This window comes from Microbulbifer mixtoriginis (SeqCode), from assembly GCF_052466695.1.
On record NZ_CP174285.1, the window covers coordinates 2533972 to 2591642 of the forward strand.

Sequence of the window (57671 nt, forward strand, 5' to 3'; positions counted from 1 at the left end):
TATTATGATTCGAGTCTGGCCAAAGATTTTTTGGTACTGCTACTCTTTCGAGAAAAGTTAATTTGTATTTTCTTTAAACATAGTAATAGAGTCAAAGTTAAGTATATTTTCATTAATTTCTAAAAACTTCAGAAAGATAGGACTGCTGCTGTTCCAACAGCAATTCGATAAAGGATTTCTGTGATATCTTTTGTAACTTGTAATTCACTTGCGTTTATCTTTGGCATCACCATTATCTCATCTCCAGGGCGTAATCGATTCCCAGGGCGATTATCGAAATCTCTATCTTCAATACGCGTAATTGTTCCATCCAGATGCAATACCACTAATTCTTCACGATTGGCATTATTAGCAAATCCACCAGCTAGCTCTATATAGTCTTCCAAGGTATACTTTTTATTATAAATAAGAGATGTTGGAAATATAACTTCGCCAACTATGGACACTGTAGATGCTTTTAAAGGAACAATTATTTCATCGCCATCCTCTAGTAACATATCAGAAGCTCTAGGATTATCTGCGATAACAACCTGCCCCTTAGGTTTTGCTTTACGAGCTTGCTTAATGAAATTTTGAATCATCAAAGCATTATCTTTTTGAGTTTCCTTTTCAAGATCCGTTGTAGGCTGACGGGTCAAAACTTCCATCTGGAGCGCATCAAGCGATCTATCTAGTGCTGCTCTTTGCTTCTGAGCCACACTTTTTCGATAAAGTTGAATCGATTTTTGATCCGCATTCTCACGATAACTTAATTGAACCAATAATTCTTGAAGTGAAGCGCCATAAGGCAGTATATAAGTAGCGGGGCCGTCTAGTTCTCCAGAAACTAAGATTGATATTGACCGTACATCATTATCACGCACTAATTCGACCTCTGCACCAGGATACAGTCGAGTTGTCATTGCCTGAGATAAGGGTAAATAGTAAGCTTGTTGTACTCCATCAATAATTTGCGTGATACGTGCGAAGTTGGCTTGTGGGTCTGGTTTACTGACCAACAGCATCTCACCCAATTGAGTATAAGGACCTGAGAATTCCAATTGCGCAGCCTGTTGAACGGCTCCATCGATAGTAACAGAACCTTTTCTGGCCCCGACTACAATGACATCACCATTACGCAGCTGCAAAGCTGGCATAACACCATCAACTAAGAAATTATACAAATTAACCTGTTGAATTAACTCCCCTTGTCTAATCACTTTTATATCGACAAAGCTGCCACTCTCGGCGTCTACTCCACCAGAACTATCCAAGTAGTATAAGATCGAGTCGGAACTAAAACCATTATATAGCCCTGGATTATTCACATATCCAGTGACGAATACTTTTACAGGCTGACTAGCCTCAAGGTTTGCATAGGCTTGTACATTATTTTTGAAAACCCGTTTTACGTGGCGTAGAACAAAATCATTTAGATCTCCGTTTTGAACACCTCCGACATGTACCGGGCCCACCTCTGGGACAAAAATATTTCCCTTAGGATCAACTGGTAAAGTAGCACTAAAGCTATATGCTCCCCATAGTTGTAAATTAATCTGATCTCCAATTGTTATTCTATAATCAGGGTTAAATCCGTTGAAAGGTTGATCCTTAAATCCACCTTTAAAAAGCGTTTGCCCAAAAACAGGGACCTCAGATTGGTTTTTTTCACTTGTTTCTATTTTGTCTATAAGTTGTGTTTCTAGGGCAAAGACCTCACCACATGAGAAAACACTGAATATAATAAAAATAGATGCGAAATATTTAATTCCATCTTTACTGGTAAGTTTCATTTTTCAATTGAGCATCCTATCTTATAGATGATTCATATTTAAACCGTACACCCAAAACTAGCATTACACTTCATTTAACATATCTTTTTATATGCGATTATCTCTTATACTTGCTATTAGCATAACCACAATACCATACAATAGTAAAAGTATTATTGTGAGGCTCACTAAGTTATAAATCTTATGTGGGTATTCTGCCTCTTCAGCGAGTGATGGTTGTGTCACAACCATTAGATGTTTTAATTTACCAGAAGCCTCCATTCTCGCACTTTCCAGAGCCTTAAGTGATGCTGCGTAAGCATCAGTTGCAAATTGTAGATCTAATTCTAGATTCTGAAAGTGTGCACCTAATGTATTGAGCCTCTGTTCACCTTTCTCGTCACCTATACCAACCAATCGAACTTTTTCCAGTTCGATTTGATTTTTCAAGGCGTCAATTTCTGCTTGCATTGAAATTATTTGTGATGAGTCTGCATTTAGATACGTTTTGGCGGCTGTAAGTTTGGCACGTTCTTCGGCCAACCGAGCCTCCAAACTCTGGATAATACTGCTGATTCCCTTTGTTAGCTCTTCAGGACTTACCACATTATTACTATTTTGGAAATCCAAAATATCCTGCTTTGACATTCGGAGCTTGCTCTGCGCAAGTTCTACCTCATTCTCGACGAAGTCTACTTGCTTATCAGCAAGTTGGTTACTCAGTGCATTAACAAAGTTCTCAGATTTCAGTATTACCGTTTCAATAAGTAGCCGTGCAAAATTAGGATCGAAGGCCTGCATTTCTATAGTGATTATTCCAGTAGTTTCAGCATGATTTAACACTATGTGATTTCGATAATACTCTAGGTATTCTTCTTGAGTAGCATCAGTAGATAGGCGAGAAAATATATCACGCTTATTGCTTTTGTAGTATTCTGATAACTTCAATTCATTGTCCAAATACAAAGCCATATCTAGTGATTGAATGTAGTTCACTACCAGAAAAGAATCCTGATTGTCATTCCCTATTCCAGGAATCAAAAAGCCTAAGCCAGTCGATGCCCCCTGAGAAGATGCAGTATCTTTGACTATCAACTGTGCAATGCTTATATATCGCTCAGAAACAAAAAATACATAGTAAACAGCTACCAGAAATACTGGCATAAGTACGAATAACAAAAACCCAATATGCTTAAAGAGTAATGCTCTAATTTCCTTTTTAAATTTTTTTATAAAAATACTGCTTAATAGGGAAAACTTAACGAATGCCCTTCCTAGTTTATCTGTTATGGTCTGCAACGTTTCATTCATGAAATGAAATTTAAAAATTTGTACAGATTTAATCGACTTATTCATATTTATTCATTAATGTTTGCTCATTATTTTCTCTCTTCCCCTCTGAGCAATTAGGTATATCTGCTCGATATAAAGCAATCGCTTTCCCTATTGATTTACATATCTTTACGCCACCATTATCAATATAGAGGCCCACATCACAGCTTTTTCTTATAATTGGCATTGCATGTGTCACGATAATAAAATTAGATTTTTTTCGTTTCTCAGCAATAATTTCTTCACATTTACTTCGAAAGTGAGCATCACCCACCGACATTACCTCATCCACTAAATAAACATCAAAGTCCAAAGCAATACTCAGTCCGAAAGCTAATCGAGAACGCATACCTGAGGAATAGTTTTTTATTGGAGCATCAAAATAATTACCAATTTCTGAAAATTCTTGGACCTGTTTCATTACTTTGCGTTTCTCTTCCCTCCAAACACCATGTATTCCACAAACAAAAGCAACATTCTCTCTACCAGTCATACTGCCTTGAAATCCGCCGGACAATCCCATAGGCCAGGATATTCTTTTATCTGTTACAATCTTTCCAGAGTCTGGGTAGTCAATTCCGCCCATAATTCTTAATAAAGTCGACTTGCCTACTCCATTTCTTCCTAGAATACCTATATTTTTACCTTCTGGAAAATTAGCATTTACATTTTGAAATAAGATCTTTCGTCCATGGGGCGTACGGTATGACTTGGTAAGGTTTTCTAACTTGATCATTGACTTCTCACCAAATCTCTCCAATAAGCCCTGTAAGTTAATAAGCCCAACGCAAGCATACCTACTGAAGAAAAAATCAAATATTCAAAATTTGAAAATTTACCTTCGTAAGACGCAAATAAACCTTCTCTTGTAATTTCAATGACGTGTAATAAAGGGTTCCAAAGTAAATACTGATGATACTCCTCTGGGACTTGCTCCAGTGAGAAAAAGACCCCAGAAATAAAATATAGAGGCCTATTCACCAAAGGAATAACTTTTGACACCTCGGGATGCTTTTCACCAAGTACACATAACACCAAACTAAGACCAAAACAGAAACAAAAAAATAAAATATTTACTTCAAATAATAAAAGTATATCTCCAAAAGGAACATAAATCCCAATCCAAGCAAGTATAATCATTAGAGTAAACAGACAAAGTATGTAAACTGAAAACTCTAAAAAGACTCTTGCTATTACAGTATCAAAGGGTCTCAATTGCCGATAATTGAATAAGCCACGATTGGATGATACGGCCGTAATTCCTTTTGATAAACAGTGACTAAAAAACAAAAATGGTGCAATACCACCGAGCATAAATAATGTAGTTGGGATACTTGGATAAAAATTTCTTCCAATTAAATTGAAGATGGTTGCCAACACCATTATGTGTAAAGCAGGCTCTAGTAACGCCCAAGCATATCCGAGCCGCCACTTACCGAAGCGGGTCTTCATCTCGCGAATAAGGAGTGAATATATCACATCCCGTTGGATCTGCCAGTTTGAACGTTTGGCTATAGGGTTCATAGATAACATTTCTTGAATATCGTTCTATATAAACACTCTTATTATTGTGAGTGATGCTAAGGGTACACATATATATAGCGAATATTCCTGAGAATGCCACCTAAATCTCAAGTTGGCGCCACATTCTACTAAAATAAATCCTATTAGCTTCCTGAAGATTTTTGAATGGCGTGAATGTAATCTTAATGGGGTAATATTCGTGATCTAGAAATTCTATCTGTGTAGCTGGTAATACCGTACCCTATCCTCCCTATAATTTCATTCAATATTATGGTACTTAAAACAAGTTCGAAAGTGTAACACCCAATTTGTAAAACTAATGAATTAATTATTTTTATGATGGTGTTTTCCAGCTAGAAGTTATTTGGTAACATTTTATTACCCCTCTTAGCGTGAAAATTAAATGGCTGCTCCATTGTAAATTTTTATTTTCTATAGGATATATTTACAGAAATAAGCATCATTATTATCTGGTTAAATTAAGCCCTCAAATTTTTTATTGACTGCCTGGTCATTACCAAATATTAAATGCTACATTTAATATTTGGCAGACAACTTTAGATTCCAGCTAGAGATTCGTTAAACTATTTAATATTAACTATAGGTTGGACTCTCACAGGCTAGAAAATTAATAGATTTTTTAGAAAAGATTATATTTTTCCACATCCTAATTTATATTTCTAAACATCATATGTTATGCATTTATTGATAACACATCGTGAAACTCTCAAAATATTTTATCCTTTAAAGCTATAAAACAACGATATTATAAATATGTTACCCAATGTGAATTTTAACTATGCCAGTGAAAAATCTTCATGCACAAGCGTCAGGTTTGGGTTGTAGGCCGGATCTGTATCCAATTGATCTCCCCATCGATCACGCATATATTCCGCCTCTTTCTGGGCTCGACGCCGCTTAGTGAGCGTGTTGTCCGCTCCACGGGATACTGACTCATGATGATAGAGTTCTGCATAAGGAGTCCATAAATTCCTATAACCTGCTTCTCGAACCTTTAAACATAAATCTACATCATTGAAGGATACTGCCAGATTTTTTTCATCTAACCCACCGACTTGCTCAAATACTTCTTTACGTAGAAGAAGACAAGCCGCTGTTACCGCTGAAAGGTTTTGTATCAAATGCAAGCGTGAAAAGTAACCATATTCATTGCGACTGAAATATTTATGTGAGTGACCAGCCACGCCACCAATCCCCAGAATTACACCGGCATGTTGGATCGTATCGTTGGGGTAATATAGTTTGGCTCCTACACAACCAATTTCAGGCCTCAGCGCCTGACTCACCATCTCAGTCAACCAAAGGACGTTGATAGGCTCGATATCATTATTGATCAATCCTATAATTTCCCCTTTAGCCAAACTTACACCATAATTATTAATGGCTGAATAATTAAATGGATGATCCCACCGGTGGACAGATACACGTGAATCGGTGTTTCTGATTTCATCAAGGAATTGTAACGTTTCCTTGCAGCAACTTTGGTTATCTAAAATAATTAGTTCAAAATTGGAGTAGTTGGTTTTGGAAAGAATAGCCTCAACACAAGGCCTAAGGATATCAATGCCGTCTCTTGTCGGTACCAGAAGACTCACCAACGGAGCTGCCTCAGGAATAGACCAGCGGACTCGATAGCTATTTGGTGCAGTTCCAGGCTCAGCCGTTGCACTTAAGTTTTCTCGTTTCAAGTAATCAGAGACGGCTTGTAAACCCGCAGTAGCGGCATACCCCTTTGCATTGCTTTCTTGTGCTGTTGATCCGCTAATGGCTCTCCAATGGTAGAGTATCTCTGGGATATGGACCACATTGCTGGAATCAAGGTGCGGCATACAACGCAACAGTAGATCATGATCCTGACTGCCTTCCACACCTACCCGATAGCCACCAATTTGATTTATCAAGCCCGTCTTGAGCACAGTAAGATGGCAAATATAATTCTGTGAAAGTAAAAGATCAGGATTCCAACCTGGTTTTAGGTGAGGATCAAAACGTTCGCCATATTCATCAATTTTGTCTTCATCACTATAAAATAGTAGAGCCTCTGGATTTTGCGAAATCACTTCTACTATCCTTTGTAAAGCATTAGACGCCAGAACATCATCATGATCAAGCAATGCAATATAGTCTCCCTTCACTAAAGATAAAGCACTATTACTCGCTGCAGAAATATGTCCATTTTCGGTTCGGAAGGAGACTCTAATACGATTATCTTGTTGTTGATAACTCTCTAAGCACTCCTTTACTTCTTTTTTCCGAGAAGAATCATCGGCAATACATAGCTGCCAGTTGTTATAACTTTGCCCAATTACTGATTCAATACAGTCCCTCAATAGGCGAATATCGGTATCGTAGACAGGAAGTATGATTGAGATCAAGGGATGATTGGCATCTACCGTTACATTGTGAAAATTTTCACATGAATGAAGATTTTTTATTTCTTTTTTTTCAATCCACTCAGAATAATCATAAGTCTGACGTTTTTTAATAAATGTTTTTTCATAGTAGTTGAGAGCAATATCCTGCCAGGTGCAAGACTTCTCACGGGCTTCAACATTAATCTTCTTTAGGACATCACTCTTATTTATATTCCTGAATTTAAAGTGCATGTTCGCTAAGCGTTGTGACAGCCTGTCTTTTGCAAATTGAGGGAAGAGTTTCACCAAATGAAAATGCCTCACAGAAAACAATCCTGTGCTTTCCAGCGGATCAAATCTGAGAGCGCGTGTACGCGACGTGAAATATATGAGTCGCTTTGTAATCCGTCCAAATTTTATCGGGATGAAAAAGCTATCTGCCTCATTAAATCCATTTCCATAATCAACATATAATTTGGAATCTATGCTAGCCTGGTTATGGCTCAGTACAATTTCGACCATGTACCAACCAGAGCTCAGCGTAGAGCCTTCGATAAAAAATTGTGGGTCGTTATCTATAGATTGCCACTCAAAATTTTTATCTGATTTTTTAATACACTCAATCCCTATTCCAGGCTTAAGTTTAGGGGCCAAATCAGAATGAAACCACGATTTAATTAACTTGAGCACCACAAACAATCCACTTAGACAACTGAGTAACTTATAATTTGAATATTCAGTATTCAATTAGCAGTTCAGCGAGAATAATTTTTAGAACCGACTTTTACATCAATTCTTCCCAAAAGACTCAATGAAAGTTAACTTTTGCTTCTACATTTGTTCCATAGATGTATGCTTCAACCTTATCTTCTGAAGTAATAATTTTAGCGGGTTTATAACTGAAGCCACATTGCAATTTTTTAGAAAGCCCTTTACGGACAACATCTGGACGACTTCGATTTACCTCTACAAGATATTCCACACCATTGATCAATAAACGAATCGTTATCGGGCCATCATATTCAGTAACAGCCCATCCGGTAATCAACTCTGGCTTTACATCAACAAAAGCTTTTCCGTAACAGAGAAATGGTGTCTCTGTAGTAATACGACCCCTAAGCTCTGCAATACCTTTTTTTACATCACTCGCATAACTGAGTAGTGCTTCGTCAACTACATCATTTAAGTCATGTGCTTTGAAATAGGCTTCCCCTTTCTTTCTACCCGCACTACCTGCTCCGGAGCCCTTATGTTCTTTCTTCATAATATGTTCATGACGGGACTTAACAACATAGTGGTTAATTCTAATTCCACTATATGAAACCTTATTGGTTCTGGGCTCAAATGGCTCACCACTTTCAAATACAGCGGGTCTGAGATCCCCAGTGTAATAGCGGCCTGATTTTAAAATGCACTCATGAACATGCATTCTATCCACCATATTGGGCTTCAGGATAGTCTTAATATGCCGATTGAAATCATGGTCTTGTATAGAGGCACAAGTGAATCGCTCTATTACCAGGCCCTCTTCTTTAAATTTATAACCTGATGAACCAAAATTTCGCCAATTTAATGCAAGTGCACCCGCATCTTCGAGCTTATGGAAATCAGATAAAATACTTTTTAAGTCGCAATTATTTTCACTAACAAGAAATTCATCGGCGTCGATATAACACAATAAATCAACTTCAGCACCGAAGTGGTTCAAAATATAATTATATGCTGGCATCTGTGGCCCACAGTCACCAGTTCTGGGGAAATGCACTCTATTGATCACTCCCAGGCTATCTAGTGCCTCTAATAGCTGGGAAGAGCCATCATCACTGATATTATCCGCGATATAAAAAGCATCTACACCAATTAGTTGATGGTATACGATCCACTCAAGAATATAGTCATATTCATTTTTAAAAATTGCAGCAATTCCAAACTTCACATGCACTTCCAAAAACTAATCATAAACTCAAAATAATTAGACATTCTATATAGCCCCAAAGGCCCGGGCTAGTTCTAACCTTTAACTAACATTATTTAATATAGGCTGCCCGGTAGCTGCCACAACACACTCTATAGTATTTATGTTTATGTCTCTATCTATCTCTAAAGAGAAACCAACAAAGCCGCCTCGTCCCTGTTCTTGAGCTTTAAAGTAGGGGCGGTATTCATTGGCTTTACATTCGGCAATCACATTACCTCCCATCCTTGCTTGTATTAATACTGCTTCATGCAAATTCTCTGCAATAGCCCAACCTTTTAGCTTACCAGCTTCAAAACTAGTTACAGAACCAGAAACATAACCTACTTTGGCATTATTAAGACGAAGATGCCAATCAAACTGAAATCTAGCACGATTATAAAACTCTAGTTCTTCGGCATTGAGGCTTTTTAACTCTTCTATTTGTCCTATGGATAACATGCATGATTCCACAGCCTTATCCTTATTGATATTTTTACGCAGATAAGGAATATCAATGTTAAACTTTCTATTGAGCAAACGAAGAGATTCCTTATATGACTCTACGAAACCAATAAAACCAAACTCAGCCCAACTTTTACGCCCTACGAGACGAAGTTGTCTATTAATATTTTCTGGGCGACGATAGAAACTCTGAAAGCTCTCCTCGTGATCACTATTTTTTACTAGATGATTATATTCAGAGACGACTCTTTGTACCGGATCACGCAAGAAAGTGATCATTCTACCAACACCAAAGATATTAGCGTATTTTGCTGAATGAAAATGACCCGTTAATAATTGATAACCCTGTCTATTAAAGGCATTAGCAAAATGCCACCCATCCCTCTCGCTTTCGACCCAGCTTTTAACAATACTACTTGTTTTTGCTGAATTCACCCCATAATCTAGGCATATTTTCTTCTTGCCAAAAAAATAATCTAGCCCTTGACGAAAACTGGTGCCCGCTGTTTTGGGGATATGTACAAAAACAATAGGTTTCAAAACAATATGCCACTATTAATATACAACTTGGTCACCCATTTCATCAGCCAACACGCATAAATCTGTATGTTGATAAAATCTAACATTTCTCTATACGCGACTTTGGATACGTTTTATGCAAAATAATGCAAGAACTCTACTTGCATTGGGTTAATTGTGACTACTTATTCACCGTTAAAGTAATGGCATTTTGTATTAAATAAAAGAACCCAGGACCTGCCTGGGTTGACTCTTGAAAATCTTTACTTTTCAACACTGTATCAGCCTTACCCGTCAGAAGTATCTAGATGCAAAAAAACCTCACTCTCAAGGCTTTAGTAGTAGGACTTATGAAAATTATGTAACTTGAAGGGGAGCCCTCCTCAAGTTTACCCCATCCATCTGGGTCAGCCCAATATACTTCTATGTGAAGGCGCGTCCAGTAAACCATATTGTTACATTCAATAACTACACAGCGAGTTTACTGGATTTAGTACATACCTGGTTAGTAGAACAAGCTTTCACTCTATTACTTTGTTTATCTATTATTGGTGGCAATGCCGTAGCCATGGGGATTGTTTGTCTGCCAGTGCCATGTATCAACCATCATTTGATCTAGCCCCAATCTTGCCACCCAGCCCAGATCCTGCTTCGCCTTGGAGGCATCAGCCCAAAAAGCTGGTAAATCACCTGCTCTCCGAGGCGCCACCCTATAGGGGATGGATACACCTGAGGCCTGTTCAAAAGCCCGCACTATATCTAGAACAGATGTACCCTTTCCTGTTCCAAGGTTGAAGGCTATAGTACCAGTTTTACCTTCAAGCCACTCCAGGGCGCAAACATGCCCCTCCGCTAAATCCATCACATGTAAGTAATCCCTCAGGCAGGTACCATCCGGTGTGGGGTAGTCATCACCAAATACCGATAACTCTTTGCGTTTACCCACTGCAACCTGAGCAATGTACGGTAACAAATTGTTAGGTATACCCTGGGGATCTTCTCCGATTAGACCTGAGGGGTGCGCGCCAACGGGATTAAAGTATCGAAGGAGTGCTACAGAAAGCTCTGGGTTGGCGAGGGCCGCATCCTTTAAAACCTGCTCCACCATCCATTTGCTGGTACCGTACGGGTTGCTGGTACTACCGGTTTGTAGTGTTTCCACATAAGGCACAGGAGCCTCACTACCGTAGACAGTCGCCGATGAGCTGAATACCAGCTGCTTAACTCCATACGCCTGCATTGCCTCCAGCAACACAAGACTTCCAGTAACATTACTCTGGTAGTAGTCGATCGGCTTCTGCGAAGATTCACCTACAGCCTTCAATCCCGCAAAGTGGATCACAGCATGGATTGAATTCTCAGTAAAAATTTGCTCTAACAGGGCGCGATCTCTAATATCACCATGGTAGAAACGCACCGATGTACCGGTGATCATCTGTACACGCTGTAGCGCTATTTCAGAGCTGTTGCAGAGGGAGTCGATGACTACCACCTCAAAACCAGCCTCTTGCAACGCAACCAAAGTATGGCTGCCTATGTACCCAGCTCCCCCGGTAACCAATACTCTTCTACCCATTGCTCACTCAACCTCCGTTATGCAACAGCATCTTGTGAAATCTGGTTCTGAGTTTCGGAAATCTTATTCTCAGATAGAATCAACGTATTTAGATAAGCTCTGTAACCTTTAGCTAAATCGGGATGGCGCAAACCATACTCAACATTTGCCTTCAAGTATCCGAGCTTTGAGCCGCAATCATGGCTCTTGCCCACCATGCGATAGGCTTCAACACTTTCTTTAGTCATTAAATCAGCGATTGCATCTGTGAGCTGAATTTCATTACCAGCACCTGGTAACGTTTGTTCAAGGAGTGGCCACAGCTTGCGAGAAAGTACATAACGTCCAACCACTGCCATATTCGACGGCGCCTCTGCCACAGGAGGCTTCTCCACAATAGCCGTCATTGGCTGCGAGGTATTTGGAGACAATGCGGCCCCCTGGCAATCCGCCACGCCGTATTGATGTACCTCCTCTTGCGGCACTGGCTCCACCATCACCTGGCTGACACCGGTTTGATCGAACCGAGATAACATCTGCGCTAAATTATCGCGGCTAAGATCTGAAGTCGCATCATCGATAATCACATCCGGCAGTAACACTGCAAAGTCCTCATCACCCACCAATGGTTGGGCGCATAGGATTGCATGACCCAGGCCTTTCGCCTCACCCTGCCGTACGTGCATGATAGTGACGTCTTTCGGACAGATGGACCGTACCTCATCCAGCAGCTGGCGCTTGACCCTGGCCTCTAGGGTTGCCTCCAACTCAAAACTGGTATCAAAGTGATTTTCGATAGAGTTCTTACTGGAATGAGTAACCAGCACGATATGCTTGATACCGGCAGCCACCGCTTCATTGACCACATATTGAATAAGCGGTTTATCGACGATAGGCAGCATTTCTTTGGGAATAGCTTTAGTTGCAGGCAGCATCCTTGTCCCTAGCCCTGCAACAGGTAAAATAGCCTTCATGGGCAACCTTAAAATTGAGTTAAAATTCTGCTAAAAATTATTTCGTAGCCAATAAACCTAAACAGTGCAAGTAGAATTATTTTTCAATAGTTCGATAACCCTTACTGCATCATCAGGTGTATCTACAGCGATACTATTTCCCTCGACTTCAACCATTGTCACGTCGTATCCCATCTCTAAAAATCTGAGAATTTCTATATCCTCTTCGTTCTCAAAGAAGGTTTTCTCCTCCGTCAAGGCAAATTCAGACAAAGCATTCATGGGGAATGCATATATACAAATTTGTTTCCAAGCAGTATTAAATTTGCCCGACTTATTGGAAGGTATGGCAGCGCGGCTCATATATAAAAGTCGAGCATCCTTTCTAAAAACGACCTTTGGAACCGTATTGCTAATATACTCATTCTCTGAGCTAATTCTGGCCATACCATTTACGATAGTTCCAGGGCACTCCATATACTTTTCAATGATGCACGAGATTTCATTAGGGTTTATTAAAGGTTCATCTCCTTGCACATTAACTACAAAGTCTAAATTTCCTATTATTCTTGCTGCTTCAAAAACCCGATCAGTGCCAGTCTTGCAGTTGTCGCTAGTCATCACGACGTTATCGGTAAATTCACGACAACAAGTAGAAATCCTGTCATCATCTGTAGCGATATAGACCTTTGCCTCTCCCACCGCGGATACACACTGCTCCCAAACACGAAGAATCATAGGCTTACCGCAGATGTCAAGGAGAGGTTTACCTGGCAGTCTTGTTGACTTATAGCGCGCAGGTATTATCACTGCATAATTCATTTATAGTCTCCCCAATAAACAGCCAAGCTCGAAAAAGACAAAATTTCCTCATTTTCCGAAAATAAGCTTGTTGATCTTACGGTTTCAGGTGATGCCGAATATTTCGATACAAAAAGAAAATCGATTTCACATTCTCTAGCAGCTTCTAAATCACTTAAAGAATCACCAATCATCAGAGCCTTGCCCTTTGATTCGGATAATATTTTTCTTACATTATTGGCCTTTTTTTCTGGAGAGCCGAGTATATCTATAAAATATTTACTCAATTTTCTCTTGGCAAACACTTGCCGGAGTTCATCTTGATCAGAGCCGCTAGCCACATAACATGGCACCCTAAGGCTTGAAATAAACTCAATAAATCCATCACAAATAGCTGCTGAAAGATACAATTTTTCACAAGCTCTTGCATATAGATTTAATACCTGGCTATAGCGATCTGAAAAATCACTCTCAGAAACTTTGATCACATTACGTAAAAAAAACTCTACGTGATGATAGCGTGACTTTCCAAAGTTATTAGCAAAATAATCCAGGGAACTGGATATTTCACTCTCAGAATATCCGGTCAAAGCCCGCTCCATCGCCTGAATTTTCAATGCATTTGAATCCAGAATTACACCATCACAGTCGAATATATAAAGATCATATTCAAATAGATGGTGCATAAATAGATCCTTCGCTCATAGGATAAGTAGTCGGTGTCAATGACAAAATAATGTCATCACTGTGCTTGTCATGCACAGCCATCATTAAATCGATCATCTCCTGTTGCCGCTTATCTCCTTTGTCGTAACCATCAAATCCGACTAGGCTTATTGTCTTAGCACCACCAATAAGAGCAATCGAAAGCGCATAGCCCGCAGTCAACTCTAGCGGAATTACACAATGTGTTTCGGAATAGTCGAAAATCCCACTCTCAACCTGCAACCCATAATCGATAATTTCTGAATAAGGATTTAAAACCTCCATATCTTCAGGAGAGAAGCGTTGACGTGGAAGAATTATTGGTTTATCAGAATTTTGATACTTTTCTTTATCAGCAAGGAATTTAGAGTTATGGGAGATAACGATATAATCAACCAAATCCTCATCTATATCGCCATTTAGATTGATCACCAATACCACAGGCTTTCTATCTCGGATATAATCGGATATTCCAGAGTTGTACCGGTTAACACTATTGCCACTACCGACAATAAGAACTTCACGACCAGAAAACGCATTCAACAACGTATCCGACCCGCCCACTTCATTGCTAATTGCACTCAATTGCAGCGCTTGTTCGAGTATCTTGCCATCGTAAGAGGAGGCATTTGCACTACTTAGATAATCGATCGCTCCTACAATTTCGTCTGGACCATATCGCTCATCTGACAATAAATTTTGCACATAGGTTGGATGTACATCATTCTGTGCACCGAGAAAATAAAGAAGATTACTTCCCCAACCATACTCCTTTTGCATCAGGCTAAAATGCCTGACGACCAGATCATAAACCGGCTTTGGCGCATAGGGCGCATTAGTTTTGTTCAGCACTGCCAACAGATTTTCCGTTTGAGCATTACCGGCACCTCGGCCCATCCCTGTGATCGTTGCATCCAACCAAGTAACGCCTTTGTTATAGGCTGCAATCGTATTATCCAGCGCCTTCCCCATATTGTTGTGGGTGTGTATGCCGAGCTCACCATCCCAATGCCGCCTCAATGCAGTGATAATCCTGAATACCTCATCGCTATCCATATTCCCAAGCGAGTCGGCAAAGTAGAGAACATCCAAGCAACCCCAACTGACTGCTAACTCCGCCTTTTCGGCGATTACATCGCAAGGTTTACCGCCAGCCTGCATAAGATTGAAACCAACTATATATCCTTTTTCCTTCAAAGCCTTAACAATCTCGCCTGACGCCTCAACCTCATTAAAATGAGCCGCTACTCGAACCAGACCAATTTTGCTATCGACTTTATTGATAAAAAGTTTATCGATAGCTTCAATCACTGGAATCTCGGCCGAAAGAATTGTCTTTGCATCAACCATGACTCCGTAAACCGGGCCATCAGGCAATTCTAAGCTCTCGAGAAACAATTCTGTTGTATATGCAAAAGAGCCCAAAAAACCGTTCTTTGGGAATGACCGTAACCCTAACTCTACAAAATCCACTTTTGCCTGTGACATGGAAGCGAGGTAAGAATTTACGATATTTGGATCAAAATCCCAGCTATTATAATACCCGCCATCTCTTAGCGTGCAATCTAGTATCATCATCTACCTTCCCCCCTTACAGAAACTCTTCCTAATATAATTTTTCATTTCGACCCCAAACACACCCAAATCACCGAAGTGAAGAATCCTGTCAACTCAGTTAAAAAAACTTATAAACTACTAATCTTCAAAAAATTAATTTCATTAAAAACTTTACAAGCCATCTTTATCCAAACCTAACAACTCAAAAACTCGGGCTCGAGCTGCATCAAACCTATTGGAACTAAATCTCTTCAGGCCAAAAACTCCATCTTCACTCGCCACAGAATCGATATCCTCAACAGAGGCAACCCTATTACGCCCTACCAAGTTCTTTACTACACCACCTGTACGTTTAACAGTATTTCTCGCGCAATAAAACTCAACTGCCCAAGATAGCTCAACTTCCTCTACTGGATAATTAGCAACCTCAGCAATATTCGTAGAACCAAGATGGGTTAATAGCGGGTAAATCATTTCAAAAAATATTTCACGCCTAAAGAAGCACCCTTCCGATCTAACCTTCAGGCGGCGATCTATATTCATAGCATTCAATAAACTGATCGACTTCTTATTATCTATTATCTTTTCATACCAGTGATCGTTTTCCGATAAAATATGTGGCCTAGTAGCACCCACATCAAAATTTTTAATATAAACATCTAAATCATTTTTAACTAACAAGTCTGAGCTCGTGTGAAAATATATATATTCAAATTTGACTCCTATACGAACGGCCTCCAGGACACACTGAAGCATTGCGTGAAAAATCATACCGCGCCTGGTATCCACACAGTTAAACAAGTAAACGTTCTCTTGCTCTAAAATAGAGTTTTTTTTACCTGACTTACCTGTTAAAGCTCCTTCAAACTCTGTACTTACATGAATTAAATGAAACAAATCTCCATTAAAGCAATGGTTGTATGTAAGAATTTGCTGCATTAATAATTCTGGATTCGCACTGGCAGTTGACACACACAATATTGACACTTGGCTTTTACCTTAATCCTATTTAAAACGCACCCTTGCTAAAGGCCTAGAAAGAATATATATTCCTTGGTCAAGATTAAGAGAAACCATCACTTTTCCTCGCCATAAGATCTACGACTTCCCCAGATTCAAGCAATTTAATAGACGATACAGAGAGTTTGAAATAGCTATCTAGTTCTTGTAGATACCCATTTACCCCAAACTCCTTTGTAAATTTATCTAACTCGAAGCCAAATCTACCAATTTTACAAAATATCCGCAGCATCGAATCTGTAGCGGAAGTAGCAGATGTAAAGAATATATTTCTATCTATTTTATCCACCTATATATTGTATCCAAACAGAGACATATCGTCTTTATAGTATTCTTTCAGCTTTAGAACCTGAGCGTCCGAAAGCTGGATATTTTTTACACCTTGCGAATCACTAGAGTTCTCAGATAGCAGAGGAATATTTATTCCAGCTAAAGAAGAAACATAATCCCAACCATTCTGATTTCCCTCTAACTTGAATATGAAATCTGGTATTAACTTCCCATTTTCATAAAGAAAGTAAGACATTGGCATTAAATGATGATCTAAATCAATAGGGTCTACCTTTAGCAAAGTATTAACTGCGTCATCAAGATTCATCTCATGAAAAAATCCAAGGCTGTTTAGCTTTTCTGCTATAAAAGGATCCCAGCGTAGGATTTTATCGCGATAAAAAGAAATAAATCTATAAACAGGGTGTCGAACACAGCTAAATATAAAGTGCTCCTGAAAGTTAAACGATTTTCTTACAACATTATCAAACAAATATTTTTGGTAAAAATGAACAATTGAAGGGCTATCTTTTTTCACTTTTAAATTTTCATTTGGAATATCATCTAACCTAGCCTTGCAAATTTCATCTCCTTTCCACTTAAACATAGCGTTCAAAATACTTGTATTGGCTACTTTTGGAATCGGGATATAACCTATCTTTTTATCATCATCCAGAATCACATTCCACATTATTGAGCTGTTTATGGATTTCACTTTGACCACTCCAAAACTTTAAAAACTATAAATACCTAAATGCTTATCTGCGCATGCACCAATCGTTAATGGACTCAATATTTCCTTGGCAACCAGATCCCAATTGCTCTCTTCTTTATAAGCCTTCAAAATAGCCTGTTTAAGAGCGTTACTACTTCCACTACGGAAATTATAGCCATTAACACCATTGGTAATTTTTTCAACCATTCCACCAATATCACTGCCGATTAGTGGGCGACCGTGATTAAAGGCTTCCTGAATTACCATCGGTGAGTTCTCCCACCATACCGAAGGAATAATCACCCAGTCGGCCTGCTCCATCAGGCGACCGATCTCATGAGACTCATAGGAGCCGTGTAAAGTAACTAAATCGCCGAGGTCTTCCAGTAGACCATGGATTTTCTCCTGAAACGCCTCTGTTTGTCCCTCCAGGTTTGCTCCATGAATATCAAGATGCACTTTCTTTTGAATATCTTCTGGCAATAGCTTAAAGGCCTCCAGCAGCACGTCCACACCTTTGAATGGATTGATCTGGCCAAAGAAAGCAAAACGGCCGCGCCCCTCTCCTTCTGCTAACGGGCGAGGTGCTGGCGTTTCGATTTCCGGTTGACCATTTTCGATCATCACCATTTTTTCTTCAGGGATTCCCCAGGCTTTATAGCGCTCAACCAAAAAATGGCTAGGCGAGACAAAGATGTCCACTAAATTAAAAATGGATTTTATATATTTCTCTCTGAGGAAAAAGTCTGCAGCTGAGCGCTCAGGGAAACAGCGAGCACAATCAGTGGGAGATGATTTATAGCACAGCTTCATCTGTTTGCCCGGCTTAACCATTTGGCCGTTATTAGCACAGATGGCTAAGTATTCATGCAGTGTTACAACTATACGTGCATCCGGCAGTGTGTTTCTTACCTCACGTATTAACTCCAACCCCATATGTATATAATGATGGAAATGTATCACCGTTGGCTTATAGCGCTGTAATAATGCGTGAAATTCTTGCCATACATGCTTTTTACAACCTGACTGGAATAGAAAGAAATCGGACATATGGGTATGAAATAGAATTTCTTTATCCGAATTAATCGTAGAAAAGGCGGATCCTCCATGAGAAGGCTGATCGGTACGAGCCAGAAAAACCGTATCTAAACCCAGCCGCTCATATTCCTTAAATAAATTATAGGCAGCCACTTCTGCACCGCCTTTGCTGTGATCGGGGTGACCGTGGGAAACAATCAGTATTCTGTGTTCAGTCATCGATAATTCCTTAACGAACCAGCTGTTCTATCAGGCTTCCCCAGCGCTCAGTATGTTGCCAGGCATTGTAAAGTGTGATTTTAAATTTCCAGTCACGGTTTTCGAATAAATTTTGTGACATTCTCTCTAAATGGTAGAGCTTTTCATCGGTGAGTACATAGTGTCGATAGCCCGCTTTTCTTAACTGCAGACAGAGATCAGAATCCTCAAAGTCTCCAAGTACATAGGTTTCATCCAGGCCACCCACAGAATCGTACAAGGCTTTGCTGATAAACATGCAGGCACCCGTAACCGCAGGTGATTCCATTACAGAGTCAATATCTATTAGCCACTCTGGATTACCTTTTCCAGGGTGTTCATTCAGCCATAAATTACCAAATTGCACACTTTTGGAGAAACTCATCCCAATATGTTGAATTGTGCCATCATCAAAAACCAACTTCGGTGCAACTACGCCAACATCCTCCAATGAAGATGCTTGCTTTTCAATTCGTGATATCCAGCCGCTGCTACTTGGAATAATATCTGAGTTAAGCAATACCAACTTATCGGCACTGGCATGACGCGCCCCCAGATTATTAGCCCCTGCATAACCTAAATTACGGCCACCGTAAATTACCTTGAAGCTTACAGGGAACAATCTACTAGTGTCATAGCAGAAAGGTATAAATGCATCATAGAGTCTGGGATCATCCAGAACGTAAATCAGCTCTGTCTCGGCAAAATCAGCATCTTCTGTAAATTGTGCTATCTGGTGTAACAGAAAATCATAGCGCCCATAGAGGGGTACTATAACACTGCGTTTGGGCTCTTTAATTTCTTGACCGAACTGTATTACTTCTACTTTGGGTTCTTCGAGAAGATAGCGTCTATTCGTCCAAAGCGCTGAGAGCGCCGGACCTATATATTTTCGCATGTTCTTCTGGTATTCACGACCATCGACATTGAAGTTCACCAGCACCTGCTGACTTGCATGGGTAATATCCCCACGAATATTGGTCTGCTGAATCGGGACAACTCCCAGGCGGCCCTCTTTAGTGAAGAAGAGCAGCTCCAAGCGGGCTTTCTCTATCAAATGCGGCATAGGTACCCAAGTGAAGAAACCCGCCTTATAGTTAGGTTCCGCTCTGCCTGGAAAAGCTTCTAAAACATCTATGCGGGCAAAGCGTGCAGATTCCTCAAGCAAATTTTTGCTATAGCTACCATCAGTAGTGCGCAACGCTAAACTTGCCAGATCCAACTGACCATCAAGTAGCCAACCAGAAAGAAATAGTCCATGGCCGGGTATTGCCAAAATACTGTCCCAGTGCCAGTTGACCAAGGTTTTGAGTTGTTCTTCCTCCAATTTCTTTAAGCCTGGAATCTCAAAAACTCCATTGCCCATGCTCTTAAACATCACATTAAGCAACTCAGCTTTTTCACTAGTCCGCCAGGTCATGCAGTGGCCAAATAAGTCTTCACCACTCAATTCCACGAATGGCTTTAGCTCAACCTCTTTAGTCTGACCTTCAACACTTACGGTCATACTCAGGGAACTATTTTCTATAGCGATATCATAGGGCCACTCCACCAACAGGCTGTAACCCCAACGACTATTTCCTTCGAAATTGAAGTGTCTATTTACATCCAGCCTGGTGGTACGCAGGGTACTATAATTAATCTTGTCGATACTTTCCGTATTAGTATCTTCATCGCTGCCAATATATTCGAGTTGAAAATCCAGAGTTTCGTGCTCAGGGTGAAATGCCCAGCCTTGGATCAAAAGGTGTCGCCCGGCGATAACCCCACAAATATCCACCCACACCTGTACCTGTTCAGAGAACGTCTTCTCCGCTGTGCTGCGGGCAGCCTTAAAACGCCTTCTAATATTAATTCCCATTATCTATCTCCCGCTTGCTCAGCAGTGCTGTATTGCTGGTCTATCCACTGACGATAGCTGCCATCCATCACTGCCTGCCACCAGCTGTCATTCTCTAGATACCACTGCAGTGTTTTACGAATTCCGCTAGCAAAACTCTCCTGTGGTTGATAATCAAGTTCACTATTGGACTTCTGAGGATCTATGGCATAGCGACGATCATGTCCGGCCCTATCCTTTACAAAGGTAACCAGACTCTGTGCTTTCCCTGCTATTGCAGATACCGCTTTGGGGTACTTATTAGTGAGTTCCGGATTCTCAGCAAATTCTGAGTTCATTAGTTCACAAATCAGCTTAACGATGTCGAGATTTGCCCATTCATTAATGCCACCAATGTTGTAGCACTCACCCAAGTGACCTTTTTTAATTACTAAATCGATGCCTCGTGCATGGTCCTCTACATATAGCCAGTCGCGGATCTGCTGACCATCTCCATAAACCGGTAATGGTTTATCCTGCAGGATATTAGTGATTACTAGTGGTATCAGTTTTTCAGGAAAGTGGTAAGGGCCGTAATTATTGGAGCAATTACTTGTGGTAACCTTCAGTCCATAGGTATGGTGATATGCACGCACCAAGTGATCTGACGCAGCCTTACTAGCTGAATAGGGGCTATTGGGTGCATAGGGTGTGGTTTCGCTGAAGGCGGGATCCTCAGGGCCTAGAGTTCCATATACTTCATCAGTGGAAACATGGTGAAAGCGGTGATTGTCTTTATTAACCCCGTCATCCAGCCATACTTTTTTGGCGGCCTTAAGCAGGCTATGAGTACCGATAATATTGGTTTCAATAAAGGCGTCTGGGCCACTGATAGACCTATCGACATGACTTTCCGCTGCAAAGTGCACCAACGTGTCAATTCTGTGCTCTTTGAGCAGCGTTTCTACCAAGTGCGTATCGCAAATATTTCCTTGGCAAAAATAAAAATTAGCATTTTCCGCTACCGGCTCCAAGTTAGCCTTGTTACCAGCATAAGTTAGTGCATCTAGAACGACTACCTTATCTTGTCGGTAAGTGCTCATCCAATAGTGGATAAAGTTTGCGCCTATAAAACCAGCACCGCCGGTTACCAGTAAATTACTCATTTTTTTGACAATTCTTTTTTGGATATTTAGAAAACTAAAAGCGTATCTTTTCAAGATTAAATTTTTAGTTCTTCAGTAGTTTCTGGTGTCTATTCAGTACATGCGCCTTTCTCGCGTGTGTCACTTCATGCATATGGATGTCTACTTATATAAAGGACAGCATGATCTGAATTTTTTATGACGCAGTCTTTTCCTGTAAAACTTTGCGTAAAACCCTGCGCCAATGCTGTGGTTCAAGATTCAGATCATTCACCAATTTAGACTTATCCAGAACACTATAAGCCGGCCTAGCTGCGGGAGTAGGGTAATCTGAGGTATTGATTGGCCTAATTTCTACATTTTTCGCTTCTGTTAGTAGCCCAAGCTCCTTGGCTTCTTCATAGATTGCGACAGCAAAATCATACCAACTAGCGGTACCAGCATCCGTACAATGGTAGATTCCGCATAAATCGGGCTTGCCTATCAATGTGAAGATTGTCTCAGCCAATGTTTGGGTGCTGGTAGGTGTACCTATCTGATCCGCCACTACACCCAATTGATTACGTTCACGCATAAGCCGAAGCATGGTGTTGGAAAAATTAGCTCCATGGGTACTATAAACCCAGGCAGTCCGTAAAATGATTGCTTGTGGCAATACACTTTGCACGGCAGCTTCACCGGCAGCCTTACTTTCTCCATAGATACCCAGTGGGCACATCGAATCCTGGGGCTGGTATGGGGTGGAGCTCTGACCGTCAAATACAAAATCTGTGGAGATATGTATTAAACGAGCCCCCATTTCTCGACAAGCTTTCGCCAAGTTTTCTGGACCTGTCGCATTAGTGGCGAAAGCTTGCTCTCTCTCTGATTCCGCCTTGTCTACCGCTGTGTAGGCAGCAGCATTGATGAGAGTATCTGGTTGGTACTTATTAACAACTTGCATAACCTGGTCACTATCTGTGATATCCAGATCGTTGCGATCTAGCGCTATCAGATCAATACCGGCTGGTTTGCGTTTTTGCAATTCCCTTGCCAGCTGGCCATTCTTACCGGTTACTAGGATTCTCATTCACTTATTCACATTGAATTGGGTTAGGCCAGTGGTACTTGGCCCTAATAGTGGAAACTAGCGGCGATAAAGCCTGGTATTCAGAGTTATATACCGGGCATCTCTGATAGTTTATGGCTATACCTTTAGGTATAGGTCTCGTCTGCAACGAGCCGTTACTGGAAAACAATCGCGTCTTTTAGATGTTTCCCCTCAGCATCTTTCGCTGAGAGTTTGGGCGCTTGGCCATTAATCAAGGGCCATTCGATCGCCAGATCAGGATCATCCCAACGAATGGAATGTTCATACTCAGGTGCGTAGTAATCGGTACATTTGTAAACGAACTCTGCCTCAGCACTAGTAACATAGAAGCCATGGGCGAAGCCTTCCGGTACCCAAAGTTGACGTTTATTTTCTGCTGAAAGCGTCACACCAACCCACTGGCCGAAAGTTGAGGAGCTTTTACGCAAATCGACCGCAACATCAAAGACCTCACCTTTGGTAACGCGCACTAACTTACCTTGAGTTTGCTTGGTTTGATAATGCAGACCACGTAGTATGCCCAAGGTAGACTTGCTGTGGTTATCCTGGACAAAGACTCTATCTGCACATTCCTGACTGAATAAATCTTGCCGAAAAGATTCGAAAAAGAAACCACGCTCGTCACCAAAAACCTTTGGCTCCAGGATTTTCACATCAGTTATTGCAGTTTCTATCACTTTCATACTGTGTATTTCTTGATTATTAACAAAGCAAAGGAAAAAGGTTGTTGTGCTAGAGAACAGCGGTCAATCGATGCTGAGTGAGAGCAGAGGTCTCTCCAGATTCTAGCAACAAGCTCATTAAATATTCGCCATAACCGCTCTTCAAGAGTGGTTGAGCCTGCTTTTCCAATTGCTCGGCACAAATAAAACCTTTGCGATAAGCCACTTCCTCAGGGCAGGCAATTTTCAGCCCCTGACGCCGCTCCATGGTTTGAACAAAATGCGCAGCCTCAAGCAGGTTGTCATGGGTTCCGGTATCCAGCCAAGCACTGCCACGGCCCAATAACTCAACATTCAGTTCATCGCGCTTAAGGTAGATATTGTTGATATCGGTAATCTCCAATTCTCCTCGCGGGCTAGGTTGAACCTCCCTGGCCAAGTCGCAAACTTGATTATCATAAAAATACAAGCCTGTTACTGCGTAGTTAGATTTTGGACGGGTCGGTTTCTCTTCCAAGCTAACGGCTTTGCCTGCCTTATCAAATTCTACGACGCCATAGGCTCTTGCATCGGCAACACGGTATCCGAAGACTGTAGCGCCTTCTTCCCGCTCATCTGCACGCTGCAAGATCTGACTAAAGTGCTGGGTATAGAAAATGTTATCTCCCAGCACCAGAGCACTTTTGTTGTTACCCACATGCTCACGACCAATAATAAAAGCTTGCGCAAGACCATCTGGGCTCGGTTGTATCGCGTAGCTGATATTAATTCCCCATTGAGAACCATCTTCCAGTAAGCGTTGATAAAGATATTGCTCTTCTGGAGTGGTAATGATCAATATGTCTCGGATTCCCGCCAACATCAGAGTTGTCAGCGGGTAATAAATCATCGGCTTGTCATAGACCCCCATCAACTGCTTACTGACTCCCCTGGTAAGAGGATACAGACGGGTACCGGAACCTCCAGCCAGAATAATCCCCTTTCTGGTTGAACTTCCCTTCGTGATCATCTTTTTCTCCTTGGAGCTATATATTGCTCACTACTTTCGCCTTCTCCTCTTCCTTTTTTATCTAAAAGTTATAAAAAAGAGGAGTGATCCGATTCACCTTAGAAAGACAGTACTGCAGCTGTGCCCACTGCTATACGATAAAGAATTTCTGTGACATCTTTAGTCACCTGTAGCTCACTGGAGCGCACCTCTGGCATCACCATGATTTCATCGCCAGGACGCAAGATATCTTTCAGACGGTTATCGAACTTCCTTTTTTTAACCCGGCTGATAGTGCCATCCAGGTGTAGGATCACCAGTTCATCTTGATTAGCGTTATTAGAGAAACCGCCGGCCATTTCAATATAATTTTCCAGTGTGTGACGCGCATTAAATACCAGCGATGTGGGAAAAATCACTTCACCTACCACTGAAACCGTTGAGTTCTTCAGGGGCACCACCAGCCTGTCACCATCTTCAAGCAACATGGTTCCAGCATTGGGATTGTTAGCCAGTACCACTTGACCACGGGGTTGTGCTTTTCGTGCCTCAGCAATAAATTTTTGAATCATCGCCGCATTTTCAGACTGAGCGCCTTTTTCTAACTCAGTGTTTGGTTGGCGGGTAAGAACTTCCATCTGAAGTGCATCAAGGGAGCGTTCTAGTGCTGCACGTTGCTTCTTAGCCACGCTCTTACGATATAACTGCACTGCAGATTGATCGGCATTACCGCGATACTGGAGCTGCGACAAGAGATCTTCCAGGGTTGCGCCGTAAGGAAGCACAAAGCTGGCAGGGCCATCCAATTCACCACTTACGCTAACGGATATCGATTTGATGTCGTTATCTCTAACCAACTCAACTCTGGCCCCAGGATAAAGCGCTGTATTCAGAGCTTCCTCTAGAGGTAAATAGCTGGCTTGCTGCTGATCATCGATCACTTGAGTAATACGGGCAAAATTAGCCTGAGGATCTGGCTTGGTAACCAGTAACATCTCCCCTAATTGGGTGTAAGGACCGTTAAATTCAATTTGTGCGGCCTGTTGCACCGCGCCTTCGATAGAAACGGCTCCGTTACGTGCTCCAACAACAATGGCATCACCATTACGCAGCTGCAATGCGGGCATGCTGCCCTCGGTAAGGAAGTTATACAGATTGACGCTTTGCAACAGCTGATCACCACGTACAACTTTAACATCTATAAAACTGCCACTATCGCGATCAATACCACCGGCACTATCCAGATAGTAGAGGATGGAGTCAGAAGAGTATCCATTATATAAGCCTGGATTTTTCACATAGCCAGTTACAAATACTTTGACTGGCTGACTCGCTTCCAGATTGGCATAGGCGCGCACATTTTTCTTAAATACGCCTTTAACCTGGCGCAGAACAAAATCATTGAGTTCGCCATTTTTCACGCCGGCGACATGTACAGGCCCAACCTCAGGCACAAAAATATTACCCTGGGGGTCCACGGCCAGGGTTGCGCTAAAACTATAGGCACCCCACAGCTGTAGGTTAATCTGATCACCTACGGTAATACGATAGTCTGGGTTAAATCCACTAAAGGGCTGATCTTTAAAAGCACCTTGGAATAGGGACTGACCAAAGACCGGCACATTGGATTTGGGAATCTCTGTAGATTCATTCTTATCCAATAGTTGGGTTTCCAGGGCCTGGGCATTTGGCAAGGCAACGCCAGTCAGTAAACCCAGTAACACCCCTAGAGTTTTTAGTTTTTTTACGATCATTTTTTCGATCTTTCAGTTTGAGTCTCTATGTATAAAGTCTAGATTTTCTTTTCAATAATCCAGCTTTTTTAGCTTATCCCCGGTACCTCACCGAGAGGCAATAAACTTTCTAGATCCTGTGGTCGCGAATACTGGATACCAACATTTTCACAATGCCATAAATTAATAGCAGGATAATTGCCAGGCTAGCGAGGTTATAAAGTTTGCGTGGATATTCCGCTTTCTCAGCCAACGACGGCTGGCTGACAACCATTAAGTGCTTCAGCCTTCCGGAGGCCTCCATTCTCGCGGTCTCCAAGGCTTTAAGGGATGCGGCGTAAGCATCGGTGGCAAACTGAAGATTCAATTCCAAATTCTGAAAGTGTGCACTCAAGCTGTTGAGGCGCTGCTCTCCCTGAGCGTCTGAGACACCTACAAGGCGTTCCTTTTCTGCAGCTATCTGCCCTTCCAGGGCATTAATTTCAGCTTGCATAGAGACAACCTGAGAGGAATCAGGATTAAGGTAGGTTTTGGCCGCAGTCAGCTTGGCACGCTGCTCAGCAAGTTTCGCCTCCAATCCTTGAATAATGCCGCTGATGCCTTTGGTCAGCTCCTCCGGGCTGACTACCTTATTACGGTTTTGAAAATCGAGAATCTCCTGCTTGGAAGCGCGGAGTTTATTCTGCGCTAACTCCAGCTCACTACGAACAAAAGCCACTTGCTTGTCAGCCAGCTGATTGCTGATAGCATTTACGAAATCTTCAGATTTCTGGGTAACAATCTCAACTAACCTACGCGCAAATTCAGGCTCAAAAGCCTGCATTTCGATTGTAATAATGCCCGTCGACTCATCGTAACCAACCGCAATATGTTCGCGGTAGTATTTCAAGTAATCTTCCTGAGTTGCCTCCGAGCCGAGACGTGAAAAGATGTCGTAACGATCGCTCTTGTAGTAATCACTCAACTGTAATGTCTTATCCAGATATACCGCCATATCCAGAGACTGGATATAGTTAACCACTAGGAAAGCATCCTGATTATCTGCTCCTGCCCCTGGTAACAGGAAACCGAGAGATGATGACATTCCCTGGCTGGAACCATTGTCTTTTACAATAAGCTGGGTACTACTGACATAGCGATCCGATACAAAGAAGAGATAATAGGCGGATACAAGAAGTAGCGGCAGACCAACACAAAGCAGTAATCCACGCCAAGGGCTCATGCGCGAGCGACCTACTCCAGGTTGCGGCTGCGGTTCATTCGCAGCAAAACCTGTAAACAGGTCTTTTACAACCTCGGCGGTTCTTTTTAGTGCGCCACTATCGGGCTTAGTCTTTTGCTCTGTATCGAGCTGCATATTTGTTTCCATTGTCTATGCCTTAAGTGCCTGTGCGGCCCTGCTCTGTTGTTGCACCTTGGGCTTGGGGATTCCCTGCTGATAAACCTCTATGGCTTCGTCTACGGTATCGTATATCCGCAGCCCTTCCGGCCCGAGATAGATACCAACGTCGCAATTCTTTTTCAGTTGCGGCATTGCATGGGCCACAATAATAAAATTGGCTGATTTGCGTTTCTCGGCGATCACCTGTTCACACTTATGTTTGAAGTGCGCATCACCGACTGACATCACCTCATCTACCAGGTAACAATCGAAATCCACAGAAATACTCAGGCCAAACGCCAAGCGGGAGCGCATGCCAGAGGAGTAAGTCTTGACTGGCGCATTAAAGTAGTCGCCTATCTCGGCAAAGTCCTGAACCCTTTCCAGTACCTTCTGCCGGCCCCTTCCCCAAATTCCATGGATTCCGCAGATAAACTCGGCATTCTCTCGCCCTGTCATACTGCCCTGGAAACCACTTGCCAACCCCATAGGCCAAGAGATGCGCTCGTTGGTTATGACCCGCCCATAATCTGGATAATCAATGCCGCCCATAATACGCAACAGGGTTGATTTGCCGGCACCGTTACGCCCAAGGATGCCGATATTCTTGCCCTCCGGGAAAACAGCATTCACATCTTTGAACAGCACCTTACGACCATTCGGCGTGCGAAAAGACTTGGTCAGATTGCGCAACTCAATCATTTGCTGCGCACCAAGTCTTGCCACTGACTGCGGTAGACCAGCAAGCCAAAGCCGAGCATGACTAACGAACTGAAAGCCAGGTATGGCAAGTTGGCAAACATGCCGTGGTAGCTGCTGAACAATCCTTCACGGGTTAGCTCGATCACATGAAGCAAGGGGTTCCAGACGAGATAGGGGTGGTATTGCTCAGGTATCTGCTCGAGAGAGAAGAATACCCCTGACATAAAGTAGAGTGGTCGTTGGATCAAGGAACCAAATTTTGACATCTCAGGATATTTTGCACCGGTCACGCAGAGCGCCAGACTCATGCCTAAGCAAAAACACAAATAGAGAATGTTCACAACAACTAACAAGAGGAAATTGTTAAAGGTCGCAGATATACCAACCCAAGCCAGTACCCCTAGCAGGGCAACCAAGCTTACCAGGTAGATTACAAACTCCAGCATCACCCGGCTTAAAACCGCATCAAAGGGTCGCAGCTGGCGATAGTTGAACAACCCCCGGTTTGAGTCCACAGCTGCCATAGACTTACCAAAGCAGTGGGAAAAAAATAGAAACGGGGCGATACCAGCGAGCATAAACAACATGGTGGGAATGCCGGGATAGAATTCTCGCCCAAGGAAGCTAAAGATTGCCGCCAGAACCATGATATGCATGGCAGGCTCTAACAACACCCAGGCATAGCCCAGTTTCAACTTGCCGAAGCGGGTTTTCATCTCGCGCACAAGCAGTGCGTAGATCACATCCCGCTGGATCTGCCAGACAGTACGCGAAGTTGTTGGGCTCATAGCAGCTTTCTTGAATAACTGTGAACCAGTCCCCCTCTCACAAGCGTGGAACTGAGATAATGATTACAAATCCGTTTGGAAGGATTTACTTCAAATAGCCGAGTGATACCTGATAGAACTTCACTCATCTTAAGTATGCGAGCGGCATAGCTTACACAATTAGATGATGACTCCTCCTGAGTGCATCAGCAGCCTTATTTGTCAGCGCGGCATGTTAACGCGGCGATTGATCTACGTCACACTAAATTAATTACGCGCCATTACGTGAATCCCGCCTGATAACTTGCTTTCTTACAATCCGCAGAACTTACACAGATTAAAAACCACTCTCAATGTGCGTCTGGTGCCTGTCATCAATGGGCAAACGAGTAGTCCTCCCTTAACTTACTTTGTGAGCACTTACTCCCCTCTATGGCCACAACGAAAAGATAGTATTATTTTTATACGAATCGAGCTGATTTTATACACATCACAAATGTGATACGAGCAAGCACCTAAGGGTTTACCCCCAAACTTGCAAGGTAATTTTTGAAAATCGCACCCAAAAAATAGTGGAATACCTCAGCATCCAAGACCTGCTCTGAACATTCCTAGAAAAATGGAACTTGCACTACAAGCAAATATGAAAGGGAGTAGGGTAGCGCTTAAGAGGTTCGTTAGCACTCACCACCAACTTAAAATCATGCTGATCTCATATGCCCGCAAGTAATCAGTACGGAAATCCTCCTATCGATTAAGGAACAAGGTTTACAGACATAACTCATTTCCGGAAGTGACTTGAAACTGTTGTACAGTTTTCATGAGGTGGGTAGGCCGAGCACCTTGAACTTGGCCATAGTTTGTAGTGAGATGGCAAACACCCGTTAGCTTGCAAAGGCATCTAAGCCAGCTATCAAAATTGTGAGTGTACAAACGAAGCCATCTAGCAACTGAGCAACTTCGGAACATGTTTTGAGCACATGAGGATCAAATCTTATAGCTCTTTCATACTCTGCTCCTACCTTAACAGCTGGCTCCACTGATACTTACCCCCAATAAAGTCAAACCCTCAATAAAGAAGTCACTCTTGATTTCTAAAAAGTATGTGTCGATGACATAAAAAGCACGGCTCAAATCTTTCATAGATGCAATTTTCAACAGCTGCCATCCACAAAGAATCAACGCTTCTGTGTAACCACCAGGGTAGAGACATACAGCCAACTTTGACCAATCCATAAGCCAGCTAAACCTGCTGGCAGGCTGAGAGCAGATAAAACAGTCATTTAGCAAGGGAATGGCCAGCCCCGTATGGTGGGTACCACCCCACTACAAGATAACCTCTACCCAAAACCTCACCACAGGGAAAACTACTGGCACTATCGCCGCCCGGATGGCTCCAACAAGATCTTCAAAGTATCACTTGAAGATACTCTGCGTATGGCTTAACAAGCTAATGTTCACCGAGGCGATAGCGTAAAACGTAAACTCACCAAGGTGCCAGATAGAGATAGCTTTGCACATCACGCTACGCGGTATATTGAATGGCGTTTGGAAAAGATCCACGCTGCCCCAGCAAGGCCAGCTGGCGCAATCGGTGTAACGTACTAAAACGATTTGGCGAAGACTTCAAAGCCATCTCTATACATAAAGCCAAATTGGCTGACTTGTGCAAATGATGGGAATCCCTCACCTATCACCGACGCATGCACGCCGTTCAGAATTTAATAAATTCTTCAATTTTTTAATGGCGAAAGGATGTGCAAACTTGAGAGCAACCCGTTTACCACTGCGGGCGATCGCCCACGCCTACTGGAAAGGTGTTTATTTGGACTATCAAGAGCGAGATAGCTTTTCACCATTATACGTATTATCTGAACTGTTAATATAAAGGCGGTGGGGAATACTATGACGGAGGTATACAGAGGCGAGAATCTGTACCAGTTTGCGCAGATCACCTTTTCACTGTTGATTACCCTGCTGTATTCGAAGCTACCCTAGGAATTTAGCTCGATTATTTTAAGAACAGCTAACCGCTTTTCAGCAACTTGTTATATGCCTACCGCCGCGCCACCAATAGTACGCCTGCTACTATGAGTAGCGCGCCACACACCCTTGAAATTGACAATTCTATCTTGGGATACCCAAGCCATCCGTTATGATCTAGCACTAGAGACGCTATAACTTGGCCACAAACAATAGAGATTGCCAAAACTAGCGCCCCCAGCTTTGGAGCCAAAAATACAGACATTGCAATATTGAATGCTCCGAAAGCGCCACCAAGCCAAGCCCACCATTGTATGGAGGACATTGAATCTTTAGTGAACCAATTTTCACTTTGAAAAAGTGAGATAGATCCTAGTATGAGCGTGCCTATCAAGAAAGAGATAAATGCCGCTTGGATGGGAGTATGGAGAGCCACACGAAGCAGTGAATTCACCCCAGCTTGTGATGCAAGAGAAACTCCAACAATCAGAGCAAAAACCAGTAAGGTATACGTACTTAAACTATTCAACTTCCAATACTCTTTACTACTTATCGCACTAAGGGCTTATCGTAGAAGCAGAAAATCGTCCAACGATTTTTGGGATAGGGCCTGTAGGGCCGTACTGCCGGTACTTATTATATGCTCTTACTATCATTTAGACTCATTGCTGCTTTTACTAAGATTCTCTCTACTTCCTTGTTTCTACACTCGAAGTATCGATGAACATCAAGGGCAACTAATGCAGGGGCATTTTCTTTAATAGCATCGAGAATAGCAGCACGTTTTTCTGAGCTTGCGGTTTCTAGCTTGGCAATATTTTTTATGGTAGCAGCAATAGTTCCTTTTCTTAATCTTACCCCTTTAATAGTTTTGTAATCCTCATCATCCTTGAGTAAATCTTGTGCCTTAACTGGTCTTTCATCCATACAGTTCGACTCCTTCATCGCTAAATACTCGCAACACATAACGTCGCCAGCAGGGGCTGGAGCAAGCAGTGCGGAAGTCCCTCTGGCTTGCCTTATTAAACATTGCTTTTCAGTTTTTGAACATACTTGTACGAAGTTTTTGTGAAACCAATACTTTCAAAAAACTGTTGAGTCAACTCACGTTTGAGCGATGTTTAACAACCAACTTTGGGGCAACCGGAAGGCAGTGTGGGCTGTCCCAGCCATGTGAAGCATGGCGACAACAACTTTTTTTATGTATTTTTGGCATATCGCCTGATCAGAACCTTATTGAGTATCATTGTTGATAACACTAGGGCGAATGACAAGGCTATACCACATGTAACCCAGAACGCTACGTATTAGAATCCATGGTTATTAGCATACAAATCTGGCGACGGATTCCTAGCCAGTTCCTCCATTATTTTGGAAGCATATATTTCGCCAAGAAAATGAAAACTAACAGTTCCCAGAACAATATATATCGCAACACAGATACCCCTAACCCTCTTACTCATTGTTGCCTCGGATTACACATAACATTGCGGGAAGAGGTGGCACGTATGTGGCATCCGCTGCCTTGACCTCTAAAAATCTTCCGAATCAGAATCTAGTCTGGCCTGCAGCTCTTCCATCGTACTAAACTTTTCTGTTCTAGGATAAGGAGCTTCCTCCTTCTTACCAGACCAAGTTAGATGAACTATATAGAATGCACTCTGATCAGTTAAGAGTATATCGTCTTGGTCTTCACGCTTCGCGAGAACTTGAAGCTCAATCACATGCAAGTAATGATCTTTCGAGAGCTCCTTAAACAACTCTCGCTGTAAAGCCTTGCCATGACTTTCACCGTATTCATTTATATCTAACCAAGGTTCCTTGTACATCACTACCTCTCAAAAGGCATAACGCCGCCAGCAACGGCCGCAATGTAGGGGGAAAGGTTCCATGCTTTTTTTGTAAATTTTCAACCTTAATGCAAGGATTTCCAGGCAAAGGGCGTCGACGATAGATCCTTCCAGCTTTCCCCACGATTCCAGCCTCTCTCATAAGGCGTTCAACGCGTTTGTGATTTATTCGTTCACCATTAGCTTTCAGCTCTGCGCTAATTCTTGGACTTCCATAATTACCATCATGCTGCGCATAGATAGTTTCGATACACGCTAGAATTCGCCTATTTTCTATATCTCGAGTACTCTCATCGCGGTTGAGCCACTTATAAAACCCTTGGGGTGAAATATTCAAGTATCTACATAAGTACCTGACACCAAAGTCTGATCGATTAAGAGCTATGAACGAGAATCTTTCGGCTTTGGATCTTTCAGGTACATTTCTCACTTTTTTAGGAAATCATTCTCCTTTTCCAATTTCTCAACCTGCTTTTTTAGACGTTTTATCTCTTTATCATCAGTTTGATGACTGAGTTTTCGTTATCTTTGTCATACTTATTCTACGGCTGGGCTTCTCTACTTTCCTGTCGCCATCTATACACCATTACTGGATGCAAACCAATAATGTTGGCGATAGTAGTCGTATCTACTTTCAGGTGATTAGTGAGAGCTACCACTCTGACTTTGAACTCTGTTGAATATTCAACAACCCGCTCTTCACTCAGTATTTTCGACATTTTTTCCTACCCTATTCAAAAGGTAGGCGTCTACTCAATGGGGGAAGGTTTCAAAAGCCGTCCCAGCCATGCGAAGTATGGCGACTACAGCCGCTTGTTAGAAGCTTGATTCGCAAAACTCTCTCTCGTGAACTCTATTACACCAGTAAAGAGAATTCTTGTACCACAATTTGCTGATGCGGCTCTTAGGGCCAGCATGAGAAAGTAATGGCTGATAAAAAAGTATTATGTAGAAAAGTGGCAGTACGTGCGATTGTATAACCTGGTTCTACACCAATTGTATATCTGGCTATCAGAGGGTATAAGCAGAAGAACCCAGCTATATAGAGTGAAGCAATCCCCACAGTTAAGTAGGTGAATATTCTGTGCTTTCTCTGCATTTGTGGCCCCCCTAACAGTTTATTAAAGAGCCTGTGGCTCACTATCGATTTAGCCACTATTTCTGAAGTAGACCCTTCAAGCTATGTAAAAAAGCCTCTATTTACAGTAGGTTATAAATTTTCGATCAAATAATAACCAGAGATAGTAAGCCATCGGCTCAAGTCGCCTGGTTCCACTTCCCGCTCTTGAACACATTTTACCCGCAATTAAATCAATAAGTTAGGGGGAAACTTTCTGCGGATGTCAGCCATGGCTCTATAATTCGGGGCTTGACTCCTGTGATTATTCTACCCATAACTGTGTTTATATAAAGTTGTAAGGGTACTATCCTGGATGATATTCGTCACAGACTTCCCAGGCATTCAACCAAATTCATCCCCAGCGTTCGACTTCATATTCGTGAGGCAGGTCTAGCCTATCGGACTGAACAGACTTACGTTCACTGGAAAAAACGCTTTCTTCACTTTCATAAACTACGACACCCACGGGAGGTCGGTATTGCCGAAGTCGAGGCGTTCCTAAACCACCTGTCGATAAATCGGCATTGTTCGGTTAACACCCAGCGGATCGCGCTAAATGCGCTGGTATATCTTTATAACGTTTTTTGGGGGTTGATACTTCCAACATTGGCTTTACGCCTGCAAGGCAACATCGTCGCCTTCCAATTGTTTACAGTCGGGAAGAGATTAGAGTCATTATCTCAAAGCTGAAAGGTGTCTACTGCCTTCAAGTTAAACTAATGTACGGCACAGGGCTCAGATGTGCCGAACTCTTATCATTGAGAGTTAAGGACATCGATTTTGGCAGTAACAATGTGTTCGTACGGGGAGGCAAGGATAATAAAGACCGAACCACAATACTTCCACAAGGCCTGATACCTGACCTGCGCACTCAAATTCAACAGGTCGAAATTACTCATGCATGGGATATCGCAAATGGCTATGGGGATGTCTATATGCCGGATGTATTAGAACGGAAGTACCCCTCTGCTGCCCGTACCACAGCTTGGCAATTCTTGTTTCCAGCTTCGCGCGTTCGCCCTTGCCCCCGTAGCGACGTGATAAGACGGCATCATCTTCATCCTTCGGCACTTGCAAAGCAGTTACGGCGTGCTGTGCAGGAATCTGGCATCAACAAGCCGCCCAGAGCACATGCATTCCGGCACAGTTTCGCCACTCACCTATTAGAAGTTGGCTACGATCTTAGGACAATTCAGGAGCTACTAGGGCATGCGGATATATCCGCTACGGAGATTTACACTCATGTTGTGAATCGGGGCAGCAAAGGCGTATTGAGCCCCACAGACCGTTTGTAATCCTAATTGAAAAGATAGGATAGTAAAATGCTGGTGTTTGATTCTAAAACCTTTAAATGCCTAATTAATTTAATACCGAAGAGGCATCGTCTACTGGGGCAGGCTTTGTGTAAAGCTTGAATATTTGGGTGGATAGTACACGATTACACATAGTCTGGTCCGCAAAGCTGCAAATAGAGTGCACTTTGAAATTGGCCAACTAAAGCCACCGGTAAGCTTTGGGTTTATCCCCTACAAGCTAATTGTTTACCAAATAGGCAGTAACTTATTTGGAGAGTGTAAACGGCTGCACAACGTTTACAATACCTGTAAACGGCATGGGCTACGCGGCCTTTTTCGTAAGTAGTCCCTTTTCTCCATCATCTTCAACAGGAATCAAGTGAGGTCGAATGATTAGCACCCGTTCAGGGTTACGCCCACTATTCGGCAAGCGCGTTGGTATCGAGAATTTCCCGTTGCCATCACGCACCAAAGCACCACAGGCGGCTAGTAGTTGCTTTGCCTTTCGATCACTGAGCCCCTTGCAAACCTCTGCTTACAACGTAGCTGGGTAAACGTAGCAAACAGTCTCAGAGCAAGCCTGCCCCTCAAGGGCATTACTGTCCTGTAGTGTTTTCCGGTAGCCGCAACGCTTTAGGGTGCGAACAGTGTGCTCATCGGTTGTGAAGTCTTCTCGATCCCAGCGGGTAAAGTGGGACTCTCCGTAGAGATCAAAGAATAATCTCAGTGCTGCCAAGGTCTGCCGGTCCTCCAGGTTTCCAACACTGCCACGGGTCGATACCCAAGCGCTAAAACAGGATTTGGTCGCTTCCATCACCATGCCTTTTGGTCAATCTGTAATTCCCGCAGTGGAAGCCAGCTCTCCAGCAAAACCAACGAGAGTAAACTTCTCTGCTGCCCTACGTACCTGACCACTCACATCATCAGACATCTCTGCGGCAAAGTTCACAAGCTCTCGGCGAATCTGGCTTGCCAGCTTTTCCAAGTTGCTAGCGCAAAGCTCTCTGATAAACGTATAACGGGGCACTCCGTGGAACAAGGAAGCTTTCTCAACTATATAACAAGCCTTTGTGCTGCCTCTCCATTGTTTACCCCCTCAAGATAGGCAACCAGCGATACGAGGTCCCCACCTTTTTCATCCACTGCAAAATCCGCCCATGCACCGGTATTGCGATTTACAGAGAAGGACCCCTTGCTGCTATCAGATCGAGTTGGGTTAAGAGCAATATATTCAGCTCCCTGATATGAGCCATCTGGAGCCCCGTGTGCCAATACTTCATCAGCCCGATCAAGGGCGAAGTCTGCCACTCGTTTAATATCAAAGCGTGCCATTAGCTTTCCTTATATTTTTAGCTTTAACCCCCGCCCCATAAGGCTTCCAACAGAACTGCGGGCCTCACTCCTGTTACACCTTTTTGCTGTAACACCTTTTTTAAAGAGGGGGTAAGATCGCCCCAAATAGAGGCAATAGTCTTATTTACCGTGGTGATAAATTTGGCGGTAGGGAAACCGCTACGCCCTTAGGTTCCGTAACCCGTTTTGCATCGCGTAAGTTGGCCAGACGGATACGTTTTGCTTTGTCCTGTTCGTAATATTCATCATCACTGTAATGATGTAATCGCGCCAGGATCGCTAATTTAGCCTGATAAAAAAGCCAGGTTTCCGAGTTAGCGGTAGGGATACAACCATCGTTATAAAGAATAATTTGCCTCGGATCAGGATCACCTTTAAAGGAGATTGCTGCCGCTTTTTTGGGTGTAATTCTGATATTGAAAAGTACAGGGTACTCTTCATAGTAGACAAATGATCTGCCGCTAAAACCAACTGGCTTGTAGTTTCGATTGAGTAGTGCGTAGCGACCGCATGGCTGCAAATCTAGGCAATATGGCATGGCGAGGGCACGTATATTAGCTGACATTTCTAAGCCCTCCATTGCGAAGCTCTAGGGCACCAGCTTCCTCTGATGGGTGGTATTCCAATTGGATACCATCCCAAACTAACCAACCTCCCAGAGAGAGACCTGCTCTAAGGCGGTAAAGGTTCACCACCTCAGTAACAGGAAGCCCTAGTGCTATTGTATTAGGGGAGGAGAGATACCAATGGGCCCGGCCATGTTGCTGATCAACAATAGGGGGAAATGAATCAGAACCTACCGCTAGAAACGCTTCTTCACCCGTTGGCCATAGGAACAAAAGCAACTCATAACCAGGGATAGGACAGTCCACATCAAATGTCTCCATGATAGAGCTGAGGAAGAGTTTCCGATCTTCAGGGCTCAGGTTTGAATTTGAGAGAAGTATTTTCTGCTCAAACTCAGCGCTTTCTGTTTTCCGATAGCTTCGAGCAAATTCAGCTACTTGCTGGTGTGTGTAGGGAGAGTATGCACGAAGAGTCATTACTTGCCTCCCGCACGAGAAATAGCAACTTGATCTTGCACCCACTGGCAGACCTCAGAAGAGAGCCAACCACTGGCGCGCTCACCAAGTTTGATAGGGGTGGGGAATTCGCCTTTTTTCACCAGGGCATAGATATAAGTCTTCTTGAGCCCAGTCTGACGCTCTACCTCTGGTAGGCGCAAAATAGGGTCGCTCGGCGGGCTAGGTAAAACATCCGGCATTTGGTGATGAGTATTTGAGAGGGTCATATTCAGTCTCCTTTAACAAACCACAGTGAACGTATGTGGCGGTGAGGAGATTGAACCAGCTTTAAAAGACGATCGCCGGACCTTTAGGTAGCATCAAAATTCAGAATTTTAAGAAGCACTATTTTTCCAGTGAGATTTTTGCTCCCAATCTAATGACCTATGAAGAGCTGTTAATAACTCGGTTTCCATGCAGCGAAAAGCATATGGCAGGCAGACTTTCTTAATCTTATCCTCATTAACTAGTTCATCAGTTAATGTATCTCCAGGAAAAACAAGCCTCAAATAATCTGCATTTGATAAAATTTCCCCCTCAACCACGGACCAGATATATAGGTCAATCAATGCCGGAACACGATAATCCCTTACTTTGTTCATATCGATCCGGCGGGTATCACGCTTTTGTAATGATGGTCCCAAAAACAGCTGACCCTTAAAACCTGGGTCTAATAGTCTTTCAGGAGCAGCCTGTAATAATTTTCGTAGCTTCGATAGCAGTTCTTTTAACTCTGAAACTATCTGCTCATCCCTTGCCATCAAATCAATATTCAATGCTGCCAGGCCATGATGATAGTCATAAGCTTCACGATAATATTGATCAATTGATATATCTTCTAATTCAGGGAAAACCTCCTCATTACGATGATATCGAGCCCTCGATTCAGCCACGTCCTCGGCAAACTCTTCATCAGTAAAGCCCTTTGGTGCACCATCTCCCAAATCATCAAACATCCTAATAACATCTCCAACTCCCATTGGTTTTACTGAAGAACAGCTATATTTCTGCGACCTTAGCCAAGCGGGTGTCCAAGTTGAGGAGTCAATCGGTTCTTCGGCGTATTGTTCAAGAGAAACGTAATCACGTATATCAAAGGATTTAAGCTTCCTATAATCAGCATCATCCTCTCTAAAAGCTGTGAGGCAAGATCTCATTTCCTCTGCTAGTTCTGAATTGTTTGAGTTACGCTTAAAAAAGTTTCCCCCAGTCAAATGTAATAGCCATGAGCAAGTATTTTATCGATCTAGCAAAAATTTAAATAGAGAAAGGTCTTTTTTCTCATTTAGTTTTTTATAGTCATCAATTCGAAAAATTTCCCTAGCTTTCTGAAAAGAAGATGACATATCTATTTCCTTGTTGGATTAAAAAATAAAGGCGAGAGCGATTGTTCCTCTTAGTGTTCAACTTTGTGTTAACCCTGCTTCGCAAAAATAGGAACTACCTTCCCGCTCCCCCGCATCTCATCAAGGTAATTTGCCCACCACTGCATCATCTCTTTTCGCTCATCCATATAACGAGCGTGGTGGGTATATGCAGCCCTTACCCCATTCCTCTCCATGTGGGAAAGCTGCCTTTCAATGGCATCAGGATTAAAGCCGGTCTCATTCAGGATTGAGGAAGCAGTAGCGCGGAAGCCATGGGGATTTGCTTTACTTCTTCCCTCTTGGGAGCCGTCCCAGCCCATTTTAAAAATTGCCCTACGCATAGTGTTATCAGACATGGGCCGAGCCCTTTCCCGCTCAGAGGGGAATAGCAGAGAGTACTGGCCAGTTAAAGACTTCAACTCTTCAAGTGCAGCAAGAGCTTGTGAAGACAGCGGCACAATATGATCCGTACCCATCTTCATACGCTCACCGGGGATTCGCCAAAGAGCAGATTCAAAGTCGAACTCTTCCCAACGTGCACAACGTAATTCGCCAGGTCGAACAAAGGTGAGTATCAATAACTGGATAGCGAGCTTGGTTAATATCCGCCCTCGCTCCTGGTAAAGGTCTAACTCTTTCAGGAAGCGGGGTAACTCTTCTCGCGGGAGGGAAGCCCGATGGCTACTTTTTCGGCCACGCAAAATACCCGTTAACTCAATCGCGGGATTATGCGTAAGCTTGCCAACCTGAACCGCATAGCGACAAACACGACGAATATCTTGCAAAACCCGTTGCGCAACATCCATCGCATCCCGCTCCTCAATATCGCGGACAATGGCTATTACATCTTGGGGCTGAAGATCGGCTATGGGCCTTTGGCCAATTCGAGGGAAGGTATTATCTCGTAGCCTAGTCCATACACGGTTGGCATGGTCCTCTGTCCAGGTTCCTTTCTGGTGGTTCCACCACTCTTCAGCAACAGCAGCAAAACTCCGGTCAATACTGACTCTGGCTTGGTGCTTCTCAACTCGTTTCTGTGCTGAAGGGTCGCGGTCATCTGCTAGCAGTTGTTTTGCTTCAGCTACTTTTTGCCTCGCCTGCTTGAGACTTACAGAGGGGTAAACGCCCAAGGCTAACGTCTTTTGCTTTCCTTGGAATCGATATTTAAGCCGCCAATACTTGGAGCCAGTAGGCTTGATCAACAGGCGCAGCCCCTGTCCATCCGTAAGCCACTGATCCTTGTCGCTTGGTTTGGCCTGCTTGATTTGAGCATCTGTCAGAGCCATGGTGGTGCTACCAGTTTCTAAATTGAACTAGGTAGCACCAAATGTAGCACCAGATAGCACCGGATGACAACGAACGAGAGCGGAGGGCTGCGTACCCTCCAGATAGCAAAAAGCCCGGATTTACCGGGCTTTTTGGATGATTCCGAACTTCTTCGGATCTTGATGTGGTGCCCAGGGCGGGACTTGAACCCGCACGAGCATAGCTCACTACCCCCTCAAGATAGCGTGTCTACCAATTCCACCACCTGGGCAAAAATCTTTACTGCTGTTCCTCTGAATCAGTTTCCTGATTTACAGCTGGCTCTTGCGAATCGCTGCTTTCAGTCGGAGCCTGAGGAACATCACCGGCTTCCAGATCTGATTCAAGTTGCGGGATATCGCTTTCGATTTCTGGCAACTCGTTGGCCGGTCCAACTTGCTCAACTGCAGCAGGTATTTGCGGCAGATTTGCATCGACATCGGCATCTGCGTTTTGGCGAGCCAGAAAGGCCAGCCCCAAACTGGTGACGAAGAATACAGTAGCAAGAATTGCTGTCAAGCGGGAAAAGAAATTTCCGCCACCCTGGCTACCAAAAACTGTCTGAGATGCACCTGCACCAAAGGAGGCACCGGCCTCGGCACCCTTACCTTGCTGCAATAAAATCAGGCCGATAATACCCAATGCAACCAGAACGTGTATACCTAAAACAATTTCTTCCATTTTCTGGAAACTCTCTACCGGGGTTGTGCTAACCCGTTTTTAGTATTCCCTAATCCGCTCGCTGAATATTATTCAGCAGCGCGACAAATTGCGGCGAACTCTTTCGCATCAAGCGAAGCGCCACCCACAAGGGCGCCGTCAATATCAGCCTGCGCAAACAAGGCGCTGGCATTAGCGGATTTTACACTACCGCCATATAAAATCTGTACCTGCTCACCTACATTACCGAGCTCACCCCGAATAAATTGGTGAACGTCCTGCGCTTCTTCAGGCGTTGCAGTTTTACCTGTGCCTATTGCCCAAACAGGTTCATAAGCCACAACTGAATGCTTCCAGGTATCACTTTCGATGATGTCGCTAACAGCTTTAAGCTGGTTTGCGATCACCTCGAGAGTACGCTCCTGCTCACGCTCTTGCAGGGTTTCCCCGACACAAAGGATCGGGATCAAACCAGTCTGCTGGGCAGCCACAAACTTCTTGGCTACCAGCTCGCTTGTCTCCCCATAGAGACTGCGACGCTCGGAGTGCCCAACAATGACATAGCGAGCATTCCAGTCGAGTAGCATTTCAGCGGATATTTCACCGGTATACGCGCCACTGGATTCCTGACTGAGGTTTTGCGCACCAACACTAAAGCGCTCCCTATCTTCTGCTACCTGGGACACCAGGGGAATATAAGGAAATGGCGGGCAAACAACCACGTGAGCGGCAATAGCCTGCAAGTCGAAGTCAGAAAAAAAACGTTCGGCAAAGGCTTTATTACCGTTCATTTTCCAGTTAGCTGCTACCAGCGGTATTCGCATGTGTGCTCCTTTAAGGGGCGCAAATCTTAGCGACATTGCCGCCAACATACAACCAAAAATATACGAGTTTGCCTATCTCACTGATGGCGCCCTATAGAACGCCTCAGGAGCACCCCTAATGAAGGGCTCAGCCGCCCCCAACCCTTTGTACTACAGCGGAGATCTGCTGTGCCAGTTGCTCTACCTGTGTGCTATCACGGCCTTCCACCATTACCCGGATAAGGGGCTCAGTACCAGAGGGACGCAGCAGAACACGACCATTGTCAGCGAGCTGAAGCTCCGCATCACTGACCGCTGCCATAACTTCCGGATGGTCGAGTATACCATCGCGATGTCCAAGTCGCACATTAATCATGTGCTGGGGAAGCATCTGCATGCGCGCCTTGAGCTGATGCAGAGGTAGGCCAAATTCAGAAAGGGCTCGAAGCACCTGAAGAGCAGCAACAATGCCGTCTCCGGTTGTTGAAGCATCGGCGCAGATGATATGGCCAGAAGATTCACCACCCAGCATCCAGCCATTGGCCTTCATTTTTTCGAGCACATAGCGGTCGCCAACTTTAGCGCGCTCAAACGGGATATTGCGCTCCCGCAAGGCCAACTCAAAGCCGTAATTACTCATCAGGGTACCGACAATGCCCTTACAGCCCCCAAGATGCTCCTGCTGGTAAAGGCCGATAATAAAGAGCAGCTGATCCCCGTCGACAAGATCACCATTGCGATCAACAAACAAAACCCTGTCGCCATCACCATCGAAAGCGATCCCGAGATCAGCACCTTGCTCCACTACTGCGCTCTGTAGCTGCTTGGGTTTGGTGGAGCCACATTCCAGATTGATATTTAGCCCATCCGGGCTAGCACTTAAGGCAGTCACTTCTGCCCCCAGTTCTCGAAAGACCTTTGGTGCTATGTGATAAGTGGCCCCGTTTGCGCAATCAAGAACGATTTTGAGACCACCCAAGGAAAAGTTCCAAGGTGTGGATGCTTTGCTGAATTCGATATAACGCGAGGCCGCATCATCTACTCGATATGCCTTGCCTAGATTTTCCGCCGCTTCCATGGGAAGTTCGAGCGCAGCTTCGATCTCGCGCTCTACCTCGTCGGGCAATTTGTAGCCTTCGGCACAGAAGAACTTGATGCCGTTATCGTGAAAAGGGTTATGGGAGGCGCTGATTACAATTCCCGCCCGAGCATGGAAAGTGCGAGTGAGGTAGGCAATAGCAGGGGTAGGCATGGGTCCCAATAGGCCCACATCAACTCCAGAGTAGATTAAACCCGCCTCCAGGGCAGCTTCAAACATATAGCCGGACACTCGAGTATCCTTGCCAATTAAAATATAGGGGCGACTGGACCTCTTACCCGCGGACATCTTTCCCAGTACCTTACCAGTGGCGTACCCTAACCTCAGCATAAAGTCCGGGGTTATTGGCCCCTTTCCCACATGTCCACGAATTCCGTCAGTGCCAAAGTACTTTCTTTCCATTTCTGTTCTCTACTGCAGCTAACTACGCCGCATTTAATTTGTAAAAATTTTAAAAATGCCTCTACAATTTTAGGAGGCTAATGTTTGTAGGAATTAGGCTTTAAACCCCTCGACAGCTTGCTGTAATCGCAGAACATCAACTGTCTCTGCAACATCGTGCACCCGTAAAATCTTTGCTCCTCGCTGGGCTGCTAGCATAGCAAGTGCAAGGCTACCTGGAAGCCGATCTTCCACCTCTCGCTGCAACAGGCGCCCGATCATCGACTTACGCGACAAGCCAGCCAGTATAGGGACATCCGCTGGGCCCAATTGCGACAAGGCACCCAATAAAGCCAGGTTATGAGCATCGGTCTTGCCAAAGCCAAAGCCTGGGTCCAGCAAGAGGCGCTCTCGGTTAATTCCCACCGCACCACAGGCCTCAATACGGCCCGCCAGGTAATGGGCGACTTCCGTTACTACATCTCTATAATTGGGGGAAGTTTGCATGGTATCCGGCTGTCCTTGCATATGCATAAGGCATACCGGTAAATCTGTTTGCGCGGCAGCCTCAAGTGCACCCTCTCGCTCAAGTGCACGAACATCATTGATAAGCCCTGCTCCCACTTTAGCGGCTTCGCGTATCACTGTTGGTGTACTGGTATCTACCGAGACGACGACATCCAGCCTCGTACAAATTGCATCTACCACGGGAAGTACCCTGTCGAGCTCCTCCTCCTCAGAAATAGGAGAAGCTCCAGGTCGAGTAGACTCCCCACCCACATCAATAATTGCGGCCCCCTCGTCTAGCATTTGCTCGGCCCGGCGCAAGACAAGAGACAGGTCTAGCATGCCAGCCTGATAGTAACTGCCACCATCGGAAAAAGAGTCTGGGGTGGTGTTGAGAACCCCCATCACTACCGGTGAGGAGAGGTCTAGTGTGTGTTTTCCACAGGTAATTTTCATATACAGAGATAAAAAAACGGAATGTCGAACCGGGGTGGACTGACGCCATCCCGACCTACATTCCGCTTATGCCATTTGAATATTTCGCTGAGAATCAGTGCTCGTTTAACGGGCCACCAACCGGGTTACTCTTGTCTGCCTCCGTAGAGACCTCAGATGTATCCGTTTTATCCGCTTCATCGGTTGAGCTGTTGCCACCGGAGCCAAAATTGTTGTCTTCCCAGTCTTTAGGTCGACGCACTTTGCGACGAGCCATCAGGTCGTCCACTTGTTCTGCGTCCAGGGTTTCATATTCCATCAGGGCATCTTTCATCGCTTCAAGGATATCCCGATTTTCCTCTAGCAACTGGCTGGCACGTTCATAGCAGCTATCAATGATACGGCGAACTTCTTCATCAATATCATTAGAGGTCTTGCCGGAAACCGGGTTACCCTGCCCCGGCTGGCCACTTTCATCTTCTCCATAGTGCAAAGGACCAAGTTTCTCAGAGAGTCCCCATTTGGTCACCATACTACGTGCCAAGTCGGTAGCGCGCTCGATATCGTTGGACGCACCAGTTGTCACACCATCTATACCCAGGGTCATCTCTTCAGCAATACGACCACCAAACAGTGAACACAACTGGGATTCAATCGCACGTTTGGAAAGGCTGTACTTATCCTCCTCAGGCAAGAACTGGGTAACACCCAGTGCACGGCCGCGAGGGATAATGGTGACCTTGTGTACCGGATCATGTTCTGGAACCAGGCGACCAATAATCGCATGACCCGCTTCATGATAAGCAGTATTCACTTTCTCTTTCTCATTCATCACCATGGACTTGCGCTCGGCACCCATCATGATTTTGTCACGGGCACGCTCAAACTCCTCCATGGTCACCGTACGCTTATTAGCGCGAGCAGCAAAAAGTGCAGCTTCATTCACCAAGTTGGCTAAATCGGCACCGGAGAAACCGGGTGTACCCCGCGCAATAGTCTGAGCATTGACCTTGTCATCCAGTGGCACCTTGCGCATATGCACAGTCAAAATCTGCTCGCGGCCACGGATATCCGGTAGGCCGACAAATACCTGACGGTCGAATCGACCGGGGCGCAACAGAGCATGGTCGAGTACGTCCGGGCGGTTAGTGGCGGCGATCACGATCACCCCTTCATTGCCTTCAAAGCCATCCATCTCTACCAGTAGCTGGTTGAGTGTTTGTTCACGCTCGTCATGACCACCGCCAACACCGGCGCCACGGTGGCGGCCTACGGCGTCGATTTCATCAATAAAGATAATGCAGGGAGCTTGCTTCTTGGCCTGATCGAACATGTCACGGACGCGGGAAGCACCCACGCCGACAAACATTTCTACGAAGTCGGAACCGGAAATAGAGAAGAAGGGCACTTTTGCCTCACCGGCAATGGCCTTAGCCAGCAGGGTCTTACCAGTTCCGGGAGGACCACACATCAGTACACCACGGGGGATATTACCGCCCAGGCGCTGGAATTTAGTGGGGTCTCGTAGAAACTCTACCAGCTCCTGTACTTCTTCCTTGGCTTCATCCACACCCGCAACATCGGCGAAGGTGGTCTTGATCTGATCTTCGCCTAATAGGCGCGCTTTACTTTTACCAAAAGCCATAGGCCCGGAACGGCCACCAGCACCGCCCTGCATCTGGCGCATGAAGAACATAAAGACGGCAATAATAATGAGGATCGGGAAGCTCGCTACCAAGAGTTGCTGCCAGATACTGGGAGATTCAGGTTCACGGCCAACGAACTGGGTATTACTGCGCACCAACTCATTGGTGAGTTCATCGTCAATAATCTGTGGCTGGATAGTCTTGAAACGACTGCCGTCGGCTTTTTCGCCAGTAATCACCAGACCATCCACAACGACGCTTTTCACCTGTCCCGACTGCACATCCTGAACAAAGTCGGAATAACTGAGAGCCTCATCCCGTGTCTGCGGCTTAAAATTCTGAAATACCATCAGCAGCACCGCCGCGATGATCAACCACAGTACAAGGTTCTTTGCCATATCATTCAAAGGGATAGCCCTCTCGCTTTCGCACTCAAAATCCGTTCATTTTGCTGTGCCGATCCTATCTATACCCATCAAATCAGTATAGGTGTAGGAGACAACAGCCCTGCCGCCCAATAGGAATACTGCTTATACCATATCGAGCAGGCAGACTAGAAATACGCCTTCGCGCCTAATTGCCCTTAAAGCCCCTGGCCACCAAATAGACTTCGCGAGAGCGAGGCCTGGAGGCGCCAGGCTTACGAGTCACAACACTGTTGTAGCTCGCGCGCAAGTCGCGGATCAGCTCATCAAACCCCTCTCCCTGGAAGACTTTGGCAACAAAAGCACCGCCGGGCTTTAATACCTGCCGGGCCATATCTACTGCCAACTCTACCAAATACATGGAGGCGGGCTGATCAACATCGCGTATCCCACTCATATTGGGGGCCATATCGGAAATCACAAGGTCTGCCATCTCATCGCCAAGATGTTGCAGCAGCTCGTTGAGCACTGACTCCTCAGTAAAGTCACCTTGCACAAAGTCCACACCGGCCAGGGGGTCCATCGGCAATATATCAGACGCCAAAACCCGGCCTTTGTGCCCCACTAGCTCCATCGCCACCTGAGACCACCCTCCCGGTGCAGCGCCCAGGTCGACAACCGTCATGCCTGGCTTGAACAGGCGGTCCTTATCCTGTAACTCCTGCAGCTTGTAGCTGGCACGGGAGCGATAGCCCTCTTTCTGGGACTGTTTGACGTAATGGTCATTAAAATGTTCACGCAGCCAGCGGTGGCTGCTCTTAGATCGGCCCATCGGGTACAATGCCTACAATCACTACAGCTTATTAGTAAGAGCGGTCATAAGCCGCGATCGGGTCAGCCAAACAACTGCTGACGAAGATCGAGGCTTTTGGTCACTCCCATATCGATATCCACAAAGTGGTAATGGAGTATTGTATGCCTTTAACCGCCGACCGCAAAAAAGCACTGCGCTCTCTCGGTCACAATCTCAAACCTGTCGTGACTGTAGCGGGCAATGGGCTCAGCGAGGGCGTGATGGAAGAACTGGAACGTGCACTGGAAGATCACGAGCTGATCAAGGTAAAGCTGATGATCGCTGACCGTGAAGTCCGACATCAGATTGTAGGGGAGCTCTGCCAGAAATCCTCTGCTGAACTGATCCAGGAGATTGGTAAAATCGCTTTAATCTATCGAGCTGCGAAGAAGCCGGATGTACGCAAGTCTAACTTGCTGCGCTGATGTTTTATCAAGAAGCGGCCTCTGCCGTTTCTTGATAATCTCCATCAAGTATCTTCATCAACAGCAAGCTCACAGGGTACAGACAGTTCCCACATCTCATCGCTAGAAAGTCGAGCAAGCCAACACTTCCGCCCATCCGTAAGTAACTGGAATTTGATGGGCTTCGCCATATCTCGACCAATTAATGCCATATGCTGCCGATTACGTTCAACGACCAGAATACTTTTTTCTACAAACACTTCAGAGCCCAGAGTAACTTTAACCCCACCCAAGGCTTCTGAAACCAGCACTTGTATCTCCGCAGTAACTTCTGGGCTAACCTTTTTCAAAAGCGCCGGTTGGACACTCTGAATATTTGACTGAGAGGCACATCCCAAGCATATAACGGCAAGACAGCAGTAACCTATCAGGGCTGCAATTTTCATTTTATCTCACCATTATCCGATTGCTACGAGAAGCTTCTTTTGGCACTTGAACATTTGATACTGGAATGCGTGAATTGATACCAGACTCAGAAAATGCACTAACGGCTATATCACCACACTCCCCTGTTTCAATATAGTTTAGGGCTGCCGCAAAACGAGCCTCATTGGAATCACCTAAAAGATGATAAAAGTCATCGCCGATATGACAACCCGGCAAATCAGCAGCTGTATTATCGGTACCATTAGGGGCAAACCCATCTGAATAATCGCCAAAGCCTTTAGCATTCACACCAGAAAACTGAATTGTGAAATAAGTAGTACCACAATTATCCAACGGATAAAAACCATAGGGCTTGCCACAAGTAGTTTCACCAATCTGAATAACCTCTATATCTACTCCGCGCAAGCCATTAATAATAGCCTCACTGGCCGAGCAAGTATTCTCACTGGTCAAAACAAATACACGTGGAAGGTTCAATGTAGGCAAAGGGGCTCCTTTCAAACCCTCATCTATAAGCCCAAGCGCAGAGGTATGAAACGGGGTCGAGTCAATTGGTTTCCCTGTGATTGGGTTTGTCTCTGGATGCTTATTATTAAACTTGGTCCGCTCAAAGGGCTGGCCAATTGTTACTGTACCAGCAATCATATAGGCTAGCTCTGCAGCAATATCTAAATACCCACCGCCGTTATAGCGTAAATCCAACACTAAATCTTCAACAGAAGCGGTATCTAACTGAGTAACTGCATTAATTAATTCCGCCTCAGCTGTTGCAATATGATCATTGAAAAGTATATAGCCCACTTTGCGACCGGAGCCCGTCACCTCGGTCTTTACAAACTGAACTGGATCAGACTTCACTGCTGAGGCAACTAGAGTAACCTTTTCAATCAAGGAAGAGCCCACTGGCCTAAATTCAAAAGTGTGGGATTCACCTTCACTCTCAGGCCACAGGCCATTATTTAGCGTATCTATATCTTCACCATTGGCCAAGTCGACTCCATCCACACTGATCACCTCAGCACCCCGAGTAATAATACCTGGCAAACTTTCATTGCTTTCTTCATCTAGGTAGGCGACTACTGCCTTTCGTGGTGGCTCACTCGATAGAAGTGCCCACTGAAGTCCATAGCCAACATAGACTCCGGACTCGGTTTGCGATAACCATTCGCTGGTCGGAATCGTGTAGTGAAAACGATCCTTATCTCGGCCGGAGGGCGTCTTCTTAAACGTTTTCAGCTGATCAAAGTAAGCCAAAGAGTCATCAAAGCTTGCCGGATCCTTATCTGTAATTTCATCGTACCAAAGGTAGACTTCATTACTCATGGAACGAAGCCAGTTGTTTTCGTCGACGCGTGTTCCCAGCTGATCGATATATTCGTAGCCAGTTGCTGGGTCGGTACCAGTTCTTGGTGAGACGCATCTAGCTACAAAAGTCGAGGATGGCAAAAAGTTATTCTCTACCCAAGATTCTCCAGCCGAGGTAGGAAGCTCTGCATTACCAGCAGTACCCGTAGCATTCGTTCTTTCAGGCGTATCATCTCCGCTGCCGCCGCCACTACCACAAGCAATCAGAGCAAGCGTTCCAAACGCCATCATTCCTTGCAAGGCAAGTTTACGAAAACGGGTCCCCATCCCCCAGCTCCTTTAATATTTTTGTCTAATACTATTAAAGTAGGGGAGGTTATCACTATTAATGAAAGCCAGCGATAGTCAAAGTAATTTAAGAATAATTTCACTCTGAAAAAACAAATGGAGCTGAAACATCCAATACCAATCTGGTATCAGTGTCTCAGCCCCATTGGGTAATGGCCACCAAATGATTAAACATCAGGCGCTATTTTATTAGTCGCAAACCCTCCCAATTACACCCTGCAGACTGTCTTTGGCATCGCCAAACAACATACGAGTATTCTCTTTATAGAACAGGGGATTTGCCACACCCGCATAACCAGAGGCCATAGAACGTTTAAGCACCACCACTTTGCGCGCTTTCCAAACTTCCACTACAGGCATTCCAGCAATTGGAGAGCCGGGTTTTTCTACGGCATCGGGGTTAACAGTGTCGTTGGCTCCGATCACCAGTACCAAGTCGGTGCTGGGGAAGTCGGGATTAATTTCATCCATCTCTAACACTATGTCGTAAGGCACATTGGCTTCGGCCAGTAAGACATTCATATGGCCCGGCAGTCGCCCTGCAACAGGATGGATACCAAAACGCACTGTTTTACCCATACCGCGCAGGCGATCGGTCAAGTCGCTGACGGCTTGTTGCGCATGGGCAACAGCCATTCCGAACCCAGGCACGATAATGATGCTATCGGCGCTCTTGAGGTCATCGACTAATTCCTGCTGGTCAATGGCAATCACCTCACCCTCGACTTCCTCATCGGAGACTTCCCCACCGTCAGAACCAAAACCACCGAGAATCACACTGATAAAAGAGCGATTCATACCGCGGCACATAATATAGCTGAGGATCGCACCGGAAGAACCAACGAGTGCACCAACTACGATAAGCAGATCATTGCCTAGCATAAATCCAGTAGCCGCTGCGGCCCATCCTGAGTAACTGTTCAGCATGGAGATAACCACCGGCATATCAGCCCCACCGATAGCAGCCACTAAGTGGATACCTAACAATAAAGCAATAGCGGTCATCACTAATAGATTGATAACCGTAGGCCCACTCACTTCTGCAGGCACAAAGAGCACACCTAATACGATACAGGCCAGGATAGCAATTAGGTTAAGCCAGTGCCGAGCCGGCAACATCAAGGGCTTACCGGAAACTATGCCTTGTAGCTTACAAAAAGCAACTAGTGACCCCGTTAAGGTGATAGCCCCAATAAACACCCCGAGATAAATTTCTGTGCTATGCACAACATGTGCAGAACCATGGAGATTGACTCGAGGATCGAGAAAGCCCCCCCAACCAATTAAAACTGCCGCAAGGCCAACGAAGCTGTGCAGAAGGGCTACCATCTGCGGCATCTGCGTCATAGCCACGCGTTTTGCGAGTGACAGGCCTATTACAGCCCCCACCACCATGGCAATAATCACCATCCAGTAAGCGCCGGAAGCAATACCGGAAATAGTGGCTATTATGGCAACCGCCATACCAACCATTCCGTAGATATTCCCCCGGCGCGCAGTTTCATGACTGGACAAACCGCCCAGACTTAAAATAAACATTACCGCGGAAAAAAGATAAGCCATTGCAATCATACCGTTCATCACTTATCTCCCTTCTTAACGACGAAACATCTTCAACATCCGGTAGGTAACAAAAAAACCACCGAATATATTGATACTAGCTACAAGTACACCAACAAAGGCCAGCAAGGTTACAAGCCCAGAACCAGTAGCTCCCAATTGTAACAATGCCCCCACCACAACAATCCCAGAAATCGCATTAGTAACACTCATCAATGGGGTATGCAGGGCATGGGTGACATTCCAAATTACCTGCCAACCGACAAAAATGGCCAGCACAAAAACGGTAAAGTGTGAAACGAAGTCTGATGGAGCTACCCGGCCAAGCCAAAGAAGTAATATTCCAGCGATTGCCCAGAAAACAAAAATGGATAGGGGAGATTTGCGCTTTTCAACTTTTTCTTCAACAGAAACCTTGGTTTCCTCTGCGGCTTTTGTTGGCTTCTGGGGCTGCGCAGAGATCTTGGGAGCGGGAGGAGGCCAGGTGATCTCCCCTGACTTAACCACAGTCGCTCCACGAATAACCTCATCCTCAAAATTAAGATCTATTTCACCATCCTTTTTCGGAGTGAGTTCACTGAGTAAATGGGCGAGATTGGTGGAGTACAATCGGGAAGACTGTGCCGCTGCACGGCTGGGTAAATTGGTGTAGCCAATGATTGTCACATCACTATGTACTGTTTTCTGGTGAGGGACGGTGTAATCACAGTTACCCCCCATTTCTGCCGCCAGATCCACCACCACAGAGCCAGGCGCCATGCTGTCAACCATATCGGCAAGCCATAGTTTTGGTGCTGGTTTACCGGGTATCAATGCCGTCGTAATAACAATATCCACATCCTTGGCCTGTTCGCGAAACAACGCCATTTCCGCTTCAATAAATTCCTTCGACATCTCCTTGGCATATCCGCCAGAACCCGAGCCCTCCTCTTCCACCTCTACTGTGAGAAACTCGGCCCCCATGGATTCTACTTGTTCGCGCACCTCGGCTCGGGTATCAAATGCCCGAACGATGGCTCCCATACCTTTAGCTGTACCTATTGCCGAGAGTCCGGCAACACCTGCACCAATAACGAGAACTTTGGCTGGAGGGATTTTTCCCGCCGCGGTGATTTGCCCGGTAAAAAAACGACCAAAATTATGTGCGGCTTCGATGACGGCACGATAGCCGGCAATATTAGCCATGGAGCTGAGCGCATCCATTTTCTGGGCCCGGGAAATCCTGGGGATGGACTCTACGGCAAGTGCGTTAATATCATTATCGGCAAGCTTTTGTAGGAGCTCGGCATTTTGTGCTGGCTTTAAGAAGGCAATCAATGTTGCCCCCTTAGGGATTAAAGCCAACTCTTCATCCGTTGGCGGTTGCACTTTAAGAACAACTTCCGCCCCCTTTAGGCAAGCCACTATATCCCCACGGATCTCAGCACCAGCTTGTCGATATAATTCATCGGCAAAGCTAGCCTTTTCACCAGCCCCGGCTTGTACAACAACAGAAAAACCCAAGTCAATTAATCGCTTTACGCTCTCCGGAGTTGCCGCAACACGCGCCTCCCCCTCTACGGTCTCTCTAGGTATGGCTATTATCACCGCCGTGCCCCTCATATTTAATATTATGAATTTACAACTACATCCACCTCAAAAAGGACTAGTTTGCCCATTTTATAGTCAGGCCGAGTGTAAACTCAGCAAACTGGGATTGAAAGAGAAGCTATCTAATAGCCACAATTGGTGAAATTTATAAGGCTATTAATAAGTTACAGCTGCAACATTAATTCAAGCACATCATAAGGTCACAGCGACAAAAAAAGAATAAACTGTGAAAAGGAACTTTCTATCACCCGTGAGAAGCAACAAAGGAATCGGGCCAACTTAAATAATACAAATACTCTTTGGTTTCACACTGGCCAAACAATTGGGTTTGTTAATTCCCTAAAAGTTCTTTCTCATTAGGCTAATCATCACAAAAAAAACCTGGCAATAGGATCTTTCACCCATCAGAAATTGATAATGATGTAAATTCTTTTCATATACCCACCTGGAAATGCTTTCAAAAAACTTCTTTAGCATCTTCATTTCAAAGTGACCTGGCCAGATTTCCTCTCAAAAACTCCTCTTGTACTAAAAGATCAATAGTTCCAAAATGGCGTAATAAGAAACAGCGGATATCTCATACTGTACTTCATGGAATTAGAAGAATTTATTTTATTTGCCCCTCTCTCACGATTTTGGCACAAGTTTTGATTGTACTTTGGTAAGCCGTCTATCTAGCCATAAACGAGTGCCACTTCAAGTCGTGACGAATATTAGCCCTGCCATCATGTTGGTTGATGATAATCAAGAACGCGCTCATCTTGTCTGTGAGTGTTTAAAATCTGCCGGATACACTATTGTTGCGCAAATCAGCAGTGCCGAAGGGCTTCTATTCCAAGTAGAGAAATATCGCCCCGATGTGGTGTTGATCGACATTGAATCCCCTGATAGAGACATCCTAGAGAGCCTTGCCATCGTTAATCGTGAGGCACCGACACCAGTAGCTATGTTCTCCAGCCACAACAGTGCGGACTTTATCAGTCGCGCAGTTGAGTCTGGGGTCAGCGCATATATGGCCGAGGGGATCACTACCGAAAGAGTTGCCCCGGCAATAGAAATTGCCATGGCTCAATTCAAGAGCTTTCAGCTGTTGCGACAATCACTTGAGAAAACCCAACAGCAACTCAGTGATAGAAAAACCATTGAAAGAGCCAAAGGATTACTAATGGCCAAGAAAAAACTCAACGAGGAGGATGCGCATAAGGTTTTGCGCAATCTTGCCATGAGTAGTAATGCCACCATGCACGCGGTAGCCGAACAGCTTATTCAATATTTTCAGAGCGAGCATTGAATTCCTAATGTCTTCCTTACTGTATCCGGAAAAGAAATCTATCAAGCTGCTGTATCTCAGACTCACCGACAGCGCCCCCCTAATCATTGCCAAGGAGAAAGGTTACTTTAGTCAATTTGGCCTTGAGGTGGAGTTAAAGCGGGAGACTTCCTGGGCAACTCTGCGCGATAAATTGATCGGGCGTAGGGCCGATGCCGCAGCCATGCTGGCCCCTATGCCATTAACGCTCCCAGAAACTCTACCTGACTGCAAAGAGCGACTTATCAGTGGTTTGATTCTCAGTTGTAATGGCAACGCCATTACCCTATCAGAGGATCTCTATCAACGCCTGCAGCACTACACAACAGAAGAAACGAAAACTGATATTGGTGTAGCACTAAAACAGTACCTGCAGAAAAACACTGGCATCTCGCCTATAAGACTGGCCACGGTTTACCCATTCTCCAGTCACACACTACAGTTACGCCATTGGTTACAGGCCGCCGGTGTGAGTCCGGATCGGGATATACAGCTTATTATATTACCCCCCGAACAAATGCTGGAAAGCCTTCTCAGCGGCATTATTGATGGTTACTGTGTTGGCGAACCATGGAATAGCCTTGCAGCCCAAAAGGGTACTGGCGTGGTTGTTACGGCCTGCAATACACTATTGCCGGCAATGCCGGAAAAAGTATTAGCTGTGACCCAAAGCTGGCATAAGGCCAACCCGGTCAGCCACCTGGCTTTGCGTGCAGCATTACTGAAAGCCTGCTCCTGGTTAATAGCAAGAGAAAATCGCTGCGAAGCAGCCGGATTATTATCACAGAAACATTATCTGAATTTACCAGAGTCACTGTTGCAGCGCTCCCTGAATGATCAGATTCTCTACCGCCGCAACACCAATATCATAGCCAACCCAGGCTGGCACCTGTTTGCCCATATCGATAATGACAACGGTCGTCCCTGTGAGACAAAAGCCCGGCAGTTAATAGAGATGTGCAGGGGGTTTAGTGAGATAGCAACGATAAACAGTCAAAACTTCAGGCCAGAGCTATACCATCAAACTGTGGATTTCCTCAATTCCAAGAAATAATGGCACATTAATTGAATGAGAATATATCGATGGTGCAATGGCTTGCCGCTAGGCGCATTCGCACAGTCAATCGCTCTTTCAACAAAAATATCGGGCAATGGAGTCCATTGACTGCGACCAAAGGGGCGCGGTGGTGGGCTTTTTTTATGCCTGTGAAGTATGCAAATAAAGGAAATGCGCATGTCTAGTGAATCCCTCAATCTTTTTTCATTTCGAGGAAGGATAAAGATTCTTCACCTAACCTGGGTGGCCTTCTTCATTACATTTTTTGCCTGGTTTAACCATGCCCCATTATTGATGGCAATATCGAAAAGCCTGTCATTGACTCCTGATCAGGTAAAAACGCTACTGATCTTAAATGTAGCCCTAACCATTCCAGCACGAGTAGTAATCGGGATGCTCACCGATAAATATGGCCCCAGGCTTACCTACTCCCTGTTGCTTGCTATCGGCAGTGTACCCTGCTTTATTTTTGCCTTAGCGGATAACTTTATGCAGGCGGCAATAGGTCGCTTTCTGCTCGGTTTTATTGGCGCTGGTTTTGTCGTTGGTATCCGCATGGTTTCCGAGTGGTTCCCCGCCCGTCAACTGGGCACTGCTGAGGGAATTTACGGTGGTTGGGGTAATTTCGGCTCTGCCGCTGCCGCTATGAGTCTACCGACCATCGCACTGTTTTTTGGTGGCGACAATGGCTGGCGCTATGCGATTGGACTCACCGGAGTTATTGCACTGGTATATAGTGTGATTTACTACTTCTCAGTTACCGATACCCCCAAGGGGTCCACTTATTTCAAACCCAAAAAAATTGGGGCTATGGAGGTCACCAGTTCAGGAGATTTTGTACTGTTACTGATTATGAAGGTACCAATGTATGCCGCCCTGGCGCTGTTGACTTGGAAACTTTCAAGCGGTGTGAGTTTGATTTCCAGTCTCGCTGCCACCTTGATTTATTGTGGACTCGGCTTGCTTTACCTGCTGGATGCACGCAAGACATATAGTATCAACCGGGAGGTTTTCACTAATCCACCAGCTCCCGTACATCGTTACAAGTTTAAGCAGGTAGCCGTGCTCAATCTTCTCTACTTTGCTACATTTGGTTCAGAACTCGCAGTAGTATCCATGTTGCCACTGTTTTTCTCTGAGACTTTTACCCTAGACCCTGTAAAAGCGGGCTTACTTGCCTCAGCTTATGCCTTCATGAACTTGATGTCTCGTCCAGCAGGCGGCTTAATCAGTGATCGCTGGGGACGCAAACCCACCTTGCTGATACTAACTGCAGGCCTGGCACTGGGTTACTTCACCATGAGCCTGATTGATGCCGAATGGCCACTCTACTTGGCGGTAGCCGCTGCCATGGCCTGCTCTTTCTTTGTGCAAGCCGGTGAAGGGGCTGTATTTGCTGTAGTCCCTCTAATCAAGCGCCGTCTTACCGGGCAGATCGCAGGTATGACTGGGGCCTACGGCAATGTCGGAGCAGTTTTTTATCTCACCGTGTTAAGCCTGGTTTCCTACCAAACATTTTTTATGGTTATCGGCATCACCGCACTTCTTGGCTTTACAGCACTGTTATTATTGGAGGAACCCGAGGGTCAAATGGCTGAGGTACACCCAGATGGCAGCGTGTCGATGATCGATGTCGCCTGATAAAGAACAGCACACAAAAACTCCGGTAGGGATACAAAACGCCCATGGAGCTTCTAAAAATTTGCAGAGTAAAGAGTTGCATGCTCTGCAAATTTTCAGTGCTACCTGTTCCGGTCATCGCCAACACAATGATGATGCTTGTGCCGTACGGCTACCCGAGAGGCTAGAGTTAAAGCGCTATGGCGCACTCGCCGCAGTAGCGGATGGCGTCGCCAGCGCCGAGGCCGGCGGCGAAGCTGCTCGTGCAGCCATCAACGGTTTTTTCTCAGACTATTACAGCACCCCGGAAACCTGGTCTACTCGCCATGCTGTTGCACGAGTACTCCACTCCCTCAACAGCTGGCTATACCGACAAAGTGGAGGCAGTGTGGAAATCCATCGGGGTTGGCTGACCACTTTCTCAGCCCTGATTTTTAAAGGTGCCAGCGCCCACTTGGTGCATATCGGCGATACACGTATCTACCGCCTGCGCGCTGGCAAGCTTGAGTGCCTCACGCGTGATCACAGCCACCAGCTGTCTCCTGGGCGCACTTTTCTCAGTAGGGCACTGGGGATGGATGTCCATATTGAAGTGGACTACCGCTGTGAAGCACTGCAAACCGGTGATATTTATTTACTGAGTAGCGATGGCATTCACGATTTTTTGCCAGAGACTTCTATCCAGAAAAGACTTTCTGAGTTTGACAAAACTACACCACAACAACTCATTGATGCGGCCCTAAAATCAGGCTCCAAAGATAACCTGAGTGCAGTCGTCGCCAAGGTTAATAATCTGGACTTTCCTCAATGCGACGAATTGGCAATGCACAGCCGAACGCTTCCCTTCGCTCCCGATCTGAGCCCGGGACAAAAGCTCGATGGCTTTC

At 44.7% G+C, this 57671-nt stretch carries 56 protein-coding genes and 1 tRNA gene (1 of these 57 running past the window's edge); 8 read left to right on the forward strand and 49 right to left on the reverse strand.

The window, feature by feature from the left end; all coding sequences use genetic code 11:
• Positions 1-128: 128 nt before the first annotated feature.
• The 25 genes from ACJJI0_RS11140 to ACJJI0_RS11260 all read right to left on the reverse strand — a co-directional run bounded on the left by ACJJI0_RS11140 (position 129) and on the right by ACJJI0_RS11260 (position 30294).
• On the reverse strand, positions 129-1772 hold the full coding sequence (locus tag ACJJI0_RS11140; RefSeq protein WP_444882607.1) for a polysaccharide biosynthesis/export family protein: 1644 nt from the start codon (positions 1770-1772) through the stop codon (positions 129-131).
• An 87-nt stretch (positions 1773-1859) separates the two neighbouring features.
• On the reverse strand, positions 1860-3107 hold the full coding sequence (locus ACJJI0_RS11145) for a KpsE/RkpR family capsule polysaccharide export protein (protein WP_444882608.1): 1248 nt from the start codon (positions 3105-3107) through the stop codon (positions 1860-1862).
• Complete coding sequence (locus ACJJI0_RS11150; RefSeq protein WP_444882609.1) at positions 3100-3819, reverse strand: ABC transporter ATP-binding protein; 720 nt, start codon at positions 3817-3819, stop codon at positions 3100-3102. Before ACJJI0_RS11150 ends, ACJJI0_RS11145 begins: the two co-directional genes overlap by 8 nt.
• Positions 3816-4607 (reverse strand): ABC transporter permease, encoded by a 792-nt coding sequence (locus ACJJI0_RS11155; RefSeq protein WP_444882610.1) that lies wholly within the window; start codon positions 4605-4607, stop codon positions 3816-3818. The genes ACJJI0_RS11150 and ACJJI0_RS11155 overlap by 4 nt, the downstream gene beginning before the upstream one ends.
• 797 nt (positions 4608-5404) lie before the next feature.
• Positions 5405-7672, reverse strand: a complete 2268-nt coding sequence (locus ACJJI0_RS11160) for a glycosyltransferase family 2 protein (protein ID WP_444882611.1) — start codon at positions 7670-7672, stop codon at positions 5405-5407.
• 118 nt (positions 7673-7790) lie between these two features.
• Positions 7791-8918 (reverse strand): glycosyltransferase family 2 protein, encoded by a 1128-nt coding sequence (locus tag ACJJI0_RS11165; protein ID WP_444882612.1) that lies wholly within the window; start codon positions 8916-8918, stop codon positions 7791-7793.
• An 81-nt stretch (positions 8919-8999) separates the two neighbouring features.
• Positions 9000-9941 (reverse strand): sulfotransferase family 2 domain-containing protein, encoded by a 942-nt coding sequence (locus tag ACJJI0_RS11170; RefSeq protein ID WP_444882613.1) that lies wholly within the window; start codon positions 9939-9941, stop codon positions 9000-9002.
• Positions 9942-10458: 517 nt separating this feature from the next.
• Positions 10459-11496, reverse strand: a complete 1038-nt coding sequence (gene galE, locus ACJJI0_RS11175) for a UDP-glucose 4-epimerase GalE (RefSeq protein WP_444882614.1) — start codon at positions 11494-11496, stop codon at positions 10459-10461.
• 17 nt (positions 11497-11513) lie between these two features.
• Complete coding sequence (galU, locus tag ACJJI0_RS11180) at positions 11514-12449, reverse strand: UTP--glucose-1-phosphate uridylyltransferase GalU (RefSeq protein ID WP_444882615.1); 936 nt, start codon at positions 12447-12449, stop codon at positions 11514-11516.
• 57 nt (positions 12450-12506) lie between these two features.
• The gene (locus ACJJI0_RS11185; protein ID WP_444882616.1) at positions 12507-13250 is read right to left on the reverse strand and encodes a 3-deoxy-manno-octulosonate cytidylyltransferase; all 744 of its coding nucleotides are present in this window, start codon (positions 13248-13250) and stop codon (positions 12507-12509) included.
• Positions 13247-13915 carry an HAD family hydrolase gene (locus ACJJI0_RS11190; protein WP_444882617.1) on the reverse strand — a complete coding sequence of 223 codons (669 nt, stop codon included), beginning with the start codon at positions 13913-13915 and terminating at the stop codon, positions 13247-13249. Before ACJJI0_RS11190 ends, ACJJI0_RS11185 begins: the two co-directional genes overlap by 4 nt.
• Complete coding sequence (locus tag ACJJI0_RS11195; protein ID WP_444882618.1) at positions 13899-15512, reverse strand: aldolase catalytic domain-containing protein; 1614 nt, start codon at positions 15510-15512, stop codon at positions 13899-13901. Before ACJJI0_RS11195 ends, ACJJI0_RS11190 begins: the two co-directional genes overlap by 17 nt.
• Before the next feature lie 150 nt (positions 15513-15662).
• Positions 15663-16463 carry a hypothetical protein gene (locus ACJJI0_RS11200; RefSeq protein WP_444882619.1) on the reverse strand — a complete coding sequence of 267 codons (801 nt, stop codon included), beginning with the start codon at positions 16461-16463 and terminating at the stop codon, positions 15663-15665.
• 337 nt (positions 16464-16800) lie between these two features.
• Positions 16801-17496 (reverse strand): sulfotransferase family 2 domain-containing protein, encoded by a 696-nt coding sequence (locus ACJJI0_RS11205; protein WP_444882620.1) that lies wholly within the window; start codon positions 17494-17496, stop codon positions 16801-16803.
• 18 nt (positions 17497-17514) lie between these two features.
• Positions 17515-18687, reverse strand: coding sequence for a glycosyltransferase (locus ACJJI0_RS11210; protein ID WP_444882621.1), 1173 nt, complete (start codon positions 18685-18687; stop codon positions 17515-17517).
• Between the two features lie 76 nt (positions 18688-18763).
• A complete protein-coding gene (locus ACJJI0_RS11215) occupies positions 18764-20632 on the reverse strand; it encodes a glycosyltransferase family 2 protein (RefSeq protein WP_444882622.1) in 1869 nt (622 codons plus the stop codon).
• On the reverse strand, positions 20632-21756 hold the full coding sequence (gene rfbB / locus ACJJI0_RS11220) for a dTDP-glucose 4,6-dehydratase (protein ID WP_444882623.1): 1125 nt from the start codon (positions 21754-21756) through the stop codon (positions 20632-20634). Before rfbB ends, ACJJI0_RS11215 begins: the two co-directional genes overlap by 1 nt.
• A gap of 175 nt (positions 21757-21931) precedes the next feature.
• The gene (gene rfbD, locus ACJJI0_RS11225) at positions 21932-22804 is read right to left on the reverse strand and encodes a dTDP-4-dehydrorhamnose reductase (protein WP_444882624.1); all 873 of its coding nucleotides are present in this window, start codon (positions 22802-22804) and stop codon (positions 21932-21934) included.
• Positions 22805-22959: 155 nt separating this feature from the next.
• Positions 22960-23508, reverse strand: a complete 549-nt coding sequence (gene rfbC / locus ACJJI0_RS11230; protein ID WP_444882625.1) for a dTDP-4-dehydrorhamnose 3,5-epimerase — start codon at positions 23506-23508, stop codon at positions 22960-22962.
• 49 nt (positions 23509-23557) lie between these two features.
• Entirely contained in the window at positions 23558-24496 is a 939-nt protein-coding gene (rfbA, locus tag ACJJI0_RS11235) for a glucose-1-phosphate thymidylyltransferase RfbA (RefSeq protein ID WP_444882626.1), read from the reverse strand.
• 98 nt (positions 24497-24594) lie between these two features.
• Entirely contained in the window at positions 24595-26229 is a 1635-nt protein-coding gene (locus tag ACJJI0_RS11240; protein WP_444882627.1) for a polysaccharide biosynthesis/export family protein, read from the reverse strand.
• Between the two features lie 109 nt (positions 26230-26338).
• Positions 26339-27565, reverse strand: a complete 1227-nt coding sequence (locus tag ACJJI0_RS11245; protein ID WP_444882628.1) for a KpsE/RkpR family capsule polysaccharide export protein — start codon at positions 27563-27565, stop codon at positions 26339-26341.
• Positions 27566-27580: 15 nt separating this feature from the next.
• Positions 27581-28291: an ABC transporter ATP-binding protein gene (locus tag ACJJI0_RS11250; RefSeq protein ID WP_444882629.1), complete on the reverse strand. Its 711-nt coding sequence runs from the start codon at positions 28289-28291 to the stop codon at positions 27581-27583.
• Positions 28288-29079 carry an ABC transporter permease gene (locus ACJJI0_RS11255; RefSeq protein ID WP_444882630.1) on the reverse strand — a complete coding sequence of 264 codons (792 nt, stop codon included), beginning with the start codon at positions 29077-29079 and terminating at the stop codon, positions 28288-28290. The genes ACJJI0_RS11250 and ACJJI0_RS11255 overlap by 4 nt, the downstream gene beginning before the upstream one ends.
• A 1002-nt stretch (positions 29080-30081) precedes the next feature.
• On the reverse strand, positions 30082-30294 hold the full coding sequence (locus ACJJI0_RS11260) for a hypothetical protein (RefSeq protein WP_444882631.1): 213 nt from the start codon (positions 30292-30294) through the stop codon (positions 30082-30084).
• 72 nt (positions 30295-30366) lie between these two features.
• Between ACJJI0_RS11260 and ACJJI0_RS11265 the strand changes: the two genes are divergently transcribed.
• Positions 30367-30504 carry a hypothetical protein gene (locus ACJJI0_RS11265; RefSeq protein WP_444882632.1) on the forward strand — a complete coding sequence of 46 codons (138 nt, stop codon included), beginning with the start codon at positions 30367-30369 and terminating at the stop codon, positions 30502-30504.
• A 610-nt stretch (positions 30505-31114) separates the two neighbouring features.
• Here the strand turns inward: ACJJI0_RS11265 and ACJJI0_RS11270 are convergent.
• The 5 genes from ACJJI0_RS11270 to ACJJI0_RS11290 form a co-directional block, all read right to left on the reverse strand.
• On the reverse strand, positions 31115-31570 hold the full coding sequence (locus ACJJI0_RS11270) for a DMT family transporter (RefSeq protein WP_444882633.1): 456 nt from the start codon (positions 31568-31570) through the stop codon (positions 31115-31117).
• A gap of 107 nt (positions 31571-31677) precedes the next feature.
• Entirely contained in the window at positions 31678-31968 is a 291-nt protein-coding gene (locus ACJJI0_RS11275) for a hypothetical protein (RefSeq protein WP_444882634.1), read from the reverse strand.
• A 605-nt stretch (positions 31969-32573) separates the two neighbouring features.
• Positions 32574-32870 carry a hypothetical protein gene (locus tag ACJJI0_RS11280; RefSeq protein WP_444882635.1) on the reverse strand — a complete coding sequence of 99 codons (297 nt, stop codon included), beginning with the start codon at positions 32868-32870 and terminating at the stop codon, positions 32574-32576.
• The gene (locus ACJJI0_RS11285; protein WP_444882636.1) at positions 32839-33321 is read right to left on the reverse strand and encodes an IS3 family transposase; all 483 of its coding nucleotides are present in this window, start codon (positions 33319-33321) and stop codon (positions 32839-32841) included. Before ACJJI0_RS11285 ends, ACJJI0_RS11280 begins: the two co-directional genes overlap by 32 nt.
• Positions 33322-33433: 112 nt before the next feature.
• Entirely contained in the window at positions 33434-33610 is a 177-nt protein-coding gene (locus ACJJI0_RS11290) for a transposase (RefSeq protein ID WP_444882637.1), read from the reverse strand.
• A gap of 776 nt (positions 33611-34386) precedes the next feature.
• Here ACJJI0_RS11290 and ACJJI0_RS11295 point away from each other — a divergent pair.
• Both ACJJI0_RS11295 and ACJJI0_RS11300 read left to right on the forward strand, forming a co-directional pair.
• A complete protein-coding gene (locus ACJJI0_RS11295) occupies positions 34387-34701 on the forward strand; it encodes a site-specific integrase (RefSeq protein WP_444885929.1) in 315 nt (104 codons plus the stop codon).
• On the forward strand, positions 34596-35306 hold the full coding sequence (locus ACJJI0_RS11300; RefSeq protein WP_444882638.1) for an integron integrase: 711 nt from the start codon (positions 34596-34598) through the stop codon (positions 35304-35306). The genes ACJJI0_RS11295 and ACJJI0_RS11300 overlap by 106 nt, the downstream gene beginning before the upstream one ends.
• Before the next feature lie 535 nt (positions 35307-35841).
• On the opposite strand, the gene ACJJI0_RS11305 is transcribed toward ACJJI0_RS11300, so the two are convergent.
• The 15 genes from ACJJI0_RS11305 to rlmE form a co-directional block, all read right to left on the reverse strand.
• Positions 35842-36120 (reverse strand): hypothetical protein, encoded by a 279-nt coding sequence (locus tag ACJJI0_RS11305; protein WP_444882639.1) that lies wholly within the window; start codon positions 36118-36120, stop codon positions 35842-35844.
• Between the two features lie 15 nt (positions 36121-36135).
• Positions 36136-36345, reverse strand: a complete 210-nt coding sequence (locus ACJJI0_RS11310) for a hypothetical protein (protein WP_444882640.1) — start codon at positions 36343-36345, stop codon at positions 36136-36138.
• Positions 36346-36359: 14 nt separating this feature from the next.
• Entirely contained in the window at positions 36360-36638 is a 279-nt protein-coding gene (locus tag ACJJI0_RS11315) for a hypothetical protein (RefSeq protein ID WP_444882641.1), read from the reverse strand.
• Between the two features lie 145 nt (positions 36639-36783).
• The gene (locus tag ACJJI0_RS11320; protein ID WP_444882642.1) at positions 36784-37224 is read right to left on the reverse strand and encodes a hypothetical protein; all 441 of its coding nucleotides are present in this window, start codon (positions 37222-37224) and stop codon (positions 36784-36786) included.
• Positions 37214-37702 (reverse strand): hypothetical protein, encoded by a 489-nt coding sequence (locus ACJJI0_RS11325; RefSeq protein WP_444882643.1) that lies wholly within the window; start codon positions 37700-37702, stop codon positions 37214-37216. Before ACJJI0_RS11325 ends, ACJJI0_RS11320 begins: the two co-directional genes overlap by 11 nt.
• Entirely contained in the window at positions 37702-37950 is a 249-nt protein-coding gene (locus ACJJI0_RS11330; RefSeq protein WP_444882644.1) for a helix-turn-helix transcriptional regulator, read from the reverse strand. The genes ACJJI0_RS11325 and ACJJI0_RS11330 overlap by 1 nt, the downstream gene beginning before the upstream one ends.
• Before the next feature lie 108 nt (positions 37951-38058).
• Positions 38059-38880 carry a DUF6387 family protein gene (locus tag ACJJI0_RS11335; protein ID WP_444882645.1) on the reverse strand — a complete coding sequence of 274 codons (822 nt, stop codon included), beginning with the start codon at positions 38878-38880 and terminating at the stop codon, positions 38059-38061.
• A 257-nt stretch (positions 38881-39137) separates the two neighbouring features.
• Entirely contained in the window at positions 39138-40376 is a 1239-nt protein-coding gene (locus ACJJI0_RS11340; protein WP_444882646.1) for a tyrosine-type recombinase/integrase, read from the reverse strand.
• A gap of 165 nt (positions 40377-40541) precedes the next feature.
• Positions 40542-40627, reverse strand: a tRNA-Leu gene (locus tag ACJJI0_RS11345).
• A gap of 8 nt (positions 40628-40635) precedes the next feature.
• Positions 40636-41076, reverse strand: coding sequence for a preprotein translocase subunit SecG (gene secG, locus ACJJI0_RS11350; RefSeq protein WP_252083192.1), 441 nt, complete (start codon positions 41074-41076; stop codon positions 40636-40638).
• 68 nt (positions 41077-41144) lie between these two features.
• Positions 41145-41879, reverse strand: coding sequence for a triose-phosphate isomerase (gene tpiA / locus ACJJI0_RS11355; protein WP_444882647.1), 735 nt, complete (start codon positions 41877-41879; stop codon positions 41145-41147).
• Positions 41880-42006: 127 nt separating this feature from the next.
• Positions 42007-43359, reverse strand: coding sequence for a phosphoglucosamine mutase (gene glmM / locus ACJJI0_RS11360; RefSeq protein ID WP_444882648.1), 1353 nt, complete (start codon positions 43357-43359; stop codon positions 42007-42009).
• 93 nt (positions 43360-43452) lie between these two features.
• Positions 43453-44301 (reverse strand): dihydropteroate synthase, encoded by an 849-nt coding sequence (gene folP / locus ACJJI0_RS11365; protein WP_444882649.1) that lies wholly within the window; start codon positions 44299-44301, stop codon positions 43453-43455.
• A gap of 94 nt (positions 44302-44395) precedes the next feature.
• On the reverse strand, positions 44396-46324 hold the full coding sequence (ftsH, locus tag ACJJI0_RS11370) for an ATP-dependent zinc metalloprotease FtsH (protein WP_444882650.1): 1929 nt from the start codon (positions 46322-46324) through the stop codon (positions 44396-44398).
• A 175-nt stretch (positions 46325-46499) separates the two neighbouring features.
• Positions 46500-47123 (reverse strand): 23S rRNA (uridine(2552)-2'-O)-methyltransferase RlmE, encoded by a 624-nt coding sequence (gene rlmE / locus ACJJI0_RS11375; RefSeq protein WP_252083196.1) that lies wholly within the window; start codon positions 47121-47123, stop codon positions 46500-46502.
• A gap of 143 nt (positions 47124-47266) precedes the next feature.
• Here rlmE and yhbY point away from each other — a divergent pair, with 143 nt between their 5' ends.
• Positions 47267-47569 carry a ribosome assembly RNA-binding protein YhbY gene (gene yhbY, locus ACJJI0_RS11380; protein WP_252083197.1) on the forward strand — a complete coding sequence of 101 codons (303 nt, stop codon included), beginning with the start codon at positions 47267-47269 and terminating at the stop codon, positions 47567-47569.
• 44 nt (positions 47570-47613) lie between these two features.
• Here yhbY and ACJJI0_RS11385 read toward each other — a convergent pair whose 3' ends face one another.
• The 4 genes from ACJJI0_RS11385 to ACJJI0_RS11400 form a co-directional block, all read right to left on the reverse strand.
• Positions 47614-47994, reverse strand: a complete 381-nt coding sequence (locus ACJJI0_RS11385; protein WP_444882651.1) for a hypothetical protein — start codon at positions 47992-47994, stop codon at positions 47614-47616.
• A gap of 1 nt (position 47995) precedes the next feature.
• Positions 47996-49627, reverse strand: a complete 1632-nt coding sequence (locus ACJJI0_RS11390) for a S41 family peptidase (RefSeq protein ID WP_444882652.1) — start codon at positions 49625-49627, stop codon at positions 47996-47998.
• A gap of 210 nt (positions 49628-49837) precedes the next feature.
• Entirely contained in the window at positions 49838-51229 is a 1392-nt protein-coding gene (pntB, locus tag ACJJI0_RS11395) for a Re/Si-specific NAD(P)(+) transhydrogenase subunit beta (RefSeq protein WP_444882653.1), read from the reverse strand.
• 15 nt (positions 51230-51244) lie between these two features.
• Positions 51245-52795, reverse strand: coding sequence for a Re/Si-specific NAD(P)(+) transhydrogenase subunit alpha (locus tag ACJJI0_RS11400; RefSeq protein WP_444882654.1), 1551 nt, complete (start codon positions 52793-52795; stop codon positions 51245-51247).
• 706 nt (positions 52796-53501) lie between these two features.
• On the opposite strand from ACJJI0_RS11400, the gene ACJJI0_RS11405 reads away from it, so the two are divergent.
• The 4 genes from ACJJI0_RS11405 to ACJJI0_RS11420 form a co-directional block, all read left to right on the forward strand.
• Positions 53502-54089: an ANTAR domain-containing response regulator gene (locus tag ACJJI0_RS11405; RefSeq protein ID WP_444882655.1), complete on the forward strand. Its 588-nt coding sequence runs from the start codon at positions 53502-53504 to the stop codon at positions 54087-54089.
• A 7-nt stretch (positions 54090-54096) separates the two neighbouring features.
• Positions 54097-55161: a CmpA/NrtA family ABC transporter substrate-binding protein gene (locus ACJJI0_RS11410; RefSeq protein WP_444882656.1), complete on the forward strand. Its 1065-nt coding sequence runs from the start codon at positions 54097-54099 to the stop codon at positions 55159-55161.
• Between the two features lie 180 nt (positions 55162-55341).
• Complete coding sequence (locus tag ACJJI0_RS11415; RefSeq protein WP_444882657.1) at positions 55342-56805, forward strand: NarK family nitrate/nitrite MFS transporter; 1464 nt, start codon at positions 55342-55344, stop codon at positions 56803-56805.
• On the forward strand, positions 56795-57671 hold the 5' portion of the coding sequence (locus ACJJI0_RS11420) for a bifunctional protein-serine/threonine kinase/phosphatase (RefSeq protein WP_444882658.1). It continues 902 nt past the right edge of the window; the window shows 877 of its 1779 coding nt (coding positions 1-877); its start codon is at positions 56795-56797; its stop codon lies off the right edge, out of view. The genes ACJJI0_RS11415 and ACJJI0_RS11420 overlap by 11 nt, the downstream gene beginning before the upstream one ends.

What these genes read in the sequence shown, in the direction of transcription:
- ACJJI0_RS11155 (WP_444882610.1), bottom strand. Translation starts at nt 4,607, where the DNA reads ATGAACCCTATAGCCAAACGTTCAAACTGGCAGATCCAACGGGATGTG.
- ACJJI0_RS11275 (WP_444882634.1), bottom strand. Translation starts at nt 31,968, where the DNA reads ATGGATGAAAGACCAGTTAAGGCACAAGATTTACTCAAGGATGATGAG.
- galU (WP_444882615.1), bottom strand. Translation starts at nt 12,449, where the DNA reads ATGAAGGCTATTTTACCTGTTGCAGGGCTAGGGACAAGGATGCTGCCT.
- ACJJI0_RS11280 (WP_444882635.1), bottom strand. Translation starts at nt 32,870, where the DNA reads ATGTACAAGGAACCTTGGTTAGATATAAATGAATACGGTGAAAGTCAT.
- ACJJI0_RS11385 (WP_444882651.1), bottom strand. Translation starts at nt 47,994, where the DNA reads ATGAAAATTGCAGCCCTGATAGGTTACTGCTGTCTTGCCGTTATATGC.
- ACJJI0_RS11315 (WP_444882641.1), bottom strand. Translation starts at nt 36,638, where the DNA reads ATGGCACGCTTTGATATTAAACGAGTGGCAGACTTCGCCCTTGATCGG.
- ACJJI0_RS11325 (WP_444882643.1), bottom strand. Translation starts at nt 37,702, where the DNA reads ATGACTCTTCGTGCATACTCTCCCTACACACACCAGCAAGTAGCTGAA.
- ACJJI0_RS11255 (WP_444882630.1), bottom strand. Translation starts at nt 29,079, where the DNA reads ATGAGCCCAACAACTTCGCGTACTGTCTGGCAGATCCAGCGGGATGTG.
- ftsH (WP_444882650.1), bottom strand. Translation starts at nt 46,324, where the DNA reads ATGGCAAAGAACCTTGTACTGTGGTTGATCATCGCGGCGGTGCTGCTG.
- ACJJI0_RS11250 (WP_444882629.1), bottom strand. Translation starts at nt 28,291, where the DNA reads ATGATTGAGTTGCGCAATCTGACCAAGTCTTTTCGCACGCCGAATGGT.
- secG (WP_252083192.1), bottom strand. Translation starts at nt 41,076, where the DNA reads ATGGAAGAAATTGTTTTAGGTATACACGTTCTGGTTGCATTGGGTATT.
- ACJJI0_RS11415 (WP_444882657.1), top strand. Translation starts at nt 55,342, where the DNA reads ATGTCTAGTGAATCCCTCAATCTTTTTTCATTTCGAGGAAGGATAAAG.
- ACJJI0_RS11390 (WP_444882652.1), bottom strand. Translation starts at nt 49,627, where the DNA reads ATGGGGACCCGTTTTCGTAAACTTGCCTTGCAAGGAATGATGGCGTTT.
- ACJJI0_RS11335 (WP_444882645.1), bottom strand. Translation starts at nt 38,880, where the DNA reads ATGAGATCTTGCCTCACAGCTTTTAGAGAGGATGATGCTGATTATAGG.
- rfbD (WP_444882624.1), bottom strand. Translation starts at nt 22,804, where the DNA reads ATGAGAATCCTAGTAACCGGTAAGAATGGCCAGCTGGCAAGGGAATTG.
- ACJJI0_RS11215 (WP_444882622.1), bottom strand. Translation starts at nt 20,632, where the DNA reads ATGGGAATTAATATTAGAAGGCGTTTTAAGGCTGCCCGCAGCACAGCG.
- rlmE (WP_252083196.1), bottom strand. Translation starts at nt 47,123, where the DNA reads ATGGGCCGATCTAAGAGCAGCCACCGCTGGCTGCGTGAACATTTTAAT.
- ACJJI0_RS11145 (WP_444882608.1), bottom strand. Translation starts at nt 3,107, where the DNA reads ATGAATAAGTCGATTAAATCTGTACAAATTTTTAAATTTCATTTCATG.
- folP (WP_444882649.1), bottom strand. Translation starts at nt 44,301, where the DNA reads ATGAAAATTACCTGTGGAAAACACACACTAGACCTCTCCTCACCGGTA.
- rfbB (WP_444882623.1), bottom strand. Translation starts at nt 21,756, where the DNA reads ATGAGTAATTTACTGGTAACCGGCGGTGCTGGTTTTATAGGCGCAAAC.
- galE (WP_444882614.1), bottom strand. Translation starts at nt 11,496, where the DNA reads ATGGGTAGAAGAGTATTGGTTACCGGGGGAGCTGGGTACATAGGCAGC.
- ACJJI0_RS11185 (WP_444882616.1), bottom strand. Translation starts at nt 13,250, where the DNA reads ATGAATTATGCAGTGATAATACCTGCGCGCTATAAGTCAACAAGACTG.
- pntB (WP_444882653.1), bottom strand. Translation starts at nt 51,229, where the DNA reads ATGAACGGTATGATTGCAATGGCTTATCTTTTTTCCGCGGTAATGTTT.
- glmM (WP_444882648.1), bottom strand. Translation starts at nt 43,359, where the DNA reads ATGGAAAGAAAGTACTTTGGCACTGACGGAATTCGTGGACATGTGGGA.
- tpiA (WP_444882647.1), bottom strand. Translation starts at nt 41,879, where the DNA reads ATGCGAATACCGCTGGTAGCAGCTAACTGGAAAATGAACGGTAATAAA.
- ACJJI0_RS11290 (WP_444882637.1), bottom strand. Translation starts at nt 33,610, where the DNA reads ATGTCGAAAATACTGAGTGAAGAGCGGGTTGTTGAATATTCAACAGAG.
- ACJJI0_RS11240 (WP_444882627.1), bottom strand. Translation starts at nt 26,229, where the DNA reads ATGATCGTAAAAAAACTAAAAACTCTAGGGGTGTTACTGGGTTTACTG.
- ACJJI0_RS11150 (WP_444882609.1), bottom strand. Translation starts at nt 3,819, where the DNA reads ATGATCAAGTTAGAAAACCTTACCAAGTCATACCGTACGCCCCATGGA.
- ACJJI0_RS11245 (WP_444882628.1), bottom strand. Translation starts at nt 27,565, where the DNA reads ATGCAGCTCGATACAGAGCAAAAGACTAAGCCCGATAGTGGCGCACTA.
- rfbA (WP_444882626.1), bottom strand. Translation starts at nt 24,496, where the DNA reads ATGATCACGAAGGGAAGTTCAACCAGAAAGGGGATTATTCTGGCTGGA.
- ACJJI0_RS11410 (WP_444882656.1), top strand. Translation starts at nt 54,097, where the DNA reads ATGTCTTCCTTACTGTATCCGGAAAAGAAATCTATCAAGCTGCTGTAT.
- ACJJI0_RS11190 (WP_444882617.1), bottom strand. Translation starts at nt 13,915, where the DNA reads ATGCACCATCTATTTGAATATGATCTTTATATATTCGACTGTGATGGT.
- yhbY (WP_252083197.1), top strand. Translation starts at nt 47,267, where the DNA reads ATGCCTTTAACCGCCGACCGCAAAAAAGCACTGCGCTCTCTCGGTCAC.
- rfbC (WP_444882625.1), bottom strand. Translation starts at nt 23,508, where the DNA reads ATGAAAGTGATAGAAACTGCAATAACTGATGTGAAAATCCTGGAGCCA.
- ACJJI0_RS11260 (WP_444882631.1), bottom strand. Translation starts at nt 30,294, where the DNA reads ATGGATTGGTCAAAGTTGGCTGTATGTCTCTACCCTGGTGGTTACACA.
- ACJJI0_RS11265 (WP_444882632.1), top strand. Translation starts at nt 30,367, where the DNA reads ATGGTGGGTACCACCCCACTACAAGATAACCTCTACCCAAAACCTCAC.
- ACJJI0_RS11140 (WP_444882607.1), bottom strand. Translation starts at nt 1,772, where the DNA reads ATGAAACTTACCAGTAAAGATGGAATTAAATATTTCGCATCTATTTTT.
- ACJJI0_RS11330 (WP_444882644.1), bottom strand. Translation starts at nt 37,950, where the DNA reads ATGACCCTCTCAAATACTCATCACCAAATGCCGGATGTTTTACCTAGC.
- ACJJI0_RS11320 (WP_444882642.1), bottom strand. Translation starts at nt 37,224, where the DNA reads ATGTCAGCTAATATACGTGCCCTCGCCATGCCATATTGCCTAGATTTG.
- ACJJI0_RS11305 (WP_444882639.1), bottom strand. Translation starts at nt 36,120, where the DNA reads ATGGAAGCGACCAAATCCTGTTTTAGCGCTTGGGTATCGACCCGTGGC.
- ACJJI0_RS11195 (WP_444882618.1), bottom strand. Translation starts at nt 15,512, where the DNA reads ATGATGATACTAGATTGCACGCTAAGAGATGGCGGGTATTATAATAGC.
- ACJJI0_RS11340 (WP_444882646.1), bottom strand. Translation starts at nt 40,376, where the DNA reads ATGGCTCTGACAGATGCTCAAATCAAGCAGGCCAAACCAAGCGACAAG.